Source organism: Acinetobacter sp. DSM 11652, assembly GCF_900109815.1.
Lineage (GTDB): Bacteria > Pseudomonadota > Gammaproteobacteria > Pseudomonadales > Moraxellaceae > Acinetobacter.
On the sequence record NZ_FOBK01000015.1, the window covers coordinates 1 to 57,671 of the forward strand.

The 57,671-nt window shown below is 38.4% G+C and carries 58 protein-coding genes (1 of these 58 running past the window's edge); 34 read left to right on the plus strand and 24 right to left on the minus strand.

The features are described 5' to 3' along the window. The 4 genes from BMW42_RS12920 to BMW42_RS12935 all read left to right on the plus strand — a co-directional run. A partial coding sequence (locus BMW42_RS12920) for an alpha/beta hydrolase (protein WP_171260732.1) occupies positions 1-353 on the plus strand: 353 nt, incomplete at its 5' end. 181 nt (positions 354-534) lie between these two features. Then, positions 535-2,202 (plus strand): phosphoethanolamine transferase, encoded by a 1,668-nt coding sequence (locus BMW42_RS12925; RefSeq protein WP_092768379.1) that lies wholly within the window; start codon positions 535-537, stop codon positions 2,200-2,202. A gap of 13 nt (positions 2,203-2,215) precedes the next feature. Continuing rightward, the gene (locus BMW42_RS12930) at positions 2,216-2,896 is read left to right on the plus strand and encodes a response regulator transcription factor (protein WP_092768381.1); all 681 of its coding nucleotides are present in this window, start codon (positions 2,216-2,218) and stop codon (positions 2,894-2,896) included. A 15-nt stretch (positions 2,897-2,911) separates the two neighbouring features. Beyond that, positions 2,912-4,225, plus strand: coding sequence for an ATP-binding protein (locus BMW42_RS12935; protein WP_092768383.1), 1,314 nt, complete (start codon positions 2,912-2,914; stop codon positions 4,223-4,225). Between the two features lie 60 nt (positions 4,226-4,285). Here the strand turns inward: BMW42_RS12935 and BMW42_RS12940 are convergent, their stop codons facing one another. Then, a complete protein-coding gene (locus BMW42_RS12940) occupies positions 4,286-4,897 on the minus strand; it encodes a phosphatase PAP2 family protein (protein WP_092768385.1) in 612 nt (203 codons plus the stop codon). A gap of 152 nt (positions 4,898-5,049) precedes the next feature. On the opposite strand from BMW42_RS12940, the gene BMW42_RS12945 reads away from it, so the two are divergent. Next, positions 5,050-5,922 (plus strand): alpha/beta hydrolase, encoded by an 873-nt coding sequence (locus BMW42_RS12945; RefSeq protein ID WP_171260733.1) that lies wholly within the window; start codon positions 5,050-5,052, stop codon positions 5,920-5,922. A gap of 4 nt (positions 5,923-5,926) precedes the next feature. Here the strand turns inward: BMW42_RS12945 and BMW42_RS12950 are convergent, their stop codons facing one another. Further along, complete coding sequence (locus tag BMW42_RS12950; RefSeq protein ID WP_092768389.1) at positions 5,927-6,544, minus strand: TetR/AcrR family transcriptional regulator; 618 nt, start codon at positions 6,542-6,544, stop codon at positions 5,927-5,929. Positions 6,545-6,648: 104 nt separating this feature from the next. Between BMW42_RS12950 and BMW42_RS12955 the strand changes: the two genes are divergently transcribed. Both BMW42_RS12955 and BMW42_RS12960 read left to right on the plus strand, forming a co-directional pair. Next, positions 6,649-8,004 carry a flavin-containing monooxygenase gene (locus tag BMW42_RS12955; protein WP_213032621.1) on the plus strand — a complete coding sequence of 452 codons (1,356 nt, stop codon included), beginning with the start codon at positions 6,649-6,651 and terminating at the stop codon, positions 8,002-8,004. A 113-nt stretch (positions 8,005-8,117) separates the two neighbouring features. Beyond that, positions 8,118-9,740, plus strand: a complete 1,623-nt coding sequence (locus BMW42_RS12960) for a long-chain-fatty-acid--CoA ligase (protein ID WP_092768393.1) — start codon at positions 8,118-8,120, stop codon at positions 9,738-9,740. Between the two features lie 60 nt (positions 9,741-9,800). On the opposite strand, the gene BMW42_RS12965 is transcribed toward BMW42_RS12960, so the two are convergent. The 5 genes from BMW42_RS12965 to BMW42_RS12985 all read right to left on the minus strand — a co-directional run bounded on the left by BMW42_RS12965 (position 9,801) and on the right by BMW42_RS12985 (position 15,617). Continuing rightward, positions 9,801-11,117 (minus strand): flavin monoamine oxidase family protein, encoded by a 1,317-nt coding sequence (locus BMW42_RS12965; RefSeq protein WP_092768395.1) that lies wholly within the window; start codon positions 11,115-11,117, stop codon positions 9,801-9,803. A gap of 182 nt (positions 11,118-11,299) precedes the next feature. Next, complete coding sequence (cysK, locus tag BMW42_RS12970; RefSeq protein ID WP_092768396.1) at positions 11,300-12,298, minus strand: cysteine synthase A; 999 nt, start codon at positions 12,296-12,298, stop codon at positions 11,300-11,302. A 122-nt stretch (positions 12,299-12,420) separates the two neighbouring features. Continuing rightward, positions 12,421-13,095 carry a class I SAM-dependent methyltransferase gene (locus BMW42_RS12975; protein WP_092768398.1) on the minus strand — a complete coding sequence of 225 codons (675 nt, stop codon included), beginning with the start codon at positions 13,093-13,095 and terminating at the stop codon, positions 12,421-12,423. 101 nt (positions 13,096-13,196) lie between these two features. Further along, positions 13,197-14,888: an AMP-binding protein gene (locus BMW42_RS12980; protein WP_092768400.1), complete on the minus strand. Its 1,692-nt coding sequence runs from the start codon at positions 14,886-14,888 to the stop codon at positions 13,197-13,199. Positions 14,889-14,990: 102 nt separating this feature from the next. Continuing rightward, positions 14,991-15,617, minus strand: coding sequence for a TetR/AcrR family transcriptional regulator (locus tag BMW42_RS12985; RefSeq protein WP_092768402.1), 627 nt, complete (start codon positions 15,615-15,617; stop codon positions 14,991-14,993). 145 nt (positions 15,618-15,762) lie between these two features. Between BMW42_RS12985 and BMW42_RS12990 the strand changes: the two genes are divergently transcribed. The 7 genes from BMW42_RS12990 to BMW42_RS13020 all read left to right on the plus strand — a co-directional run bounded on the left by BMW42_RS12990 (position 15,763) and on the right by BMW42_RS13020 (position 23,738). Next, positions 15,763-16,935 (plus strand): isovaleryl-CoA dehydrogenase, encoded by a 1,173-nt coding sequence (locus BMW42_RS12990; RefSeq protein ID WP_092768404.1) that lies wholly within the window; start codon positions 15,763-15,765, stop codon positions 16,933-16,935. A 26-nt stretch (positions 16,936-16,961) separates the two neighbouring features. Beyond that, positions 16,962-18,563, plus strand: a complete 1,602-nt coding sequence (locus tag BMW42_RS12995) for a carboxyl transferase domain-containing protein (RefSeq protein WP_092768407.1) — start codon at positions 16,962-16,964, stop codon at positions 18,561-18,563. A 12-nt stretch (positions 18,564-18,575) separates the two neighbouring features. Continuing rightward, the gene (locus tag BMW42_RS13000; RefSeq protein WP_092768409.1) at positions 18,576-19,376 is read left to right on the plus strand and encodes an enoyl-CoA hydratase/isomerase family protein; all 801 of its coding nucleotides are present in this window, start codon (positions 18,576-18,578) and stop codon (positions 19,374-19,376) included. A 13-nt stretch (positions 19,377-19,389) separates the two neighbouring features. Then, positions 19,390-21,384: an acetyl/propionyl/methylcrotonyl-CoA carboxylase subunit alpha gene (locus BMW42_RS13005; RefSeq protein WP_092768411.1), complete on the plus strand. Its 1,995-nt coding sequence runs from the start codon at positions 19,390-19,392 to the stop codon at positions 21,382-21,384. After that, positions 21,384-22,316 (plus strand): hydroxymethylglutaryl-CoA lyase, encoded by a 933-nt coding sequence (locus BMW42_RS13010; RefSeq protein WP_092768465.1) that lies wholly within the window; start codon positions 21,384-21,386, stop codon positions 22,314-22,316. The genes BMW42_RS13005 and BMW42_RS13010 overlap by 1 nt, the downstream gene beginning before the upstream one ends. A 78-nt stretch (positions 22,317-22,394) precedes the next feature. Beyond that, on the plus strand, positions 22,395-23,099 hold the full coding sequence (locus BMW42_RS13015) for a CoA transferase subunit A (RefSeq protein ID WP_092768413.1): 705 nt from the start codon (positions 22,395-22,397) through the stop codon (positions 23,097-23,099). 3 nt (positions 23,100-23,102) lie between these two features. After that, positions 23,103-23,738, plus strand: coding sequence for a CoA transferase subunit B (locus BMW42_RS13020; RefSeq protein ID WP_092768415.1), 636 nt, complete (start codon positions 23,103-23,105; stop codon positions 23,736-23,738). Positions 23,739-23,776: 38 nt separating this feature from the next. On the opposite strand, the gene BMW42_RS13025 is transcribed toward BMW42_RS13020, so the two are convergent. Together BMW42_RS13025 and BMW42_RS13030 are read right to left on the minus strand one after the other, a co-directional pair. Further along, positions 23,777-24,868: a phospholipase A gene (locus BMW42_RS13025; protein ID WP_228143132.1), complete on the minus strand. Its 1,092-nt coding sequence runs from the start codon at positions 24,866-24,868 to the stop codon at positions 23,777-23,779. Positions 24,869-24,941: 73 nt separating this feature from the next. Continuing rightward, entirely contained in the window at positions 24,942-27,881 is a 2,940-nt protein-coding gene (locus BMW42_RS13030; RefSeq protein ID WP_092768419.1) for an insulinase family protein, read from the minus strand. 258 nt (positions 27,882-28,139) lie between these two features. Here BMW42_RS13030 and BMW42_RS13035 point away from each other — a divergent pair, with 258 nt between their 5' ends. The 8 genes from BMW42_RS13035 to BMW42_RS13070 all read left to right on the plus strand — a co-directional run bounded on the left by BMW42_RS13035 (position 28,140) and on the right by BMW42_RS13070 (position 33,856). Next, positions 28,140-29,144, plus strand: a complete 1,005-nt coding sequence (locus tag BMW42_RS13035) for an adenosine kinase (RefSeq protein WP_092768421.1) — start codon at positions 28,140-28,142, stop codon at positions 29,142-29,144. A gap of 16 nt (positions 29,145-29,160) precedes the next feature. Beyond that, positions 29,161-29,469: a Rieske (2Fe-2S) protein gene (locus tag BMW42_RS13040; protein ID WP_171076765.1), complete on the plus strand. Its 309-nt coding sequence runs from the start codon at positions 29,161-29,163 to the stop codon at positions 29,467-29,469. 17 nt (positions 29,470-29,486) lie between these two features. Continuing rightward, a complete protein-coding gene (locus BMW42_RS13045; RefSeq protein ID WP_092768423.1) occupies positions 29,487-30,101 on the plus strand; it encodes an OB-fold-containig protein in 615 nt (204 codons plus the stop codon). A gap of 410 nt (positions 30,102-30,511) precedes the next feature. Further along, on the plus strand, positions 30,512-30,703 hold the full coding sequence (cydP, locus tag BMW42_RS13050) for a cytochrome oxidase putative small subunit CydP (protein WP_092768467.1): 192 nt from the start codon (positions 30,512-30,514) through the stop codon (positions 30,701-30,703). Beyond that, positions 30,703-32,283: a cytochrome ubiquinol oxidase subunit I gene (locus BMW42_RS13055; RefSeq protein WP_035266593.1), complete on the plus strand. Its 1,581-nt coding sequence runs from the start codon at positions 30,703-30,705 to the stop codon at positions 32,281-32,283. The genes cydP and BMW42_RS13055 overlap by 1 nt, the downstream gene beginning before the upstream one ends. Before the next feature lies 1 nt (position 32,284). Beyond that, the gene (gene cydB, locus BMW42_RS13060; RefSeq protein WP_092768425.1) at positions 32,285-33,430 is read left to right on the plus strand and encodes a cytochrome d ubiquinol oxidase subunit II; all 1,146 of its coding nucleotides are present in this window, start codon (positions 32,285-32,287) and stop codon (positions 33,428-33,430) included. A gap of 26 nt (positions 33,431-33,456) precedes the next feature. After that, entirely contained in the window at positions 33,457-33,558 is a 102-nt protein-coding gene (gene cydX, locus BMW42_RS13065) for a cytochrome bd-I oxidase subunit CydX (RefSeq protein ID WP_035266590.1), read from the plus strand. Between the two features lies 1 nt (position 33,559). Next, positions 33,560-33,856: a cyd operon YbgE family protein gene (locus BMW42_RS13070; RefSeq protein WP_092768427.1), complete on the plus strand. Its 297-nt coding sequence runs from the start codon at positions 33,560-33,562 to the stop codon at positions 33,854-33,856. Positions 33,857-33,915: 59 nt separating this feature from the next. Here BMW42_RS13070 and BMW42_RS13075 read toward each other — a convergent pair whose 3' ends face one another. The 3 genes from BMW42_RS13075 to ftsY all read right to left on the minus strand — a co-directional run bounded on the left by BMW42_RS13075 (position 33,916) and on the right by ftsY (position 36,580). Then, positions 33,916-34,557, minus strand: coding sequence for a DUF2057 family protein (locus BMW42_RS13075; protein ID WP_092768429.1), 642 nt, complete (start codon positions 34,555-34,557; stop codon positions 33,916-33,918). A gap of 112 nt (positions 34,558-34,669) precedes the next feature. Next, positions 34,670-35,263 carry a nitroreductase family protein gene (locus BMW42_RS13080; protein ID WP_035266583.1) on the minus strand — a complete coding sequence of 198 codons (594 nt, stop codon included), beginning with the start codon at positions 35,261-35,263 and terminating at the stop codon, positions 34,670-34,672. 237 nt (positions 35,264-35,500) lie between these two features. After that, entirely contained in the window at positions 35,501-36,580 is a 1,080-nt protein-coding gene (ftsY, locus tag BMW42_RS13085) for a signal recognition particle-docking protein FtsY (protein ID WP_092768469.1), read from the minus strand. 252 nt (positions 36,581-36,832) lie between these two features. Here ftsY and BMW42_RS13090 point away from each other — a divergent pair, with 252 nt between their 5' ends. Beyond that, positions 36,833-38,140 (plus strand): M16 family metallopeptidase, encoded by a 1,308-nt coding sequence (locus BMW42_RS13090; RefSeq protein ID WP_092768471.1) that lies wholly within the window; start codon positions 36,833-36,835, stop codon positions 38,138-38,140. A gap of 7 nt (positions 38,141-38,147) precedes the next feature. Further along, positions 38,148-39,659: a M16 family metallopeptidase gene (locus tag BMW42_RS13095; protein WP_092768431.1), complete on the plus strand. Its 1,512-nt coding sequence runs from the start codon at positions 38,148-38,150 to the stop codon at positions 39,657-39,659. On the opposite strand, the gene BMW42_RS13100 is transcribed toward BMW42_RS13095, so the two are convergent. Together BMW42_RS13100 and BMW42_RS13105 are read right to left on the minus strand one after the other, a co-directional pair. Beyond that, entirely contained in the window at positions 39,656-39,976 is a 321-nt protein-coding gene (locus BMW42_RS13100) for a hypothetical protein (protein ID WP_092768433.1), read from the minus strand. The two genes, BMW42_RS13095 and BMW42_RS13100, sit on opposite strands and share 4 nt — an antisense overlap. Before the next feature lie 106 nt (positions 39,977-40,082). Continuing rightward, on the minus strand, positions 40,083-40,442 hold the full coding sequence (locus BMW42_RS13105; RefSeq protein ID WP_092768435.1) for a hypothetical protein: 360 nt from the start codon (positions 40,440-40,442) through the stop codon (positions 40,083-40,085). Between the two features lie 225 nt (positions 40,443-40,667). Here BMW42_RS13105 and BMW42_RS13110 point away from each other — a divergent pair, with 225 nt between their 5' ends. The 4 genes from BMW42_RS13110 (at position 40,668) to BMW42_RS14800 (ending at position 43,037) form a co-directional block, all read left to right on the plus strand. Then, the gene (locus BMW42_RS13110) at positions 40,668-40,901 is read left to right on the plus strand and encodes a hypothetical protein (RefSeq protein WP_035266572.1); all 234 of its coding nucleotides are present in this window, start codon (positions 40,668-40,670) and stop codon (positions 40,899-40,901) included. A 140-nt stretch (positions 40,902-41,041) separates the two neighbouring features. Further along, positions 41,042-41,425, plus strand: a complete 384-nt coding sequence (locus BMW42_RS13115) for a DUF2750 domain-containing protein (RefSeq protein ID WP_092768437.1) — start codon at positions 41,042-41,044, stop codon at positions 41,423-41,425. A gap of 87 nt (positions 41,426-41,512) precedes the next feature. Next, a complete protein-coding gene (locus BMW42_RS13120; protein ID WP_035266567.1) occupies positions 41,513-41,944 on the plus strand; it encodes a CBS domain-containing protein in 432 nt (143 codons plus the stop codon). Positions 41,945-42,119: 175 nt separating this feature from the next. Then, positions 42,120-43,037 (plus strand): hypothetical protein, encoded by a 918-nt coding sequence (locus tag BMW42_RS14800; RefSeq protein WP_092768439.1) that lies wholly within the window; start codon positions 42,120-42,122, stop codon positions 43,035-43,037. 35 nt (positions 43,038-43,072) lie between these two features. On the opposite strand, the gene trpB is transcribed toward BMW42_RS14800, so the two are convergent. The 9 genes from trpB to BMW42_RS13170 form a co-directional block, all read right to left on the minus strand. Further along, positions 43,073-44,281 (minus strand): tryptophan synthase subunit beta, encoded by a 1,209-nt coding sequence (trpB, locus tag BMW42_RS13130; RefSeq protein WP_092768441.1) that lies wholly within the window; start codon positions 44,279-44,281, stop codon positions 43,073-43,075. Between the two features lie 35 nt (positions 44,282-44,316). Next, positions 44,317-45,504 (minus strand): vWA domain-containing protein, encoded by a 1,188-nt coding sequence (locus BMW42_RS13135; RefSeq protein WP_092768443.1) that lies wholly within the window; start codon positions 45,502-45,504, stop codon positions 44,317-44,319. A gap of 8 nt (positions 45,505-45,512) precedes the next feature. Continuing rightward, positions 45,513-46,364, minus strand: coding sequence for an AAA family ATPase (locus BMW42_RS13140; RefSeq protein ID WP_092768445.1), 852 nt, complete (start codon positions 46,362-46,364; stop codon positions 45,513-45,515). A gap of 29 nt (positions 46,365-46,393) precedes the next feature. Continuing rightward, positions 46,394-46,765, minus strand: a complete 372-nt coding sequence (locus tag BMW42_RS13145; RefSeq protein ID WP_092768473.1) for a hypothetical protein — start codon at positions 46,763-46,765, stop codon at positions 46,394-46,396. A 34-nt stretch (positions 46,766-46,799) separates the two neighbouring features. After that, on the minus strand, positions 46,800-47,105 hold the full coding sequence (locus BMW42_RS13150; protein ID WP_035266558.1) for a YcgL domain-containing protein: 306 nt from the start codon (positions 47,103-47,105) through the stop codon (positions 46,800-46,802). 129 nt (positions 47,106-47,234) lie between these two features. After that, a complete protein-coding gene (locus BMW42_RS13155; RefSeq protein WP_035266550.1) occupies positions 47,235-48,377 on the minus strand; it encodes a ribonuclease D in 1,143 nt (380 codons plus the stop codon). 209 nt (positions 48,378-48,586) lie between these two features. Next, positions 48,587-49,183 carry a recombination mediator RecR gene (gene recR, locus BMW42_RS13160; protein WP_092768447.1) on the minus strand — a complete coding sequence of 199 codons (597 nt, stop codon included), beginning with the start codon at positions 49,181-49,183 and terminating at the stop codon, positions 48,587-48,589. A 12-nt stretch (positions 49,184-49,195) separates the two neighbouring features. Then, on the minus strand, positions 49,196-49,525 hold the full coding sequence (locus tag BMW42_RS13165) for a YbaB/EbfC family nucleoid-associated protein (protein WP_035266548.1): 330 nt from the start codon (positions 49,523-49,525) through the stop codon (positions 49,196-49,198). Between the two features lie 24 nt (positions 49,526-49,549). Beyond that, positions 49,550-50,737, minus strand: a complete 1,188-nt coding sequence (locus tag BMW42_RS13170) for an O-succinylhomoserine sulfhydrylase (RefSeq protein ID WP_092768449.1) — start codon at positions 50,735-50,737, stop codon at positions 49,550-49,552. 141 nt (positions 50,738-50,878) lie between these two features. Between BMW42_RS13170 and BMW42_RS13175 the strand changes: the two genes are divergently transcribed. The 6 genes from BMW42_RS13175 (at position 50,879) to ppk1 (ending at position 57,199) form a co-directional block, all read left to right on the plus strand. Further along, positions 50,879-51,973 (plus strand): alpha/beta fold hydrolase, encoded by a 1,095-nt coding sequence (locus BMW42_RS13175; RefSeq protein ID WP_092768451.1) that lies wholly within the window; start codon positions 50,879-50,881, stop codon positions 51,971-51,973. Positions 51,974-51,978: 5 nt separating this feature from the next. Then, a complete protein-coding gene (locus BMW42_RS13180; protein WP_092768453.1) occupies positions 51,979-52,848 on the plus strand; it encodes an NAD(P)-dependent oxidoreductase in 870 nt (289 codons plus the stop codon). An 83-nt stretch (positions 52,849-52,931) separates the two neighbouring features. After that, positions 52,932-53,198 (plus strand): YARHG domain-containing protein, encoded by a 267-nt coding sequence (locus BMW42_RS13185; RefSeq protein WP_035266544.1) that lies wholly within the window; start codon positions 52,932-52,934, stop codon positions 53,196-53,198. A gap of 29 nt (positions 53,199-53,227) precedes the next feature. Beyond that, complete coding sequence (locus tag BMW42_RS13190) at positions 53,228-53,641, plus strand: HIT family protein (protein WP_092768455.1); 414 nt, start codon at positions 53,228-53,230, stop codon at positions 53,639-53,641. 219 nt (positions 53,642-53,860) lie between these two features. Continuing rightward, entirely contained in the window at positions 53,861-54,952 is a 1,092-nt protein-coding gene (locus tag BMW42_RS13195) for a porin (protein ID WP_092768457.1), read from the plus strand. Positions 54,953-55,129: 177 nt separating this feature from the next. Then, the gene (gene ppk1 / locus BMW42_RS13200) at positions 55,130-57,199 is read left to right on the plus strand and encodes a polyphosphate kinase 1 (RefSeq protein ID WP_092768459.1); all 2,070 of its coding nucleotides are present in this window, start codon (positions 55,130-55,132) and stop codon (positions 57,197-57,199) included. 7 nt (positions 57,200-57,206) lie between these two features. On the opposite strand, the gene ybaK is transcribed toward ppk1, so the two are convergent. Continuing rightward, positions 57,207-57,671 carry the 3' portion of a Cys-tRNA(Pro) deacylase gene (ybaK, locus tag BMW42_RS13205; protein WP_092768475.1) on the minus strand. It continues 6 nt past the right edge of the window, so only the last 465 of its 471 coding nucleotides appear in the window; its start codon lies off the right edge, out of view; it ends in the stop codon at positions 57,207-57,209.

The window sequence follows — 57,671 nt, forward strand, 5'->3', positions numbered from 1 at the left end:
CACCGATTGCATCAACGGCTGCAGGTCGTTGGTTTACAGATCCCTTTATCCAAAGCAACCCAGCAGTGATTGAAAAACTTTCAAACGACTTAGGAGCTGGCAGCCCTGAAGGTTATGCAAGCTGCTGTGAAGCTTTGGCTAAGGCGGATGTGCGTGAACAACTCAAACAGATTTCGATTCCTGTATTGATTATTGCAGGTCAACAAGACCCTGTGACCACTGTGGCAGATGGTCAGTTTATGCAAGCAGCGATTGCGGGTAGTCAACTTGTTGAGATTAATGCTTCGCACATTTCGAATGTTGAACAACCACAGGCGTTTAACCAAGCTGTGGCTGAATTTATTCAGGCTTAAGTTCAGAACAACTTAAACCTGAACCCAGGAAACATCACTTGTCACGGGTGACTCATCTTGACGCTTTGCCAGATTGCTCCACCAGTCTGGCTTTTTTATGCCCTAGAGTTCATACATTTATTCAGTAAATTTTAAGAAACAAAACCTAATCTCAGCGTAGTTAAATATTAGAACTGATCGCATGCGCTACACATCTATTATTCAGCAATGGAAAAAACCAACGATAAGCCTAGCACTATTCAATTTAATACTCTCGGTGTGGGCTGGTATTGGTTTAAATATTGCGTTCTACAAACAACTTACTTCACTCACACCTTATCAAGGTTATCAAGCAATTCTTTTTTTACTAGGCTCAACTGTTTTAATCACAGCCGCTTATTTTTTTATTTTCAATCTTATTCATTGGAGATCGAACGTAAAGATATTTGCAGATATCTGGATTGTATTAGGCGGTATGTCCGCATATTTTGTAAATAATTTAGGCATTATTATCAATGCTGATCAGATTCAAAATATGATGCAAACCAATACGATGGAAGCACTTGATCTGATAAATATAAGATTAGTTGTTTGGGTCCTATTTTTTATTTTGGTTCCTCTTTATTTTATTTATTGGGTGAATATCAAAAAATCAACGTTTTCTCATACCCTTTGCAGGAAAATGTTACACAGTGTAATCAGTTTAGTTTTAGTGTTAGTGTTAGGTTGCGCTTATTTATATTATGTTGACTATGCAGCTATTTTTAGAGAAAACAGAGAGTTGAAAGGAATGATCAGCCCTCAAAATGTCGTTGCAGCGTCCTTCAGTTATTATAAACATCTTCAACCTCCCAAAAATACTATAATTCAACCCTACGGACGTGATGCACACCAATTTATTCAAACGGCGACCCATCAAACTCCAAAACTGATGGTTTTAGTGATAGGAGAAACAGCACGTGCAGAAAGTTTTCAGTTGAATGGATATGATCGAGCTACAAATCCAGAATTAAGCAAATTAAATATAATCAATTTTCGTAACGTCAGTTCCTGTGGTACTGCAACGGCGGTATCCGTACCTTGTTTATTTTCTGGTATGACTCGACTAGCATATACAGAAAAAGTCGCAAGACAACGGGAGAACTTACTCGATATTATTCAACGTGCGGGCTACAAAGTAACGTGGATCAATAACAATTCAGGATGCAAAGAGGTTTGTAATCGGGTTGAGCGTTATGAAATTCCCGAATCTATTCATAAGCAATGGTGCGATTCTAAGGGTGAATGTAAAGATGAAATATTGATTGATAGCCTTAATGCCTATATTCAAGCCATTCCCAAAAATGATAAAACGCCAAGACTTATCGTACTCCATCAAATGGGAAGTCACGGCCCAGCTTACTATAAACGGTCCACTCATCAATACACACCCTTTCAGCCGACTTGTAACACCAGCGCAATTCAAGGATGTAGTCAACAAGCTCTGATCAATACTTATGATAATTCAATTGTATATACAGACCATATTCTCGCTTCGACAATCAATTTATTAAACAAACAAACTCAATTTCAATCCGCTTTATGGTATTTATCAGATCATGGTGAATCCACGGGTGAACATGGAATGTATTTACATGGCGCCCCTTATCAAATTGCACCATCACAACAAACTCATGTTCCGATGATCATGTGGTTTTCAACAGCATGGCGAAAACATGAAGCGTCAACTGTACGATGCATTGAATCTCGGAAAAATGATGTACTAAGCCAAGACAATGTCTTTCACACCATGCTAAGTTTATTAAATATTCATACTGCAACATTACAACCCGCATTAGACCTCAGCCAACAATGCAAACCTCAATTATAGAACAGAGCCTAATATGAATAAAATCCTGATGATTGAAGATGACTTTATGATTGCAGAGTCATCTCAAAAGTTGCTCCAATATCAATCATTTGAAGTAGTCTGGGTCAATAATGGCATCGATGGCTTAAAACAATTAAATCAACAAGCATTTGATTTAGTGCTGCTCGATCTTGGATTACCTATGATGGATGGCATGCAAGTACTCAAACATCTTCGCTCACTATTTCCTTCAATTCCTGTACTCATTATTTCAGCAAGAGATCAACTTCAGCACCGTATCGATGGATTAAATCAAGGCGCTGATGATTATCTAGTAAAACCATACGAGTTTGAGGAGTTATTAGCGCGTATTCACGCCATACTCAGACGTGCATCTCAACAAAATACACCTCAGATAAAACAAATTTTAGAATTTGGCGGACTCAGGTTAGATCTTGAACAACATATCGCGAGTTTTGAAAATCAGACGGTTGAGTTTTCAAACCGTGAGTGGGCTTTATTAATTCCACTCTTAACTTATCCAAATAAGATTTTTTCGAAGTCTAATCTTGAAGAAAAACTGTATGATATTGAAAATGAAATCAGCAGTAATACCATTGAAGTCTATATTCATCGCATACGCTCAAAATTAGGTAAAAATTTTATTCGTAATGTGCGAGGATTAGGTTATCGGCTAGGTCAGCCTACACCATAAAACAAGAATTGATTCATGACGCAACCCTACTCTTTACAAAAGCAACTTGTTGTATTTACCTCAATTTTTAGTGTGGTAATGGGATGCATATTAGTTTTTTCAGCCTATAGAACAGCTTTAGAAGAAACAAATGAAATACTTGATGCTCAGCTGAAAAATCTGGCAGAGCGCGTTGCAAAATTTAATCCAGATCCTGTAAAGAGTAAATTTTCACATTTAAAACAGTACCATGAAGAAGATTTATTTGTAGATGTTTGGGCCTATGACCAACAATCACATTTACATGAAAAGTTTAAACAGTTGGTTGAGCCAGTCGCTAAGTCAGGTTTTTATCATCACACTAATCATTATGGTAAATGGCATACCTATGTGATTCCATTGAAAACTGTTCAAGTTCAAGTGAGCCAACAAGACTCTGTTCGACAAGCTTTAGCCATAGAGCTCGCAATCAACATGTTTTTACCTTATTTAATCATTATGCCCTTCGCGATTTATGGCTTAGGTTTTATAATTAGAAGAAATTTTGCTCCATTTGAGCAATTTAAATCCGAATTAAGTACACGTAAACCAAATGAGCTGACCGTAATTGACCCTCAACAGTACCCTATTGAGCTAGTACCCAGCATTCAAGCAATCAATCAATTATTTCAAAGGATCTCTGATGCCCAACAAGAACAAAAACAATTTATTGCAGACGCCGCTCACGAATTAAGAACACCAATTACAGCATTAAATCTTCAAACTAAAATTTTACTCAAAGAGCTCCCCCATCACGAATCATTAATCAAAATGAATAATGGTTTACACCGAACTCAGCATTTGGTCGGACAGCTTTTAAATCTCGCTCAACAAGATTCATTGAATGCCAGTAACGAGAAAAAAATGAGTATTCGGTTAGATGAACGTGCTTATCAATCTATTGAACAATTGATTCATTTAGCTTTAGCCAAAGAAATCGATTTAGGTATGGAACGTTATGAACACGTTCAAATTATAAATTATTCATCTGCTATAGATTCAATATTAACCAACTTAATAGAGAATGCGATTAAATACACGCCTCCCAATGGCATCATTAATGTTTCGACATTTCAAGAGAATGATATAGCTATCATTCAAGTCGAAGATAGTGGCCCAGGAATTTCAGCAGATCTCTATGAACGTATTAAAAAAAGATTTTATCGAGTTGAGCAACATCAAGAAATTGGTAGTGGCTTAGGTTTATCAATTGTTGAAAAAGCGGTAGAACGTATGGGGGGTAATCTTATCTTTGATCGCAGCCCTCAATTAGGTGGTTTATTGGTGAGAGTGGAAATTAAACTACATTAATTGCTTAGGCTAATTTAACCTTTTCTTTTAGACTAAATATTACGACATTGAACATCCAAATCAGCCAACCAGTCCAAAGATTATGACTAAAAAATGCGCTCCTCTGAGCATTTGTGTCCATCCCATAAGCATTCCCAAGAGAATTGCACTCAATAAGTAAAATTGAGCTAATTTGCTTTTTTTGCTCCTGAACACAAAATACCCACTCAATAATGCAAAACCTGAAGAAGCATGACCTCCAGGAAAACAATGCCCAACTTTACTACTGAGACTCCAGACAACTGTCATTCCCTGAGGTTGAGCTGCATCCCATGGACACATCAAGTTCGACTGTGATTTGAACAACGCTATTAAAATAATTGAAATTAAAGCAACTGCAAAAATTGTGATGTAATTTTTAGAGGTTTCCAAATTTTGATTTCTCGATTTGGGATGAGCAACCATAACTACAGATATCAGCATACTGCAGTACATCGCGATTAGCACATATTTAACCCATTCATGCCCGACTACACTTGGCCAAAATGCATCTTTTAAATAGAACACTCCTTTTGAATTTAAGCCTAATTGAATCAATTTCATGTCGACTGCACCATGTACTGGAAATAGATTGACCAAAATGAAATAGCTCAAGATTAAGGCGATACATTGCTTGCGATAGAAAAAACTCATACGAATACATCGAATAAAAATGTATTTAAATCAATCAGGCTTAAAATTTTCTGAACGATTTGACATCAAATAGACTTTTATACTGCATAACGATATGCTTAAACCAACCTGAGTTGGGTTTAAAAAATAAAAAAATGTTAAGGATAACCACGATGCAAACTCAAGAATTACTCATTCCGAATGGCAGCTATCAAATCCAAGCGGATTTATATATGCCAGAGCCGATCACAAAAGATTCTAGTATCATCATTATGGCTCATGGCTTAGGTGGAGAAAAAAGCTGTGGCTTAAACTCTTTCGCTGAAGCTTATGCAGAATTGGGATATAACGTATGCGTATTTGATCATTCTGGTTTTGGATTAAGCAGTGGTCCTGTTCAGCATCTTGTTGATAAAAATAGTCAACTTCAGGATTGGAAAGTCGTTATCGACTATATTCAAACCCGATTCTACATCCCGAAAAAAAATATCATTTTATGGGGGTATTCGTTCAGTGGTGCGCATGTTCTAACATTAGCAAGTGAACACACCTTTAAAGCAGTGATCTCTAATTTTCCACACGTTGATGGTTTAGTGAGCTTGACACTGTATCCGAAAAAATATTTATTGCCTGCAACCATGATTGCATTACAAGATTTAGCCCTAGCAAAAATAGGTAGACTCAAAACCATGCCTGTAGTTGCAAAAGATCGGTTTGCCATTTTGGCGGGTGAAGATTGCTATGATGCCTATTATCGACTGATTCCAGACGGGATGCATTGGAAAAATGCTGTACCAGCTCGAATCGTTGCAACCATTGGTTTATACCGACCAACAATGATCGTTCATAAAATTCAATGCCCTGTTTTTGTGTCAGGTGCGGAACTAGATTCACTTATTCCTGTCAAAGCAACACGTAAACTCGCACAAAAACTAAAACAAGGTGAATATCGTGAGTTCGTCTGCGGTCACTTCGATCTATTTCATTCGCCCGTTTTTGATCAACTCATCGCAGCGCATCAACATTTTTTGGAAAAACTAAAATAAACTTTTAAAGTTGGTAGTTATATCCCTTACTGCTTAAGTAAAATTCACTGATGAAATGGCATTCTTTTAGAATGTCATCAGTGACTTGTTGATGCTGATAGTAGCTGTGTTTCATTAATGCAAAAACCATTTCAACCAGATACACCGCTTCCTCTTTTCTATTCAATTTCAGCGGATGTACTTTCTGCTCAAATACCGCTTGTAAATCATGAGCAATCTTCTCAATGACGATTTCCTGTAAATTAAAACCATCAACATGTACTGGCCCACCCAGAATCAAAATACTTGCAGCAGGATTTGAATTGTAGAACTCAGCCACCTTAGAAATTAGGTCAATACAAATATCACGTGTTGACCAAGTTTGATAGCACTCATTTTTAAACAAAACATAGGCCTGCAGTTCATCTAAATAACGTTTCACCAATATGCTGAACAAATGATTAACTGTTGGAAAGTATTGATAAATCGTAATCTTAGGAAGATCGGACTGTGCTGCAATTTCGGGAATAGTACAGTAATTGATGCCTTGTTCTTCTAATATTTTCTTCGTTGTTTCTAATACAAGTTCTAACCTTGCTTTACTTCTTTTTTGTACAGGAAGCTTAATTTCATCAAAAAGCATTTAAACAAATCCCCTGTCTTGCTGTTTAAAAATAAATCGATTATAGTCATAAAACCAACTATAGTTGGTTATGAATAAAAAGAACATCATTCAAGGATATGAATATGAACACAGTCTGTATCATTGGTGCAGGTCCGTCAGGAATTACGGCTGCTAAAAATTGTCAACAAAATGGTATTGCATACGATATCTTCGAGAAGAATGACAAAGTCGGTGGGAATTGGGTGTTTAATTCTAAAACTGGTCATTCTTCAGTCTATGAGAATACACACATTATTAGCTCGCGTACAATGTCTGAATATGAAGATTATCCAATGCCAGACAGTTACCCTGATTATCCACGACATGATCATCTACAGCAGTATTTTGAAAATTATGCCAAACATTTTGGTGTATATGACAAGATTAAATTTCATCACACCATTCACCATATTCATAAAAATGAAAATAAAAAATGGGTGGTGGATTACACCGATGATCAAGGTAAAGAACAACAGAAAATATATGACTATTTAATGGTTGCAAATGGTCATCACTGGAAACCGAAATACCCTGAGTATGAAGGTGAATTTACTGGCAAGTGGATGCATTCACATGATTTTAAAGGTGTAAATGACGACTGGCGTGGAAAGAAAATTTTAGTCATTGGTGCAGGTAATTCAGGCTGTGATGTTGCCGTAGAATCAGCACGTGTCTCAAAAGATGTGTATATATCGATGCGCAGTCCACAATGGTTTGTTCCAAAATTTATGTTTGGACATCCCGCAGACATACTCGTCAAGTCAATGGAAAAACTTCCGCCCAAAATGCGCCAAAAAATTCTGACCAAATTGGTAAAAGCATTCAGTGGAAATTACGCAGATTTTGGCTTGCCTGTAAATGACAAACCGATGCTGACACAACATCCAACGGCGAACTCTGACTTCATTGACTATGTGCGTCACGGTAAAATCAAACCAAAACCAGCGATCAAGCGTCTCAATGGTAAAATTGTAGAATTCGTCGATGGTACTCAACAAGAGTTTGATATTATTTGTTGTTGTACTGGTTTCTGGACCGTCTTCCCTTTCTTCGATAAAGATTTTATAGATTTCCAACATGCTGAAAAATTACCGCTTTACCGTAAAATGATGCATGCAGAACATGACAATCTTTATTTCATTGGTTTATTCCAGCCACTAGGTTGTATTTGGCCAATTTCAGATCATCAAGCCAATTTGGCATGTCAGGAAATCTTAGGAAAATATAAACGTCCTGCTGATATGAAAAAAGCGATTCAGCATGAGTTAGATCATCCACATTACAACTTTGAAGGCGGTCAACGTCATGCAGCAGAGGTTGACTATAATGACTTCCGCGCTGAACTCGTGTCAGACCTTAAAACTGCTGGTGTCATCATTCCAGAGCGTAAACCTTTGGTTTCAATCCGTAAATTAGTTGGTTCTTTACTGACTGCATAATTTAGTGTATTTCTAGGTCATCAGTGAGTGTTACGTTAATCGTGAGCACTCACCTTACATAAATATAATCAACTCAAAATAAAAACTTAAATGATCAATAGCAGGAGCTTTGCATGCACGGACGTATGATGTTTCAACCTTTATTAATCAGCAGTTTACTAGAACATGCTGCTGAATTTCATAAAGACACCCTGATCGTTTCAAAAAACACCGATGGCTCACTTTACGAAACCAATTGGGGCGATGTATCGGATAATGCTAAACGTGGTGCAAAGGCATTAAATGAACTTAAACTCATTCACGGCGATTGTATTGCAACATTAGCTTGGAACAATCATCGTCATTTAGAGGCTTGGTATGCTATTTCTGGTAGTGGCTTAATCTGTCACACCATTAACCCAAGATTATTTCCAGAACAACTGATTTTCATTATTAATGATGCACAAGATAAAGCGATTATTTTTGATAAAACATTTCTACCTTTGATTACAGGAATAAAAGCACATATTCCACTGGTGCAACATTTCATCTGCTTAGATGCACCTGATGAAAAGATTCGTCAAGCCTTACCCGAAGTCTTGTTCTACGATGATTTAATTGCGGGTCAAACTGCAGAATATACATGGCCTGAATTTGATGAAACCACTGCTAGTTCACTATGTTATACCTCTGGAACAACAGGCAATCCTAAAGGTGCTCTCTATTCTCATCGCTCAACTGTTCTTCACAGTTTAGCGGCCAGCTTACCTGACTCACTCAATCTGTCAGCCAAAGACATTATTTTACCTGTAGTTCCGATGTTTCACGTTCATGCATGGGGAACACCTTATGCCGCAGCGATGGTAGGTGCTTCAATTATATTACCAGGGCCGGGTCTTGATGGTGAGAGTCTAGTTAAACTCATTGATCAATATGAAGTGACTGTTGCACTTGGTGTTCCTACCATTTGGCAAAGCTTGTTGGTCGCTGCAAAAGCAATGAACAGTTCACTGACCTCTTTAAAACGTAATGTGATTGGTGGCTCGGCTTGCCCACCTAGCATGTTAGCCACATTCCGTGATGTATATGATTGTGAAACCATTCATGCATGGGGGATGACTGAAGCTAGTCCACTTGGCACTGCCAATCAATTCAAAGCTAAACATAAACAACTTTCTCAGGATCAACAAGCAAAACTACGTCTTTCCCAAGGTCGCCCGCCGTTTGGAGTCAGGATTCGTTTAGTGTCTGAAGAAAGAGGAACCGATCTTGTTCCACATGATGGTGAGACTATTGGTAATTTACAAATCAAAGGACATTGGATTGTTGACAAATACTTTGGTCAGTCCGACTCACCATTGACCAGTGATGGATGGTTTGATACTGGAGATATTGCGTCTATAGATGCTGATGGCTATCTGCATATTAGTGATCGTGCCAAAGACTTGATTAAATCTGGTGGAGAATGGATCTCTTCTGTAGAGCTTGAAAATATCGCAATGGGTCACCCAGAAATTGCGATGGCTGCGGTCATCGCAGCACAACATCCAAAGTGGGATGAAAGACCTGTCTTAATCGCCGTTAAACATCCTAATAGTCAAATCACTGAACAACAACTCATTGATTACTATGCTGATAAAATTGCTAAATGGCAAACTCCAGATAAAGTGATTTTTGTCGATGCCATACCGCTTAGCGGCACTGGAAAAATGCTAAAAAGAAAACTTCGCGAAGAATATGGACATGTATTAATGTGAGTTCAGGTTAATTTCTCAACTCACTCATACTAACTAAATAAAGCTGTAACTGTACATCAGTTACAGCTTTATATTTAAGCCACTACGAATAATTAAATTAGCAGTATCACGACCTGACAGATATGCACCATGCACAGTGCCTGCATAATCGGTATGACAATGTTCACCTGCAAAATATACTTGCGCTGGATGCTCTTTTTTAAAGATCTCTACATCATCTTTAGTATGTTCAACTTTTGGAAAACTAAATGAACCTAAACTAAACGGATCACTTCCCCAGCGGGTAATTATGATGTTCTGAATTTCATTGGAGTGTATGCAAATCTTCAATATTTTCTTGATATATTCATGCACCTGTTGATCCGTTGCTTGATCAACCCATTCTGACTTTGTACCTCCAACGAGAAGTAGATAAGTCGGTTTATTATATAAACGACTAAAATCTAAAATACTATACAGCTCACGCTCATCCCAAAAAAATGCCGTATTGTGTTTAAGTGCATTCCCATTAAATTCTAGAACTTTTGAAAATTGTATAAATATTTTATTGAAAGATCCAAAACCCAGCTTTTGAATCGATCGGACTAATCCACTAGGCAAAGGCGGCTCAAACTTAATTTTATCTTGCTTTAAAATACCGAGTGGAACTGTCACCACAACTTGAGAACCTATGTAAAGCTGTCCACATGCTGTTTTTATCTGCACTTGATGAGAGTCATGATCGATTTCAACAATATCTGCATTCGTATGAATCTCTAAATCAGTAGCCAGAACTTTAACAATCTGTTCATAACCTTTTGGAAATATCACTTCATCGCCTGAGAAGTAGCCTTCAAAATCCATAAAATTATGGGCTAATTGCTCTAAATCAGTCGCAAAAGGATCATTGGCAAGCCTTGAGTAATACTGCTTAATTTTTTGTGTGATGACGTCTCGATCAAAATAATGAAGTTGAAAACGTATCTTTCCTAAAACATTCTCAAGTTGCTCAAAAGCGGAGATATCCTGCTCTTTTGATTTATTTTGAAAAACCTTCTGAACATCACGAAGGCATTTTTCAAATTCTAAGCTCTCTTGTTCGGTAAATGGCTGACCATTGGCATGAAAATAATCCACTTGATCATAATTAAAAACTTGAGTACTTATCCGATTGGACTCTGCAATTTTCCATATCGGATTATTATCAATACCATGTATCCATGATGCACCAAGGTCAAAACAATGACCATCAATGTTTTGTGTATGTATTCTCCCACCTATACGATCACGTGCTTCTAAAACAACAACATTAAATCCTGCTGATTTTAAATGCTGAGCACAACTTAATCCTGCAACACCAGCGCCGATAATATAAATAGGATGATTAAAGTCGTTCATTCATTTTTTTATTAGAAAAAATTCGCTTAAAGATATCGCGTTCAAAACTGTGAAAATAGTCGTGTGATGTAATAAATTTAAAATGATTGGTAACTTAAGAAGAGTTTAAAATTGTTTGAATCGAATAAATCACAAAAAAACGGCCATGAAGACCGTTTTTTTAGAATGCTTTGACTTTCTCATTAATCTGCTGATATATCTTCGAATAAAACTGAAGATAAATAGCGCTCTCCAGCATCAGGTAAAATCACCACTATAGTTTTACCTGCATTTTCAGGACGTTGAGCAAGTTCATGAGCGGCCGCTAATGCTGCACCACTTGAAATACCCACAAAAATCCCTTCTTTGATTGCAGATTGACGAGCAAAATCAATTGCTGTTTGATTTTCAACCGCGATAACTTCATCCACCAAATCTAAATCTAGGTTTTTAGGAATAAAGTTTGCACCAATGCCTTGGATTTTATGTGGTCCCGGAGTGAGTGTTTCGCCACGCTTCGCTTGTCCAATAATTGGTGAGTCTGCTGGTTCAACTGCAACTGAGTAAAGGGCTTGATTTTTAACTTTCTCAAAATAACGCGAAATACCAGAGATCGTACCTCCCGTACCTACACCAGCCACTAAAATATCAACCTTACCACCCGTTGCTTCAAAAATTTCAGGTCCAGTTGTAGTTTCATGAATGGCAGGATTTGCTGGGTTTTCAAATTGCTGAGGTAAATAATAAAGCTCTGGGTTCTCAGCAACTAAACGTTCTGCTTCTTGAACAGCACCATTCATACCTTTAGCTGGATCGGTTAATACTAAATGAGCACCCAATGCTTTGAGTACTTTACGGCGCTCGATACTCATACTTGCAGGCATAGTCAGTGTGATGTCATAACCTTTAGCAGCAGCAACAAAAGCTAGCGCAATCCCTGTATTACCACTCGTCGGTTCAACAATATGCATGCCTGCTTTAAGCACACCACGTTGTTCTGCATCTGCAATCAAAGCAGCACCAACACGGCATTTTACTGAAAATGCTGGGTTACGTGCTTCGACTTTGGCAAGAACTGTAGCCCCACCCTGTATTACACGATTAATGCGAATGAGCGGTGTATTACCAATCGCTTCAGCGTTATTACTGTATACCGCGATTCCACGATTAGAAGTTTGTGGAAATTGAGTCTCTGTGGTCATGAACAATCCTTATATTCATAAAACAATACTTTTATCATAATCCTTTTTCATTTTAGATATATAACCATTTGTACGATTTTCATATAAGATAAAATGAATAGGTTATTCTAAATATGAAATTATCACTTTACTGCTTTTAATCCATAAAAATTAGACATTTGACAAAAAGTTCTTAAATTTTGATAACCAGCCTGAAGGTATAGATTCTTAATCTCTTTCACCGTCATTAAATTAAAGTCATCATGTATTCTTTCCAACATGACCTGACTTTGTTTTTCACTTAATCCTATTTTTGTCACCAAATTTTTTAATACTAACTGATCATTTGGTTCTTCGAATTGCATCAGATCGAAACTCAGAACCACACCATCTTGTTTCAAAGCATGGTAAATATCACCTAAAAAACTCTTTTTGTATGCATGTGAAACAAAATGAAAAACCAAAATACTCAATACTGCATCAAAATTTTCAGAATATTTCTGGAGCACCGTCGTGTCACCTTGCAGAATTATGACTCGGTGCATTTGCTGCTTAAACTGAACGATCTGTTTTGTTTTTTCAAGCATCGCTGACGATGGATCAAACACAACAAACTCCGCCTTAGGAAAATGATCTAATAAATAATTCAGTTCAAACCCTGTTCCGCACCCGACAATGGCAATTTTAGCTTCTTCTTTGAGATGAGTTTCAAGTAGCGCCAGTATATGTAGATGCATCAGTTCATATCCTGGTATCAGCTGTCTGATATGTTCATCATAGTTTTCTACGATTTTTGGGTGATCAAAATTCTTTGCCATATCGCTCTTCTACTATTTTTTAAAATTAAGCCGAACTTAGTGAACTAAGTTCGGCTTTGTTGTTTTTCTAGCTTGAAGTTAAAAATATTACTCAATGACGATTAAGCTCTCTCATCAAAAATATTGAGTTGCTCACGCATATATTCTTGGAGTTTAAACTTCTGAGCCTTACCAGAAGCAGTCATTGGGAACTCTTTAAGAAAATGTACATATCGTGGCACTTTATTATGTGAGATATTGGCTTTGCAGTAATCTTTGATCACTTGTTCAGAACATTCATGTCCTTCATGCAAAATAATACAAGCACATAACTCTTCGCCATATTTCGGGTCAGGAAGTCCAATCACTTGGACATCGCTAACTGCAGGATGTTTATATAAGAAGTCTTCAATCTCTTTAGGGAATAAATTCTCACCTCCCCGAATCACAACATCTTTAATGCGACCTTTGATTTTGATAAAGCCTTCATCATCCATTTCAGCGATATCACCGGTATGCATCCATTTTGCGACATCTACGACTTCTCGTGTTTTTTCTTCTTCATCCCAATAGCCCAGCATGACTGAGTATCCTCGTACACACAACTCTCCGAGTTTGCCACGAGGCACTACTTTACCGTGTTCATCGACTATTTTAATTTCGATATGTGGATGAACTCGACCAACAGTGCTCACTCGTTGTTCTAGCGAATCTGTGATCGAACTTTGTGCGCTTACTGGCGCTGTTTCAGTCATGCCATAACAAATCGTGATATCTCGCATATGCATACGCTCAATGACGCGCTTCATGATTTCTTTTGGACATGGACTGCCAGCCATGATGCCTGTACGTAATGTGGTCAAATCAAATTCGTCAAATTGCTCATGATCAAGCATGGCAATAAACATGGTAGGCACACCATATGCCGCAGTACATTTCTCTTGTTCAATCGCTTTAAGACTATCAAGAGGATTAAATACAGCTGATGGATAGATCATGGTTGATCCATGTGTAATACAGGCGAGATTACCCATCACCATACCAAAGCAATGAAATAACGGTACAGAAATACAAACTCGATCTTGAGAAGTCAGTTTGATTGCCTCTCCCACAAAATACCCGTTATTCAGAATATTATTGTGTGTCAGCATGGTCCCTTTGGGGCTACCTGTCGTTCCGGAGGTAAACTGGATATTGATGGTTTCATCGAATTGAAGACCAGATGCTATCTCATTAAGTTGATCTAACTGCTCTGAAGTCGGTTCAGCCAATAAATCACTAAAGCGATAAAACCCAGTATGTTGTTGATCATCTATTTTGATCAAATACTTTAAATGCGGTAATTTTTCAGCATTTAAAACGCCATTGGTCGTATGCAAAATTTCTGGTGCAATTTGCGTCAAAATTTCTTGATAATTGGTCGTCTTAAAGGTCGATGCAATGATCAATCCTTTGCAAGATACTCGATTGAGTACGTATTCTAGCTCGTAGCTTTTATACGCAGGATTTAAGTTGACCAAAATAATTCCAGCCTTGAAGGCTGCAAATTGTGCGATCGTCCATTCCACACAATTAGGGGACCAAATCGCTAGACGATCTCCCTTTTCTAAACCGATTTTTAATAAACTACATGCAAAAGCATTTACTTTCTCTTGTAACTGCTGATAGGTCAAACGTACATTTTGATGCACACTGACCACAGCATCCTGATCGGCATATTGTAGGCATGCTTGATCAAATTTATGGCCTATGGTCATACCCAATAAGGGTTGCTCACTGGTGCCATAGGCATAACTGAGTCGTAATTGCGTCATTGAATCATACTCCTTGATTCTATTTTCTTATATCAATCCAATATTTCGTTATTAATTACGCGATTACTCGTTTAAACATGACATCCTTTTGTGTGAATTAAATTAATTTTCCTCCTTTGCCTTAACTGCATTGACACAAAAGTCTGCAATTTGCTTAACGAAATAACCTTTATAACCGTCATCAAACATCACATTACGGGATGGATTTAAAGGTTCAATCACAACGAATGTCATCGCACCAACCACGCATAATGCAGCTGTATTTAAATCTTCAAATTCGAACTCACCATTGACCTTTCCTTCGGCAAGAATCTCCTTAATGGATTGTTTTATCAATTGCTTACTTCTAAAACGTTCATGCTCAATCGTTGGGTCTACGGGCTCAAACATGAGTGAATATGCAAGTTGAGGGCTATTCAGAGCACGTTTTACGAAAGCAGTGACGGCCTTTGTCAACTTCTCAGTCGAAGTCCAATCATTTTTTGCAATCTGATTCAGAATATCGACCTCACCTTTGATGGCCTGTGAAAGCACTTCAATCAAAATCTGATTTTTGTTCTCAAAATAGCGATAGACCAAACCACTCGAGACACCAGATTTATCTGCAATCGCTTGCACTTGTGCATCTTTAAAACCACCACCCGCAATAAGTTCGCGCGCGGATTGCAGTATCGATTGACGATTTTGCTCCATACGCTCTTGCATCAAAGTGGATCTTTTATAACTCATAATTGTTCACCCAATCAACTAAAATGAATTATAAATCATTTTCTGAATCTATATTCACTTTTTTAAAAAATAACTGTATTGTATTTCTCAAGCAAGGACAAAATGCTTCACTGGAAATAAAAATTAAATTTTAGGATGAATGAAAATGAATTTACAGAGTATCGACTTTGGACTAGACGAAACACTAATCGCTTTACGTGATTCTGTAGCTGCATTCTGTGCAAAGGAAATCGCACCTATTGCTCAACAAGTTGATCAAGACAACTTATTTCCAGCTCACTTATGGAAAAAATTCGGTGATATGGGGTTACTTGGACTTACCGTGAGTGAAGAATACGGTGGTGTCAATCTGGGTTATTTGGCTCATATCATTGTCATGCAGGAAATTTCACGAGCATCTGCTTCCATTGGACTTTCATACGGGGCACATTCAAATCTTTGTGTGAATCAAATTAACCGTAATGGTAGCGAAGAACAAAAACAAAAATATCTTCCTAAATTAATTTCTGGCGAATATGTCGGTGCTTTGGCAATGTCTGAACCGAATGCGGGTTCAGATGTCGTTAGTATGAAATTACGTGCTGAAGATCATGGTGATCACTTTGTACTTAATGGCTCAAAAATGTGGATTACCAATGGTGGAGATGCTGACGTGCTGGTGGTTTACGCCAAAACTGACATCAATGCTGGTGCCAAAGGCATGACTGCTTTCATTATTGAAAAAGGCATGGAAGGCTTTAGTCATGGGAGTCACTTAGACAAACTCGGAATGCGTGGTTCAAATACTTATCCCCTGTTCTTTGACAATGTCAAAGTGCCTAAAGAAAACGTGATGGGTGGTGTGGGTAACGGTACAAAAGTGCTCATGAGTGGATTGGATTACGAACGTGCAGTTCTCAGTGGTGGACCACTAGGCATTATGGATGCATGTTTAGATGTGGTCATCCCATACATTCATGAACGTAAGCAATTCGGTCAATGTTTAGGTGAATTCCAACTCATGCAAGGCAAAATTGCGGATATGTATTCTACATGGTTGGCAAGCAAGGCTTTGGTTTATGCCGTGGGTGCAGCATGTGATAAAGCTGATCATGATCGTGGTTTACGTAAAGATGCAGCAAGTGCCATTCTCTACTCAGCTGAAAAAGCAACCTGGATGGCTGGTGAAGCAATTCAAACCCTTGGGGGCAATGGTTATATCAATGATTACAGCACAGGTCGATTGTGGCGTGATGCCAAACTCTATGAAATCGGTGCAGGAACTTCTGAAATTCGACGCATGTTAATTGGTCGTGAGTTATTCAACGAAACCAAATAATTCAAGTTAATACAAGGAAGTCATTGATGAACGAAATTAAAAGTAAAATCAATCCACGTAGTGAAGAGTTTAAAATCAATCAAGCTGCAATGCTTGAATTGGTCGCAGACTTAAAAAAACAAGCTCAAACCATTGCCTTAGGTGGTGGAGAAAAAGCACGTCAGAAGCATTTAGCACGTGGAAAACTATTACCGCGTGAGCGCATTGATCAACTCATTGATGCAGGAACTGCCTTTCTTGAAATTGGTCAACTCGCTGCTTATCAAGTTTATGCTGACGATGTACCAGCCGCAGGTGTGGTAGCAGGTATTGGTCAAGTGCATGGTGTGACATGCATGATCGTTGCCAATGATGCAACAGTTAAAGGAGGTACATATTATCCTTTAACTGTAAAAAAACATTTACGTGCGCAAGAAATTGCTGAACAAAATCATCTTCCTTGTATTTATATGGTCGACTCAGGCGGTGCATTTCTGCCAATGCAGGATGAAGTATTCCCTGATCGCGATCATTTTGGACGAATTTTTTACAACCAAGCACGCATGTCGAGTAAAGGTATTGCACAAATAGCCGTGGTTATGGGGAGTTGTACTGCGGGTGGCGCATATGTCCCTGCCATGTCCGATGAAACAATTATTGTCCGCAATCAAGGTACGATTTTCCTCGGTGGTCCACCTTTGGTAAAAGCTGCAACAGGTGAAGTGGTGACTGCTGAAGACCTTGGTGGTGGCGATGTTCATACCCGTTTATCTGGTGTCGCAGATCATCTTGCAGAAAGTGATGAACATGCGATTCAAATTGCACGCAATATTGTTCAAAACCTAAATATCGAACCGAAAGCATTTAAGACAGAAATTGAAGAACCACTTTATAGTGCTGAGGAACTCTATGGTGTCATTCCGAGTGACTCACGCAAGCCCTTTGACATCCGTGAAGTAATTGCGCGTATCGTGGATGGTTCCAGACTTGATGAGTTTAAAGCTCGTTTTGGTACAACCTTAATTACAGGTTTTGCATCTATCTACGGCATGAAGGTCGGAATCATTGCCAATAACGGAATTTTATTTTCAGAGTCTGCACAGAAAGGCGCGCATTTCATCGAATTATGTACGCAACGCAATATTCCACTGCTCTTTATCCAAAACATCACAGGCTTCATGGTCGGTCGCCAATATGAAAATGAAGGTATTGCCAAAAATGGAGCCAAATTGGTCATGGCAGTAGCGACCGCAAATGTTCCTAAAATCACCTTGGTGGTCGGTGGTTCTTTTGGTGCAGGCAACTATGGAATGTGCGGTCGAGCATATTCTCCTCGCTTCTTATGGACTTGGCCGAATTCACGTATTTCCGTGATGGGCGGTGAACAAGCTGCTAGTGTTCTCTCCACGATTAAGCGTGATCAAATTGAGCAACGTGGTGAAACTTGGTCAGCTGAAGAAGAAGATCAATTCAAACAACCTTATCGTGATCAATTTGAAAAGCAAGGACACCCTTATTATGCATCTGCACGGTTGTGGGATGACGGTGTGATTGATCCAGCAGAATCACGTCATGTCTTAGGTCTGAGTTTGGCTGCTGCATTGAATGCACCAATTGAACCAACTCAGTTCGGCGTGTTCCGCATGTAAGGAGATAATGACATGAGTTATGAATTTTTACAGCTTGAAATTGAACGCCAAGTTGCGACCGTTTGGATTAATCGTGCTGAATTACACAATGCATTCAATACACAAGTGATAGAAGAGCTGAATCACTGTTTCACAACTTTAAATGCTAATGATGACGTTCGTGTTGTCGTTTTGGCAAGTCGAGGTAAAAGCTTTTCTGCAGGTGCGGACCTTAATTGGATGAAGCAAGCAGGTCAAGCATCAAAAGTGGAAAATGAAGAGGATGCTTTGAAACTTGCCAAAATGTTACAAAGTTTAGCCACGCTGAAACAACCGACTATTGCACGTGTCCATGGTATTGCATTTGGCGGCGGCATGGGGCTTGCTTCAGCATGCGATATTTGTGTGGCTTCCACTGATGCTAAGTTTGCCACTTCAGAAGTGAGATTAGGTTTAGCACCTTCAACGATTAGTCCATACGTGATCCGTGCCATCGGTGCTCGTCAAGCATCTCGATATTTTCTCACGGCTGAACGTATTTCTGCAGAACAAGCAAAGCATATTGGTCTCGTCCATGAAGTTTGTCAGCCAGAACAGTTGGATGCCACCGTATTGGAAATCATTGATGCAATTTTGCTTGGTGGCCCTGAAGCTCAAGCTGCATCAAAGTCTTTGATTCGTTTAGTTGATCATCAAGAAGTCACAGAAGATTTACTGATTCAAACCGCTCAACACATTGCGCACGTACGTCAAGGTGATGAAGCCAAAAATGGCTTAACTGCTTTTTTAAATAAACAAAGCCCAGCATGGATTCAAGCAACGGCAGAACAATAAAAAGGAATTCAATATGTTTAAAAAAATTCTCATTGCAAACCGTGGCGAAATTGCATGTCGTGTGATTCGTAGTGCACAAAAATTAGGTATCGCAACCGTTGCAGTCTACTCAGATGCAGATGCCCAAGCGCAGCATGTCAAATTAGCAGATGAAGCTATCTATATTGGTGAATCCCCTGCTGCACAAAGTTATTTACAAGCAGATCGTATTATTCAAGCTGCACTAAAAACTGGAGCGGAAGCCATCCATCCAGGTTATGGTTTCCTATCTGAAAATGATCAATTTGCTGAAGCCTGTGAAAAAAACAACATTACTTTTATAGGGCCTCCAGTGGCTGCCATCTTAGCCATGGGTTTAAAGGCAACGTCTAAAGCATTGATGGAAAAAGCAGGTGTACCACTCACACCTGGGTATCATGGCAGCAATCAAGATGCAGATTTTCTTAAACAACAAGCTGATCAGATTGGCTATCCTGTACTGATTAAAGCCAGTGCAGGTGGTGGTGGTAAAGGCATGCGCTTAGTTGAGCGTGCTGAAGATTTTCTTCCTGCACTCAACTCATGCAAAAGTGAAGCGAAATCAAGCTTTGGCAATGATGACGTTCTAATTGAACGTTATGTTGTCAATCCTCGTCATATTGAAGTGCAAGTTTTTGGTGACAAACATGGCAATTATGTTCACCTCTTTGAACGTGATTGCTCTGTGCAGCGCCGTCACCAAAAAGTCCTAGAGGAAGCCCCAGCCCCTAAAATGGCCGAAGTTAAACTCGAAGCGATGCGTGAAGCTGCGATTAATGCTGCCCGAGCAGTAGACTATGTCGGTGCTGGAACGGTTGAGTTCATTGTTGAGCAAGATGGTACAGCATACTTCATGGAAATGAACACTCGCCTTCAAGTTGAACACCCTGTGACGGAAATGATCACAGGACAAGATTTGGTTGAATGGCAATTACGTGTTGCTTATGGTGAACCTTTGCCAAAACAACAGTCTGAATTAAAAATTCATGGCCATGCACTTGAAGCTCGTGTTTATGCAGAAGAGCCAGAGAAAGGATTTCTCCCAGCAATTGGAAAAATTAATTATCTTCATTATCCGACTCAAAATGAATGTGTCCGTGTTGATAGTGGCATTGTGCAAGGTGATGAGATCACAACGTTCTATGATCCAATGATTGCTAAACTCATCGTATGGGGAGAAAATCGTGAAGCAGCACTCGTCCAAATGCATCATGCTTTGAGCCACTTTCATGTCGAAGGCTTAGGCAACAATATTGCATTTTTAGATCGCTTAGTGGCATGTGACTCTTTCAAAAATGCCAACCTAGATACTAATTTAATTCAGCGCGAAGATGAGTTCCTATTTAAAACCACTACTCCTTCTTCGTCTGAAACAATTGTCACAGCAGCATTTATTGAACTGCATTCTCAGTTAAATGAATCCAAGCGTACAAGCCATCCAGTTTGGAAAGCAAAACCCCTGTGGAGAAGTAATGTTGATGCGCGTACACCGATAAAACTTGAACATCTCGGACAAACGTATCAAGTTGAATTTATCTCAACTTCACAAGGGTTCGAAGCACAGCTTGATGGCGAAAGCTACGCTATCTCAGGTCAGTTGCTCAATGAAAATCTCATAGCGATCCATACTTCTTTCGGTCAAGAGAAAATCAGTTTTAAAAAAACCAATTATGCGGTCACCCTATTTAAAAATGGGCAGACTTTTAAATTTGAACTCATCAAACCTAATTTTAATACAAATGATCAATCTTCATCTGACTCAAATCTAAAAGCACCAATGCCGGGTGCAGTGACACAAGTATTTGTTTCAGCAAATCAACGTGTAAAAAAAGATGAAGTGTTATTAACGTTAGAAGCAATGAAAATGGAATACGCTATACGTGCACCATTTGATGGTGTCGTAGTCGCAGCTTATTTCCAACAAGGTGATCAAGTGAAAGCTGGTGATGAGCTGGTTGAGTTTCAAGCTGCTGAGGAGAATGCGGCATGATGAAAACAACCAATCAAACCACACCAAATCACGATAATTTTGTGAAAATCGTTGAAGTTGGACCTCGTGACGGTCTTCAGAATGAAAAAACACCCTTAACATTCGAAGACAGACGCAATCTTATTCTTGATTTGATGAAAACTGGTTTGAAGAATATCGAAGTCGGTTCTTGTGTATCTGCAAAGTGGGTACCTCAAATGGCAGAAAGTGATCAACTCTATGCTAGCCTACCACATGATGAAGATATCCAGTTCAGCTTACTGACACCAAACCTTAAGGGATTCGAGTCAGCTTTAGCTGTAGGCTGTAAAGAAGTTGCGGTTTTCACCGCTGCTTCTGAAAGCTTCACTCAAAAGAATATAAATTGTTCAATTGAGGAAAGTTTTGAGAAGTTTGCTGATGTATTACAGTTTGCTCAACAACATGATATTAAAGTACGCGGATACGTTTCATGTATCGTCGACTGCCCCTATGAAGGTCCAATTGATCCATCTAAGGTTGCTGAAGTCAGTGCAAAGTTAATTGATCTAGGTTGCTACGAAGTATCCTTGGGTGAAACCATCGGCACAGCTACACCTGATCGTGTTTCCAAAGTTTGGAATGCATGTTTGGAACGAATTGAACCACAACTTTTAGCTGGTCATTTTCACAATACCTACGGCATGGCAATTGCCAATATCTATCAATCACTGACACAAGGCATCCGCATATTTGACTCATCGATTGCAGGACTTGGCGGTTGTCCTTATGCCAAAGGTGCTTCGGGTAATGTATCCACTGAAGACTTATTTTATCTCTTGTCCAATATGGGCTATGAAACTGGCATTGACCTAGATGCCCTGATGCTTGCGAGTCGTAACATTAGTCAAGTTTTGCAACGAAACAATCCATCTAACTATGCCAATGCGTATTGGCAAAAAAAATGTGCTTAGTACGTATCAGCATTATGAAATGATGAAGATCGGAAGCTGATTCAGGATGAACAAAATAAAAATACAATGAGGTGTTCAATGACGAACAAAGTGTATGAAAGTGCTGAAAGTGCACTGAACGATATCATTCAAGATGGTCAAACCTTAGCTGTTGGTGGTTTTGGCTTATGTGGTATTCCTGAGGCTTTGATTGCTGCCCTGAAACAAACAGGAGCTAAAGAGCTGACTTGTATTTCAAACAATGCAGGTGTAGATGGTTTTGGTTTGGGATTACTACTCGAAACAAAACAAATTAAAAAAATGATCTCGTCCTATGTCGGAGAAAATAAAGAATTTGAGCGACAATACTTAAATGGTGAACTTGAAGTCGAGCTAACCCCTCAAGGCACTTTGGCTGAAAAACTCCGTGCTGGTGGAGCTGGGATTCCTGCATTTTTTACCCAAACAGGCGTAGGTACGTTGATTGCAGAAGGTAAAGAAGTACGTGAGTTCAATGGTAAAGAATATATTTTAGAACCCTCTTTAACTGCAGATGTCGCTTTGGTCAAAGCGTATAAAGCAGATAAGGCAGGTAACCTAATCTTTAGGAAAACAGCTCAAAATTTTAATCCCGTTTGTGCGATGGCTGGGAAAATCACAGTCGCTGAAGTTGAGGAAATTGTAGAGATCGGTGAGCTCGATCCCGATTCGATACATTTGCCCGGCATTTATGTAAATCGTATCGTTCTTAACACTACACCAGAAAAAAGAATCGAACAAATGACCTTAAAGGCGGAGGCATAAGTTATGGCATGGACGCGTAATGAAATGGCACAACGAGCTGCCTTGGAACTCGAAGATGGATTTTATGTCAATTTAGGGATTGGATTGCCTACATTGGTTGCGAACTATATTCCTGAAAATATCAATGTTTGGCTCCAATCTGAAAATGGTTTGCTGGGAATTGGCGAATTTCCAACAAAAGAAACCGTAGATGCTGACCTGATTAATGCGGGTAAGCAAACTGTTACGGCGCGAGCAGGCGCTGCATTTTTTTCCAGTGCTGATTCATTTGCCATGATCCGTGGTGGGCATGTGAATATAGCTATACTTGGCGCTATGGAAGTCTCTGAGCAGGGTGATCTTGCGAATTGGATGATTCCAGGGAAAAAAGTCAAAGGTATGGGTGGAGCAATGGATTTGGTGGCTGGCGTCCAAAAAGTCGTCGTGCTGATGGAACATTGTGCCAAAGATGGCACCCCAAAAATTGTTCCGCAATGTTCACTGCCCCTCACAGGTAAAGCAGTCGTTCATCGCGTGATTACAGATCTAGGGGTTTTGGATATCACGCCTCAAGGGGTAAAACTGATAGAACTGGCTCATGACGTCAACTTTGATGAGATACAGAAAGTGACTGGAGTTCCCCTAATTCAATCACAATAAGATCGCTAAAAAAACCACGCCTAAGCGTGGTTTTTTATTTAGAAAGCATTCATTAAAGAGACGCCAATACCTGCATAGGTAGCACGATGATTATAATCAATCAAACTCTCACCATACCCATCGAATAATTGAAAATGGCCTCTAAGTTTGCCACTGATTGGAAATGCCCAATCAAATTGAACAGCTCCTCGAGAATCATCCCCACCCTTAAGTGAATGTCTTAACATCAAACTAAAATCATGATCATTCCAACGGTAAAAAGTCGTTAAATCACCACGACCAATATAGTTTTTAATGTCAGGATTGTTATCATCATTGAAATCTTCTTCGATTCGATACCAAGGTCGAATCATCATAGCGAAATTATCACGCTCAAATCCTAAGTTCAGCATCACACGGTTCCAACTACGTGATAAAGGATCCGAACGTCCATTTGATTGATGATTCAGCGTTAAACCGAGTAAGCGACCATTTAAACCTAAAAATTCATAGTTGGTTCTAAACACAATACTTGCTTCAGGTTCATAATTCGTTTCACGAAATGGTCGTGATTCTTCAGAGTTGTAAACCTGCCAACGAGAGGACTGGGTATAACCCAACCAAATATCGCCATTATTCCCGATTAAGTTTTCAACAGCTTTAGTTTTGAGTGAAATTTGAAACTTGGACTCTAAAGACTTTAAATTTTGATCATCTTCTACGGTATTTTGAGGATTTGGGCTCGATGGAAATTCGTTCTTATCAGACGTCCAAAATGCAGGAAGTAAATATACAGGTTGATGTGCGCGTATATTCCATGTACCTAATTTACTGTCTTCAGCCAATTCCCATCGTTTATCAAGCAACGATGAATTCGGTGTAATTACAGGACCTTCCACCGAAAACAAGTTTTCAACTTTTTGTTCGATTTTAGACTTTAAATCCTGTGGTTCAACCTGCGGTGCTGGTATTTCACGCGCAGCCTGACGCTCAGAAACATAAGCAGGTTGCTCAAGTTCAGGGGCTTTGAACAATGCATCATAACAGGCTAAACGCTCTGCATTTGAATCAAGTGCAACGCACGCTTGTGGTGACGCTGGATTCGCTGGTACCACATCTGTTGCCCAAACTGTCTGTATAGGCAAACACATAAACGACGACACACCCAACCATATTGGTGAACGTTTTATTCTATTTCGCATTGGCTAAGCCCCATTTTTAATTTTAATTCACTTGTTTTATTGAAAACCCAAGTTCTGCAAGTTGCTCTTTTTTAGCCATTGGTGCTACAACAGCCTTCGTTGGTTTTTGATTCACTAAATACGTTTCTGCTACACGCTTTAGATCATCTAACGTTACATTGAGCAAACGCTCTCGTAAAGTTTTTCTGAATTGAGGCGTGCGTCCATGCAATAATGCATAACATGCAGTAATTGCTTCACCTGCTGGAGAACCTGGCTTATCCATGCTCGATACAAGACCCAGAATCGCCTCTTCAAGTTGGTGTGGTTTTTGTTCAGTATTCAATAACCAATCAATACTTGCTTCAAAATCTTGGAAAGTTTCTGCTAAACGTGGATCACGATAACTATAGAATCTAAATGCACAAGCATTGCCATCATAGCTTGCACCACCACCATAAGCGCCTCCTTTTTCACGGATTGCACTGTGTAGGAAACCATTTCGTAGATAAGCCGCAAGCACCATTAACGGTGCTGCATCCGGATGAGAAACTTCAACTGCTGGATAAGCAGAAGCACAGAATTGGACATTGGATTGAATCAGCCATGCTTCGTCATTTTGCGTTTGTTCAAAATTAACTTCAGCAAGATGCACTGGCTCACGCTTCACTTCAAGTTTATCCCAAACATTTTGAATTTCTTCAATTAAACGTTCAGACTGTTGCTCTTCACAGACCAGTAGGAACTGTTTAGGCGCGAGTAACAACAAACGGTGAATATTTTGCAACTCTTGAATGAGGTTCGCATATGCTTGTTCATCTGTTTCAATGCTTTGAACAAGCTCGCTCAGCCAATTAAGCGCACCTAAGCCGGTATTATTATAATCACGTAATGCCAATGCACTCATATTACGAGAAGCAATCTGCATGGCATAGCTATGTCCAGAACCAGACAAACGGGATGCCCAACGCGTCTTACGCTGTTGTAAAAGTTCAATAATACGGTCCTTTTCATCAAAACGCAGTTTCTCAAATGCCAGTTTTAACAATTGAATCGTATCTAGTTTGTGGGCAAGCGATTTGGTTGTCAGCGTTAAAAATGCGCTAATTTTACCTTTATCATCAACTTTACTACGTAGAGATGCCCCCATACCAAGGCCACCACTTACCGCTGTTTGTAATTGCTGTAATTCTAAATAATTATATTGACCTGCACCAACATCCCCCATGAGCACGGAGAGTAAGTTAAAGTAAGGTGATTTCACGACTTGATCAGGAATTTGAATAATCACTTGTTGATAATAAATTCCGTTAGTACCAGCATGGTATAAGTTCAAGGGTGTATCTAAGTTATTAGAAATGATTTCTCGCAATTGACCTTGAACGACTGGAAGCTCAGCAGGAATATCTTCTAAACCAACTTTCGGCAATAAATCTAAGTTATCAGGAGTCGCCTGTCTTTCATTTAATGCCTCAGTTTGGCGTACAATTTCCGCTTTTTCGGCATCTGTTAAGCGTGCGCCTATATCGGCTAAACGCTGTTTTTCTGCTTCAGCCTCTAATTTCGACTTATTCGCATCTGGTACAAGTGTCATCTGTACACGATGTGGATTATCAATCAAGTGGGTCTTGATCAGATTAGGCAACCACATCGGGTCTTTCAACTGCTCTTTCACTTGCTCAATGGTCGAATCTACGTCCCAAACATGTATTGGATCATTATGATGAATTGCACTGCTTAAACCATTGAGGATGAGGCTTAGTCCATAAGGCGTGCCATCTCCACCAATTTCTCGTTGGTGTAATTCAATTTGATGCAAAATCGCATCAACCAATGACTGATCTACTGGCTTAGAGGCAACCTCGTTCAGCACATTCAACACACCGTTTTTGAATGTTTCAGCATGTTCAGGATTTGAACCTTGAATACCGCAGTAGAAAGTCATTTCATAGTTAGAATCATCAAGACCTAAAATTGGTCCTGTAGATTGAGCATAACCACACGTTTCTAAATAGTGACGTAATGGTGAAGCAGAATCTTCCAATAAGATCCCTTCAGCCAAACGTAAGCCTAAACGAAGTTGAATATCACTAGATTCAGGAAGTAACCAAGCCAGTACATGGTAGGTTTTATCTTTCAAATCTTCAGCATCTACCGCGTAAGTCTCTGTCACCTCAATAGGTGCTTCTAGACGCTGTTCTGGTGCCGAATATAAGGTTTGACCTTTCTTAAACTTAGATAACGCTAAAGTTTCAAACTGCTCTTGTAACTCATAGGCAGATTGATTACCAAAAGTCATGAAAATAGCATTACTTGGATGGTAATGTGACTTATAGAAACTGACTAACTCTTCGTAAGTTAAATCAGGAATATCCTTCGGATCACCACCTGAATTATAGTGGTAAGTCGTTTTAGGGAATAAATGATGAGCAAGTTGATGATATAACTGATCTGAAGGTGAACTCATTGCACCTTTCATTTCATTAAAAACCACACCCTTGTAAACAGGCTCACCATTCTCCAACTCAATTCGGATACCTTCTTGGGCGAAATCCAAAGGGTTTAAATTGGCTGCAAATGCTGCATCCAAGTAGACGGAAAGTAAGTTTTGGAAATCTTTTTTATTCTGTGTCGCAAATGGATAAGCTGTCCAATCGGCAGCTGTAAATGCGTTCATAAACGTATTTAGAGAACGACGGATCATTAAAAAGAATGGATCACGTACAGGAAATTTTTCAGAACCACATAATGCAGTATGCTCAAGAATGTGTGCTTCGCCTTTTGAATCCATCGGTTGTGTACGGAAAGCAACTAAAAAAACATTTTCATCATGTTCAGTTGCTAGATGAAAATGCACAGCGTCAGTTTCTTTATGACGGTATTCTGAAACTAATATATCGAGTGCGGCTACATGATGTTGACGTACCAACTGAAACGCGGGATGAACGGTGTTTTGAATGGTTTCAGTAACATCTACGGTCATGTGTGCTCCTTAATTTACATAAATTTTAACAACGATCATTATACTGATAGTTCAATACAATTCATCATTTATACAACAAACTCCAACTATTTTCCGAGTAAAATAGTCAGATTAAAACTAAATCAATAAAACTATATCTGAATTAAATGATTCATTTCGATTAAATGTGGGTTAAAGCTTGAAAATCAAGCTATACGCTACTGAATTCAATCGCATTGGTGTAAAATCTTTTTCTTTTTTCGTGATGTGAATTTAGACATGGCTAAAGTTGACCTTTTTGCGATTGGCAATGCCCTCATTGACCAAGAATTCAAAGTATCTGATGAATTTCTTTTAGAGCAAAATTTGCAAAAAGGTACTATGCAGCTTACAGATGGGGAAACTCAAGCCCGTCTATTTCAAAACTTAAAAAATTCTCAAGAATATAAAGGTCAAGCCTCTGGGGGATCTGCAGCTAACTCAACAGTGGCTTTTAGTGCCTTAGGTGGTCAAGCGTTTTATGGATGCCGTGTCGGCAATGATGATCTTGGAGCGTTGTACTTAAAAGGTCTAAATGATGCAGGAATACAAACCTCTGAACGTTCGATCAGTGAAGGCGTAACTGGGACTTGCATGGTTTTGGTCAGTCCTGATTCAGAACGTACCATGCATACTTTCTTAGGTATTACAGCTGAACTCAGTAATGAACAAATTGATTTTGAAGCGCTAAAAACCGCTAAATGGTTATATATAGAGGGTTACCTTTCTACGAGTGATACAGCACGAGCTGCCGTAAAGCAAGCGCGTGCAATTGCGAAAGCAAATAATGTTAAAATTGCGTTAACGCTCTCTGATCCTGCTATGGTGCAGTATGCTCGTACAGGCTTGGACGAATTATTAGATGATGGTGTAGATGTTCTATTCTGTAATGAACAAGAAGCATTGATGTATACACAAACTGATGGCTTACAAAATGCTCTTGCTGCACTTAAAAAATTAAGCTCTACCGTCATTATTACGCTTGGCGCAGACGGCGCTCTTGTAGCAACGGAATCAACTGAACTTCAAGTGAAAGGACGTAAAGTTGTTGCTTTAGACACGAACGGTGCTGGTGATGCTTTCTCTGGTGCATTTTTATATGCATTAAATGCTGGTAAAGATTTACAAACAGCGACTGAATTGGCTATTTTAATCTCAAGCCAAGTGGTTGCTCAATTTGGTCCACGTTTAGACGTAGCTGATTACGCTAAACTTCTTAAAGAATTTCAAATAGAAGTCGCATAAAATGAATAAAATTTGCATGACTGAAGACATTCCTGAAAGAGAATCTCGATCTTTTGAAACTGAAAATGGTGACAACATTTTCATTACGCAACGAGATGGTTGCTTCTATGCGTATCAAAATGTATGCCCACATTTGCAAGTTGAGCTCGAGTTTCTTGAAAATCAATTCTTAGATCGTGATCAAGAGTTCATTGAATGCTCTACTCATGGTGCTTTATTTGATGTAGAAACTGGTGTGTGCATTTCAGGCCCATGCCAAGGTGAATCTTTAGAAAAAGTCGAGATTAAAGTTCATTCTGATGGTGGAATTTACTTAGAATCTTAAGTCATGAGGTGAAGGACATGCTGGCATTTTTAATGGAAATTGATTTAATGCCATTTCATATGTGCGTGTTTGCATTGCTAATGCTCAGCATGGCTGAAACCTTAGGCTATTTTTTTGGCTTAAGACCTAGTCAATTTATAAAAAAATTAACACCTTATTGGCTTATTCGCCTTCCTTTGCTTCAAGTTAAATTTTCCAAAGTTCTCATTCTTGTTTTTTTTCTGATCAATTTTAGTTTTGCTGGATATTTTCTTCAGCTCATTGTATTTGCAAGCCAGAAAGCCTTTCTAGCTTGGTACTATGTTTTATTACCCGCTTTAATTATCGCAATCTTCTTTACGGTATTTATGATTCATTGTTTGGATCAAGTAATCAAACCCAAATACAAATCAGAGCACTCAAATTTGCTTGGTCGACTAGCAACTGTTTCTAGTGGTAATGCACGACCTGGTTTCTCTGCTCAAGCACGCGTTCGCGATGAATTCGGTCAATTACATTATGTACAAGTTGAACCAGAGTTTGGGGAACTTGAATTTCAATCTCAAATCCTCCTGATCCGTGCAAAAAGATCTCATTTTATTGCTAAAAAAATTGCCAAAACAAATCAACTTTTCAATGTTGATCAGCATTAATTAGCTATTACCCCCACTTCAATTATATGCATTTGATTTGAAAATAGTTCATTCAAGGTATTTTTGACGCCTATTAAATTTAAATCCAATCAACTCAACGATTATATAAAATTAATAAAATCTTTATAACCAACTATTTTAATCAGATTTAAAACCAACCAATTTAATAAGCTTTAAAACAACAATCCCATTATTTTAGTTGGAATTAAAATATTAATACCAAGTAATTTAGTCTATTTTATTTTAAACATAACCATTTTAGTCGGATTTAATACCATTAAAAATCAAAACATCAAGCTATTGTTTTTATTATATTTTTTATATTAAAAATATTTATGACTATAAAGTATTTATTTTAAATGAAAAAAAGATAATAATATTTAGAATAGATTTAAATAATGCATTTAAATATGATGATTAAAACTTCAAGTTTAAATAAAAATTTAATCAAAGAGATTACTTTGATTCTTATTATCAAAGTAATCATTCTTATCGTGATTAAAAATATTTGGTTTGATGCACCTACCATTCCCAAAAACTTTGACCATCAAGTCGCTGAACGAATTACGGGCAGCGAACTTAAAATGAAGGAGACACGTTGATGATTTCTGAAAGCGTGGTCGATCTATCGCGGTTTCAATTTGCAATGACCGCAATGTATCACTTTATATTTGTACCCCTCACTCTAGGTTTGGCATTTATCCTTGCCATCATGGAAACCACCTATGTCATTACAGGCAAAGAGATTTACCGAGACATGACCAAGTTTTGGGGTAAGTTATTCGGGATCAACTTTGCTTTAGGGGTAACCACTGGACTAACGATGGAATTCCAGTTTGGTACAAACTGGGCTTACTACTCACATTATGTAGGTGACATTTTCGGAGCGCCATTAGCAATCGAAGGATTAATGGCCTTCTTTTTAGAATCTACTTTTATTGGTTTATTCTTTTTCGGCTGGGAACGTCTTTCTAAAGTCCAACATTTATGTGTGACATGGTTAGTGGCTTTAGGCTCTAATATGTCAGCACTTTGGATCTTGGTTGCAAATGGTTGGATGCAAAACCCTGTCGGGGCCGCATTTAACTATGAAACCATGCGAATGGAGCTGGTAGATTTTGCCGCACTAATCTTTAACCCAGTGGCACAAGTTAAATTTGTCCATACTGTTTCTGCGGGTTATGTGACTGGTGCAATTTTTGTATTGGCAATTTCAAGTTATTACCTACTTAAAAAACGTGATTTGGCCTTTGCCCGTCGTTCATTTGCCATTGCTGCTATTTTCGGTCTTGCTTCGACATTATCCGTAATTTTACTGGGTGATGAATCAGGATATGAATTAGGTGATGTTCAGAAAACCAAACTCGCTGCAATTGAAGCAGAATGGGATACACATCCAGCACCAGCTGCATTCACATTATTTGGTATCCCCAATCCCGAGACGCAAACAACAGACTATGCTGTGAAAATTCCATATGTCATGGGTTTAATTGCGACTCGCTCTACAACTGAACAAGTCACAGGGATCAAAGATTTAATCGCACAACATGAGCAACGTATCCGTAATGGTATGGTCGCTTATGCACAGCTTGAACAACTTCGTGCTGGAGATCAATCACCAGAACTCAAAGCTGCATTTGACGAGACTCAAAAAGATTTGGGTTATGGTCTATTGTTGAAGAAATACACACCAACTGTGGTTGATGCTACTGAACAACAAATTAAATCTGCAGCTTTAGATACTATCCCTCATGTTCCAAGTTTATTTTGGGCATTTAGAGCGATGGTGGCGTCAGGTTTCTTGATGCTCTTGTTGTTCATTCTTGCAACGTACGCTGTCATGAAACGTAATGCTGAAAATAAAACTTGGTTGCTCAAGTTTGCACTAATCGCCCTTCCACTTCCATGGATTGCAGCTCAAACAGGTTGGTACGTTGCTGAAGTTGGTCGTCAACCATGGACTATTGGTGAAGTTTTACCAACACACCTATCTGCATCAAGTATTAGTTCAGCGGATGTATGGGGTTCAATTTTAGCACTCGCTGCTTTCTATACAGTGCTGCTCATCATAGAAATGTATTTAATGATCAAATTCTCAAGACTAGGACCAAGCTCTTTACATACTGGAAAGTATCATTTCGAAAAACTAGCAGCAGCCAATAAGTCAACTGAGGAGATTTAACATGATTGAATATGAACTTCTCAAAATCATTTGGTGGGTATTGGTCGGCGTCCTCCTTATTGGGTTTGCTTTGACTGATGGATTTGATATGGGCTCTATGGCACTGATGCCGTTCGTCGGTAAAGATGATGAAGAGCGTCGTGCTGCTATCAACACGATTGCACCACATTGGGATGGAAACCAAGTTTGGTTTATTACGGCGGGTGGTGCACTTTTCGCAGCTTGGCCAATGGTATATGCAACAGCTTTCTCGGGTATGTACTGGGCGCTGTTACTCGTATTATTTGCTTTATTCCTTAGACCTGTTGGTTTTGACTATCGCTCTAAGCTCGAAAATACTAAATGGCGTAATGCTTGGGATTGGGGCTTATGTATTGGCGGCGCAGTACCAGCACTCGTTTTTGGTGTTGCATTTGGCAATATGTTCCTTGGCATCCCCTTTACACTTGATGAAACTGTTCGTTCAACTTACACAGGAAGCTTCTTTGCACTTTTAAATCCATTTGCCTTGGTCTGTGGATTGGTCAGTTTGACGATGCTTGCTGCGCATGGTGGTGCATGGTTAATGCTACGCACTGAAGGTGCATTAAGAACACGCTCTGCTCAAGCTACACGATATATGGGTATTCTTTTTCTCATCTGTTTTCTCGGTGCTGGTGCATGGTTGTATTTCGGCAATATCGAAGGCTACACGCTTGTAACACCTTATGATACGAATGGTGTAGCTAATCCACTTGCTAAAGAAGTACTCACTAATGCCAATCATGGCTGGATGAACAATTATTCTATTTATCCAATCACAATATTGGCACCGGTAATGGCGATTATCGGAGGAATAATTGTGGTTTTAGCATCGTCTAAAAATAAAGCGGGACTTAGTTTTCTGGGTACATCGTTCGCTGTGATTGGCACAATTCTCACTGCTGGTTTTGCCCTATTCCCATTCCTGATGCCATCTAGTATTCATCCAAACATTAGCTTGACGATGTGGGATGCAGTATCTAGCCAAATGACGCTTTCAGTAATGACTGTTGCTGCGTGTATTTTTGTTCCGCTGATCTTGGCATACACCACTTGGTGTTACTACAAAATGTGGGGTGTGATCACCAAGAAACATATTCAAGACCACACGCATAGTCTGTATTAAAACCGAATCACTGTTAGGAGATAATTATGTGGTACTTCGCATGGATACTAGGTGTGTTGATGGCATGTTTCGCGAGTGTACTTGCCGCCATTTACATGGAACAACATCAAGACTTAGATGGTGAATGAAATGAGTGAGCTTGCAATGTCAAATTCTGAAAAACGTAAATACTCATTCGCAATGATCATTTCATTTCTGATGGCATTGCCTCTCGCTACCATATTACTCATCCACCCAAGTCTGATGTTGGATGCAAGTGGTAATTACAGTCATCGTGCCATGATGCTGATTATGATTGGAATATCTGGTGGATTTATCCATGGCGTAGGGTTTATACCACGTTATTGGATATGGAAGTATTTATTTAGTCCATTTGTAGCATGGCCATTGATGATTTATGGTTACTATACTTGGCTGTTCACTTAATTTATAAAAAAACCCTCTATGAGGGCTTTTTTATATCTGTTTATGAAATATTAAATGTTTTATTGCGTTGCAAGCCAAGTCATAAATTTTTGACGTTCCTGCTTTGAAGAATTTTTCCATACTTCAATCAACGTCTGACCAACATGAGTATTTGAATTTGTATTTTTAATGTCAGCTTGTTCCACTGTTTGAGTATTTATTGATGATGAACTTGACTTAGTCATTGGGCTAGCTTGTGGCTCATTATGCAATATCTGATTGATCGTACCGCCTAGCAAACTTTGCGAGGTCATTTGAACAATCAGATTATTTGAAATGAGTTGATTTTTTTGATTATAAATTGCCAATTGAGGATTTTTGGCGAATGTTTTTGCATGGTCCAAATCTCGTGGTGGATGAATTAAATCCAATTTGTATGACTTATTATCCTCGAGGGCTGGCAATTTCAAAGTAAGAATATCCGACTTTATGATCTCATGATTATTTAAAGGTAGTTCAAAGTATTGATTATATCGAACATTCACCAAAGGTTGATTCACATCAATTTGGTATTGTTTTTTTGATTTAAATAGTCCTGATTTAACCTCTTGATTATTCACTGAAATTACGACCAGTTCCTCTGGAACCACCAAGGTCGCCGCTGCAAAAATTTGACTGCTCAAACCCGTAAATATCAATGCAGACGCAATTTTTAATTTCATAAATAACTCAATATTAGATTGTTAGATATGACTACTATGCTACCAAGCGATGACAATTTAATGACAGAACTCGTCATAAAAAAGGCACCGAAGTGCCTTGATATGATTTGGATTAATTAAAAGTTTTAAAACGAATCTCGTCATCAATAAACGTTTTATCTCCAGCAGGCGCTTCGATTGAACCGAGCACAAGCTGAGCACGAAGTTTCCAAGAAGCTGGAATTTCAAATGTTGAAGCCACTTCTTCATCCACAATTGGATTGTAATGTTGTAATGATGCTCCAATATTTTTTTCTGACAATGCAGTCCAAACCGCAAATTGAGCAATAGCTGTTGAATGTTCAGACCAGATTGGGAAATTCTCAGCATAAAGTGGGAATTGCTCTTGTAAACCTTTCACCGTATCTTGATCTTCATAAAACAATACAGTTGCATGACCCGCTTTAAAGCTATTGATCTTATTTTGAGTTCCCTCAAATGCTTCTGCAGGAACAATTTTACGTAAAGTTTCTAAAACGATATTCCAAAATTTGTCATGTGACTCACCAAAAAGTGTTACAACACGTGATGTCTGTGAGTTAAATGACGATGGACTTTGACGTACCGCTTCTTTAATGGTTTCTTCAATCTGAGTATTGTCTAAAGAAACATTCTTACCAATTGCATAGATGGTACGGCGATTTTTAATTTGATTTAGAAAAGACATAACTTATTCCTTATTTTTAACATTCATTGTGTGCTAACGATGATGCTATCTTATTCATATTACGAAACCTTTTCAGCCTTATCTTTATAACAAAGTGTTCTATTTTTGGAACAAATTGCATATTTAATGTATTGAGTCAAAAAATTCGGCTTTCTCATATTTGAATAACTTTATGAATTTTAAGTATTTATAAAAAAAGCTCCGTATAAGGAGCTTTTTAAATTAACTCAAGAATAATTATTTTCCGTTATCGAATAATGCAGCGACAAATGATTTTGCTGAGAACGGTCTCAAATCATCAATCTTTTCACCTACACCAATAAATCGGATTGGCACATGTGTACGGCTCGCAATATTAAATAGCACACCACCCTTTGCCGTACCATCCAATTTAGTAATAGTAAGACCCGTTAAACCTACAGCTTCATCAAACATTTCAACTTGGTTAATCGCGTTCTGTCCTGTGCCAGCATCCACAACAAGCATCACTTCGTGCGGTGCAGTCGCATCAATTTTTTGCATAACGCGTTTTACTTTTTTGAGCTCTTCCATCAAGTGACCTTTGTTATGCAAACGCCCTGCGGTATCTGCAATCAATACATCGATCCCTTTCGCTCGTGCACTTTCAAAAGCATCAAAAATTACAGAAGCACTGTCTGCACCATGACCTTGTGCAACGACATGAATATCGTTACGTTCACCCCAAATTTGTAGCTGTTCAGTCGCCGCAGCACGGAAAGTATCTCCTGCCGCGAGCATGACTTTTTTACCTTCGCCTTGCAATCGTTTTGCGAGTTTACCAATCGTGGTTGTCTTACCTACACCATTTACACCTACAACCAAAATCACATAGGGATTTTTATTCGGATCGATATGTAACGGTTTGACACGTGGTGCTAATAAAGCAACTAATTCTTCTTGAAGAGCTTTATAGAGAGAATGAGAGTAGATCAAATCGCCACGCGCAGTTCTTTCAGTCAAATTGGCAATAATTGTTTTCGTCGCCTCTACCCCAATATCTGCGACCAATAATTGCTCTTCAACTTCTTCGAGCAGCTCATCATCAATCTCTTTACCACCGACTAGAATATTCATCATTCCATCAGCTAAATTTTTACGAGATTTTGATAAGCCTTCTTTCATACGACTGAAGAAACCACCTTTCGGTTTTGTTTCTTCAACGGCCGGCACCGTTTCCAGCTTTTCTACTTCATTGTTTTCGATAATAGGCACATTAACGGCCGGGAGGCTCGGTAAGGTGACATCGTCATCACCAATATCCGCATCAATCAAGAATTTATTTTGCTGTTCTTGCATGCCGATTCCTTGAAAAGCATTGCGATTAAAAGAATGGAGTTTAGCATAGATTGCTTTAAATTCACGATCTGCAATTACTTTTAAAACGATCAACCGAATTGCAACAGTTCAATCTTGAATAAATATACGACATCATCAAGAATAATTTTAAAGTCATTATTCGGATTAATTGTGTCTCTCAGCCGGCTCAAATTCTCTCTGCAACTCATTTTCAAACAGACAATCATCATTGCTGCGATTACATCAGCACCGATGATGGCATTTGCAAATCAGCAAACTACTCAACTCTCTCGAAACACCGTCGAAACAACACTGGATAATGGTTTAAGAGTCATTATTAGAGAAGATCACCGCGCACCTGTAGTAATTAGCCAAATTTGGTATGCCGTCGGCAGTAGTGACGAGTCAGGGAATTTACTCGGCATTTCACACGTACTAGAACATATGATGTTCAAAGGCACTAAAAAAGTACCGAATGATGAATTTACACGCCTTAGTCGAATTTATGGTGGTAGTGTCAATGCATTCACATCCACAAATTACACCAATTACTATCAATTCTATCCTAAAAAATATCTTCCACTGGCATTAGAGTTAGAAGCAGATCGAATGCAAAATTTAGTTCTGCGCCAAGAAGATTTCGAACCCGAAATTAAAGTCGTAATGGCTGAACGACGGCAACGAACAGAGGACAATCCTCGAAACCTTGCTTTTGAAAGATTTAAATGGATTGCATACCCGACCAGTCACTATCGCCAACCAGTGATTGGCTTAATGAAAAATCTGAATAACATTCAATTAAATGATTTAAAAAAATGGTACCAAACTTGGTACGCACCGAATAATGCAACATTAGTCGTTATTGGGGATGTAGATCCTGAACAAACCATTAGAGAAGTCAAAAAATATTTTAATAAGATTCCCAAAAAAACCGTTCCTGAGCGAAATGATGTGCTTGAATTTTCAAGAATTGGATATCGCTTCATGCAGCAATATCAGGCTGTACATGTGCCCAACTTGTTTATGGCTTGGAATGTCAATTCCATTAAAACAGCAAAAAACCCTCAAGACGCCTACGCTTTAACCATTATTCAAAATCTATTGGACGGCGGAATTTCAGCACGTCTACAAGAGAGACTGATCCGAGATAAGCGAATTCTGACCTCAATTAATGTGAGTTATGATCCATATAATCGTGGGGATAGCCTATTTTTAATCTCTGCCATACCTGCTGAGGGTATCAGTCTTGAGCAAGCGCAAAAACGCATACAGCGGGAACTAGATTTATTCAAATCAGAATTGGTCAATGAAAAAGAACTCAATCGAGTCAAGGCGAATTTCATTTCAAATTTAGTGTTCAGCCAAGATGATATTATTGGGCAAGCTCGACTCATTGGTTTGCTCAGCATCAATGATCTAGACTATCGCATGATTGATCAACTCCCTGATTACTTTGATAAAGTCACACCGCACGATTTACAACGCATTGCCAATATTTATTTTAATCGTGACAATTTGAGCGTTTTACATCTTTATCCTGAACACAAAAACAATAACTAGGCGTTTTATGAATTATTTATCTTCTCTATTTTTAACGAGTGTATTGTGTGGTGCCATCTTGAGTTCAATGTCGCATGCGGAGGAACTTATAGAAGCTGAACCAATTGAACAAATCATCGAAGAAGATCCCAGTGGTCTAAGCTCGATCAAAAACTTGTTAAGCTTAAAAGAGATCAAAAAAAATTCGCACAATTATCAAGCACCTTTTGTTCAAGAACTTAAAAACTCTTTAAATGTACGAACCTTATTTGTCGAAACGAATGATCTGCCAATGGTCGACATTCAAATTACATTTAATGCTGGATCTGCACGAGATGAAGTCATAGGTAAAGGACTTTATGGTATATCCAATATGGCAGCTCGCCTTATGCTTGAAGGAACAGATCAGCTCAGTGCCAAACAGATTACCACCACATTTGAGGGATTAGGCGCCAAATACTCTTTCAACGCCTTTCGTGACATGTTTGTTGTTCGACTAAGAGTGTTAAATGATCCTGAAAAATTTGACCCTGCACTGAACTTACTACTGCATTTAATCAAGCATGCCACCTTCAAACAATCAGGCATTAATCTCGCGCTCAGTAATACTCATATTGGACAAAAACAACTTCAAGAGAATCCATCCAGACTAATGTCAATACAACTGTACCGTATGCTGTATGGGGATCATCCATATGCTCAACCAACAGCTGGGACAGTCGGTAGTTTAAAAAAGATTACGCCTGAATTACTCAAAGAATTTAGAGATCGATTGCTTGTCGCTCAAAATTCCAATATAGCAATCACAGGACAACTCACTCAAGATCAAGCTCAACAGATCTCGGAACTGATCAGCATCAATTTACCACAAGGGCAAAAGCAGCCTAACCTTCCAACTCCCGTAAGTGAATCAGGTTTTAAAATTTCAGTACTAAAACGCGAAAGCCTACAAGCACATGCATTAATGGGTCATTTATCTTTAGAGCGAGCACATCCAGATCGTGCCGCTTTGGAAGTTGCCAACAGAATGTTTGGTGGTGGGAGTTTTAATTCAATCTTATCAAAAGAGTTACGAGTTAAACGAGGACTCACCTATAGCGCATCGAGTACACTTACTACACCACAGGTACCTGGCGTTTTTAGTTTTGGATATGCGACACAACAAGACCAATTGCTCGAAAGCTTAAAGCTCGCACATCAAGTATTCATTGACTTCAAAAAACAGCCTATTACTGACTCTTTACTTAAAGAAAATAAAGAAAGTATTCTTCGGTCTTTTCCGATGACCTTAAATAGCAATGCAAATATTAATGCCCAAATCGCATCAATTGGTTTTTACGGACTTAATTCCAATTATCTAAATGAGTATCAGGAGCAGATTCGAAAATTAACTCGCCAAGATATTCAAAATGCAATACAAAAACATTTACACCCCGATCAAATCACTATTATCGCTGTCTCTGATCGTGTCACTGCCAAGGAGATCGAAGAAATACTGAATCAAAATCTTGGGCTCAATCTGAATAAGATTGAAGACTAATCCAACTTTTCAATCGCTGGATAAATTTTTATACGAGCATTCTCGATATGATAAGCATTCAGCAAACGATAAAATTCAATATTTTTAATCTTAGGTTTTGCAAGTAACAAAGTTGCCATTTCATGCGTTCGCTCTAAACGATTTTGAGCAGCGAGCGCTTGAACTTGTTCAAAGTGGGCTGAATTAATTGGACGATTCAGTGCAATACTAGAGACAATAAGAATAAAAAGTACAATGCCTATGATGAAAGCATTTTGAATCTGCTCAATATTTAATTGTGAGAAAAGATCAGACGAATTTTTTTTTAAATGGAGCATGTACAACCTCGGATTAGCTTAAGTGTAATCCGAGATGCTTTAAAAATATAGTGTTAACGTTGAATTTAACAAGAACCATTATGCTAACAATGGCGCTTATTCACCTTTAAGAGACAACATTCTGCACAACACCAAAATATAAGATAGCAGCGATCACCGCGAGTACGATAAAAATAGTGAAAACACTTAAACCACCTTCAGCATCATCAGGGTGTTCTTCGTCAATGACGGCGATACGTTTTAATTCGCCATCATAGTAGCGATAAAATTCAGCTTTCGCTGCAGGATCAAGCGTCTGCGTGTAATCATGCACACGTTTACGCTGCTCTAAACAGTAGTGACCTAAATGAATTTCTTGATGAAAAATTGCTTCATCAAGTTGTTTTTTATGATGATGTGCAAGCGCAATAATATCGGATGGCTCTAGTGGATTGCCAAATGTGAAACCATCAATGGTATTAGTCATAAGTCATTCTCCTTTATAGTTATTTACAGTTTTATCATAAACCCAATATAAAATGATTAAAGTTTAATCATGTAAGTATTTTTTAAAAGATTTATCTTGAAATTTTATTTGACAATTAACGCAAATTGTAATATTAGTTTAATATTACTTTGTTATATTCCATTTTGACCTAATTTAGGTCTTTATAACTGTAGTACTAATCATAATTAGAATAAGGAGTTTTATATGATTAAACAATTCTCTCAACAAGACCTCGAACATATGTATTCGAATGCTGTAAATACCATTCAATTTGAAATGAATTTTACAGACGCAGTTTCAGAACTTGAGAATGCAGCACGTGCGGGTCATGGTAAAGCAGCGATGTTTCTAGCTGAACTCTATCTTCAAGGTTTCCGTGTAGAACGTGATTCTTTGAAAGCACAGTATTGGCAAAACATGGCCACAATGCAAGCATAAATAAACGTCACATTCGTGGCGTTTTTTTAGCTCTTTTATTTACATATTTGCTTACCAAACTTTAAATTAATGCAACTAAACTTTAAGAAAAAATCATTAGACTGAACTTATCATCATTGGTAATGAATCATCGAACGATCATGAACACCTTTGTACAGTTGACACCAAATTCAAAGCATTTTTTACTCAAAGTTAATATCCTTAAAACCATGATGTATTGTGGAGTACTGTGGGGACTGTACAATCCAGAACATCAAGGTTGGGCCATTCGATCAATCAATCAAGAATACATATTCCCCTTCTGGCTCAACTCAGTCCAGGCTTTACATTATGCAAAAATTCACTGGCCGCACTATCAGCCTCGAAAAATAACGTCTGATGATTTTAAAAATTCACTACTCCCAACCCTAACGCGACTAAAAGTCACACCTGCCCTGTGCAATCATCGAGATCGCCACTTTAAGCTCACTATTCCACACATGCAGATGCTATTTTTTCAAAATCATTTGAGCCCATCTATTTAGCAGAAAATTCCACTAAAACAATTGTAAAGATTTAAGATTTCAGTTATTAACTTATACATGGACGAATAACCAACAAGAGGAACCTTTATGACAACAGTAGCTCAAGTCCTACAAAATAAAAACAATTCAGAAATCTCTACCATCACACCTGATGCTACGGTTTTAGAAGCAATCACATTAATGGCAACAAAAGGTATTGGTGCCGTTGTTGTCGTACAAGATGAAAGACTTGTTGGAATTTTATCTGAACGGGATTACACGCGTAAAATTGCACTTATGCAACGTACATCCGACTTAACTACAGTCTCAGAAATTATGACTGGTACTGTTTTATCTGTAAGTAAAAGCAACACCGTAGATGAGTGTTTAGATTTAATGACAGAGCGTCATATTCGCCATCTGCCAGTATTAGAAGACGATAGACTCGTTGGAATTGTATCTATTGGTGACTTGGTTAAAGCCGCTATGGAAGACCAAAAAGTATTGATTGAACAACTTCAACAGTATATTTCAGGATAAAGATAAGCTCCCAACTCGGGGGCTTTTTTGATAACTCCATCATGATCTCAATTTTGGACAATTGATTGAAATTGGTCATCTTTTACAAAGATTTTCTTTTATTGAGTCATTGAACTATTGAAACAGCATTAGTAAAGTCATCACATTATGGAATTTTTTTGCCTAAGGACTAATGATGTATAAAAAGTTATTGTGTTACACCGCTTTATTTGTAACTGCTTCCACTTATGCATCTGAACTTGAACCAACGATAAAGAATCAAATAGAGCTGCTAAAAAAAGCAAAAACATATCAAAAAAAGACGCTCATCACCCCTGCATGTAATACCTATGAAAAAGCCTACAAAATGGGATATTTAGGGGCTGATCAAGATATGAAAAATCCAAGAAAAAACAAAGCATTTGTTGAAGCAGCCCTGCAAACTTCTGCCTGTTATACAAATTTGAGTTATACAGACCAACCTCAAAAATGGCTCGAAGGCACTGTAACACTATTTAAGTTAAAAAATTATTTTGCAGTCCCAAACTTAGATGGGCGACTCAAAGAAATTCAAGATGAAATGATGTCGATCGCAGAAGTGCTGTATTTCAAAAAAAATGCTGACTATCGCAATCCCTCTTCAGAAGTGACCAATGCTTGTGCTGCATCTGAAATTGGCTTCAAAATTGGTTATTTAGGTGATCCTGATAAAGCTAAAGATCCTGCATTCAATGCAACATACGTACAACATGGTTTATTTCATGCCGCTTGTGTTTCTCTACTTCCATCCAAGGCTAAATCTGAGAATCCAGCATTTACGAGTTATTTGTCTTACGCAATTTTAAAAGAACTTGCCACCAAATATGACAGCAAAAAAGCACACGAACTAAGTGCGCCAGCTGATGAAATTATGAAAACCATGGTTCAAGCTCAACAAGCTCAACAAGCTCAACAAGCTCAACAAGCTCAACAAGCTCAACAAGCTCAACAAGCTCAACAAGCGACTGAAACATTTGTTCAAGATCTTTCAATCGAAACGCAGCTCATTCCTATTGAAATTTCCTCTTTTGAAAATATTCTTACGCCTTTGAATGAAGAACCACCAGAAATGTAATTAAAAAAACCAGCCTAAGCTGGTTTTTTTATGTGTTAATTTAAACCTAATTTTTCTGCCACATAGTCCGAGTCTTTATCACCTCGACCTGATAAATTCACTACCACAATGGTATCTTTGGACAGTTGTGGAGCTTCACGTATTGCCCAAGCAACCGCATGTGAACTTTCTAATGCAGGCACAATCCCTTCAACTCGAGATAGAGTCATGAATGCATTCAGACATTCTTCATCAGTTGCTGTTGAGTACTCAACACGACCAATATCTTTTAAGAAACTATGTTGAGGCCCCACACCAGGATAATCTAATCCAGAAGCAATCGAGTGCACAGGTAATGGCTCGCCATTTTCATCTTCCAGCACATAACACGCCATCCCATGAAGTTGACTTGGTTTACCCAAAGTTAATGTTGCCGAATGTTGGTCAGTATTTAAACCATGTCCTGCTGGTTCAACACCAATCAATTTCACACTACCATCATTAAGGAATGCACTGAATGCTCCCATTGCATTTGAGCCACCGCCAACACAAGCAACAATATAATCAGGATATTTGTTAAATCTTTCTTGTGATTGAACTTTAATTTCATCACCGATAATTGCTTGGAAATCACGCACCATTTTAGGAAATGGATGTGGACCAACGACTGATCCGATGGCATAAATAAAGCTATCAGGGTCTTTCAAATACTCTTCGAAAGCACTATCAACAGCATCTTTTAATGTTGCTGTTCCACGAGTGACTGAGATTAGATTCGCACCCAAAATTTTCATTTTCACGACATTTGGATGTTCTTTTTCAATATCAACTTGACCCATATGAATTTCACACGGGATACCAACCAAAGCACAAGCGGTGGCTAATGCGACACCATGTTGACCTGCCCCAGTTTCAGCAATGACTTTTTTCTTGCCCATGTATTTGGCTAGTAATGCTTCACCCAAACAATGGTTAATTTTATGCGCACCTGTATGGTTCAAATCTTCACGCTTCAGATAAATTTGAGCACCGCCCAATTGTTCTGAAAGTCGTTTGGCATGAAATAAAGGACTTGGACGACCTACATAATGCGCAAACAGCTCTGAAAGCTCATTTTGAAATTCAGGTGTTTTACGAATTTCTTCATAAGCAACATTGATTTCATCCATTGCTGCTTTTAAATGAGGTGGAATGAATTGACCACCATATTCACCAAAAAAACCTTCTTCATTTGGCAATGCCACACCATTGATTTGATAGCTCATATCAAGATCCTTTAGATGAATATAATTTAAAAAAGTTAGCGCGAGAGGAATTTAGTCATATCTTCAATGCCTTTTAAAGTCATTGGATACATATGATCTTCAAATATTTCTTTGATCATTCCTATCGTTTGAGTGTAATGCCAGTAATTCTCAGTTTCAGGATTCAACCAAGCCGTCTTTTCATAATGCTGGCGCAAACGACGCAACCAAATTTCACCCGACTCTTCATTCATGTATTCGACAGAACCACCAGCAGATTTTAATTCGTATGGCGCCATACTTGCATCACCAACAACGATCACTCGATAATCTTTACCATAGGTATTAAATAAATCTAAGGTATTCATTTTTGTCGAAGTACGGCGATGATTGTCTTTCCACACGTAATCATAAAGACAGTTATGGAAATAGAAATATTCTAAAGTCTTAAATTCTGTTTTGGCTGCACTAAACAGTTTTTCACATTGTGCAATATAGGCATCCATAGAACCGCCTACATCGAACAACATTAAAACTTTAATTCGATTACGACGCTCTGGCACCATCTGTACATCAAGAATTCCCTGCTTAGCCGTTTCGCGAATCGTTTGATCTATATCAAGCTCTTCTTCAGCACCTTGACGCGCAAATTTTCTCAGACGACGCAACGCCATTTGCATATGACGTGTTCCCAAAATTTGATCATCATCAAGATTTTGGTATTTACGTTGTTCCCACACTTTCACCGCAGATTTTTTACGTCCCGGCCCTCCAATTCTCACCCCCTCTGGGTGATCACCAAAAGCTCCAAACGGTGAAGTGCCACCAGTGCCAATCATACGATTACCACCTTGGTGTTTTTTATGTTGCTCACGCAAACGCTCTTCCAGCATTTTCATGAGCTCTTCTAAAGAACCTGCTCTTTGCAGTGCTTCACGTTGCTCTGGCGTTAAGTGTTTTTCAAGGAGTTCTAAATCAAACCATTCTTTAGGAAGTTGATTAACTTTACTGAGTAAATCATCTACATCAAAGGTTTGAATGCCCTGAAAATAATCCTTCATAGCACGATCATACTTATCGAAGTAACGCTCATCCTTGACCATGACTGTCTTCACAAGCTGATAAAAATCATCTTGATCTGCAAAAACCAAACCTAGACTAATTGCTTGATTCAGATCAATCAGCTCGCGCGTCGTTACGGGGATTCCGTATTTTCGCAAGGTGTAAAACAGTCTTACGAACATAGTATCACCTATCGACGAGTCATAAATGCGAGGCGCTCAAGTAGCTGCACATCTTGCTCATTTTTGATGAGCGCACCATACAGCGGTGGAATTGCTTTTGACTTATCATGGTTTCTTAAAATATCTTCAGGCATATCATCAGCCATCAATAAGCTTAACCAATCAATTAATTCAGAAGTTGAAGGTGGCTTCTTAAGACCAGGTATTTGGCGAAGCTTAAAGAAGACCTGAAGTGCCTCACTGACCAATGTCGTTGAAATTCTTGGAAAATGAACTGCAATAATTTCACGCATGGTCTGTTCATCTGGGAATTCAATATAATGAAAGAAACAACGGCGTAAAAAAGCATCAGGAAGTTCTTTTTCATTATTTGAAGTGATGATCACAATTGGACGCTGTGTTGCAGTAATTGTTTCACCAGTTTCATAAACAAAGAATGACATTTTGTCTAGTTCATGAAGCAAATCATTTGGGAACTCGATATCTGCTTTATCAATCTCATCAATTAATAAAACGCAACGTTCTTCAGAGGTAAATGCTTCCCACAATTTACCTGGTTTAATATAGTTTTTAATATCATAAACACGCTCATCACCCAATTGACTATCGCGCAATCTTGAAACGGCATCGTATTCATAAAGACCTTGTTGAGCCTTCGTCGTTGATTTGATATGCCAAGTAATCAGTTTTAAACCCAGGCTATCAGCAACTTGTTCAGCCAATAATGTTTTACCTGTACCTGGCTCACCCTTCACTAAAAGAGGCTTTTGCAACGCTCGAGCGGCCTTCACAGCAAGCTTGAGACTATCTGTGGCGATATATTGATCTGTACCCGTAAATTGATGTGCATCAACAGACATAATGAAACCTTATTTTTTTATTTGGATAATTAAAGTGGTGGTGTCTTCACTGACGATGTGTGTCTCGGATTCTTTTGTTTAGAAGCGTACTTAGTCCAGAAATAACCTGCCAATAACCCTAAAGCAATAACAAAGGCAATCAATGAGAAATTAGACCAGATCAAAGGTGAATCTTTTGTTAATACCCCAAAGATCAAACCAAAAGTTGCAGGTGCTAAGGCGGAATTAGGACCTTCAGAAATCGTTGGTGTTGCCAAAATAGCAAACACAAAAATCCAAGTCACTCCACCTAAAGGTGAAGGTAGGCGTTTCGCTATGCCGTACCAACACCACAGAATAATCAAAGTTCCGAGAATATAGACGGTAATTGCAATGTTATATTCTGGAATTGAATCCAACATTGAAACAAACTGATCCCATCCTCCAACTTGATTATCACGCACCGCGTAGTCCCTCTGGCTCTACCGCATTAGGATTGATCAATCCTTCAGGCGGCAATTGTAAAAAGAATCCTTTCGTCTGAATTGAATCCATCACATGTAAAACATTTGCACGCGCTAATTTGCGTTCTGCATGTAATTCCAGTGACATCACAAATGTCGCTCGGCCAAATGCATTTTTCATTGCATCAGATAATACTGATAACGGATCAACAGCTTCTTGGTTTTCCGCTTGTTCAGGACGCGCAACGTAAATATACATTTCGTCTTTCTTACTAGATTTGTAGATTTCACACCACATGATTCAAACAACACCTTTTAAACTCAAAGCAAAGCATACATCAAAAAAAACGGCGAAACATTAGCGTTTGTTAACGCATCAGTCTAGTTTAGGATGACTGGTAATTCTTTAATCAAATTTTGAGAGAAGTCATTCATTGACTTTCATTTGCATACTCAAATATTGTGCATCTTTATGAAGCAACTCAATTAATGGCTTCGTCAGTAAATCATAACGCCAACCGAGTAAATATTGAGGTAAGTCTTGTTCATCGCCATGAAAAACCACATGCTGATATAAAGCCCCGAGCCATTTTTTTCGCATTAACACTTCTTTGGGGATCACCAACTCTTCTGCAAGATTACCAATCATGTTATCAACATCATGTGTAATATCTTTAGATGAATGTTTAATTGGTCGAGCAATTCGTAATGGCCATTCTTCCATTGGGGGCAGCAACGCAATAATATCCAAAATCGTTTTACCGTGCTCACGAACCACATTCGGACGAATATTTTTAACTTGGGATAATTGAAATGTATTTTTTGGATTTTTTTCCACCAAATCAATCATAGTGGCATTTTTCAGAATAAAACTTCGAGGCTGATTTAAAGCCTTCACCATTTCTTCACGCCAAACACTGAGCAATTGTAGCTGCATTAACTGCTTTCGAGAGTGTCTATAATTTCCGACATCTTCGTATAGTTTCTCTTTCGGCGTTTCTGTCGCAATCTCAAGCGTGAGGCTCTTACAATCCTCTAGTACATACTGATAATGTCCTTTTTTCTCTAATTCATTTTTTAGCGCATCGGCTAAATTCATAATATATAAGACATCATTCGCTGCGTATGCTTTTTGCTCTTCAGTTAAAGGACGTGCAAGCCAATCTGAACGTGTTTGATCTTTATCAATTTCTATATTTAAAATTTCTTTAAGCGCATTTTGATAACTGACCTGTAATCCGTGTCCGAGAAAAGACAAAGCCACCTGAGTATCAAATACATTATTAAGATGATTGCCTTTTGAATAATGGTAAATCAGATCAATATCTTCACCACAAGCATGGAAAATATTTTGCTTTGCAGCAAAAACTTTAGGCCAGAAACTCGAAAAATCTAGACGTGTACCGTCTAATAAAAACACCTGATCTGCGACATTGATTTGCAAGACACCCAATTTTGGCCATAGTGTATCAACTTTGATAAATTCAGTATCTAAACCATAAACATCTTGTTGACTCATTAGTGTCAAAACATGCTCGAGTTCTTTTTGCTCTTGGATAAATTGAAACATCATAAAAAACAATGTGCTAGATTGGTATCGAGATGTATTTTAGCTTAAATTATCAATTTTAAATATAAATTTTCAATTAAAGCGTCAAGCAAATCTATGTATACACTGTAAATAGTTATAAAACATGAAAAATTTAATATTTTTTTTGACTAAAAAACTATTCAGAAAAGTGATATTTCTCTAATCAAAAAAATAAGCACAATTTGTGCTTATTTCATTTGCATACGATTATGAACTGCTTGGCTTAAGGTGTGACTATCGACATACTCAAGCTCACCCCCTTGTGGTACACCTTGAGCAATACGTGTCATTTTGATATTCAAATGACGTGTAGCTTCTACCAAATAATGTGCCGTAGCCTGTCCTTCAACCGTTGCATTGGTAGCGAGAATAACCTCTGCTACCTGACCTTCAGCTAAGCGTTGAACTAATGCAGGTATGCCAACCTCTTCAGGCCCTATACCATCTAAAGGAGATAAATGCCCCCCCAATACATGATATTTGCCTCTGAAACTTCCACTTTGCTCAATTGCCATCACGTCTGCAGGAGATTCAACCACACAGAGCAAGGTATCATCTCGGTCTTGCGACAGACAAATGTCACACACCTCATTCTCAGTCAATGAGTGGCAAATAGAACATTCATGGATATGATCAGCGGCATCGCTAAGTGCTTCAGATAATGCCAAAGCACCTTGCTTATTCTTCATGATCAAATGCAACGCCATGCGCTGAGCCGACTTAGGCCCAACGCTTGGTAAAATTCGCAGTGCTTGGACGAGTTGGTCAAACCGTTCGCTGAACACTCGGCAATATCCTTAAAATAAACCTGACAAGCCAGGAGGTAATCCCATACCACTATTTGCAGACTTCATTGTTTCTTCTGAAATCGCTTCGGCTTGGCGTGCAGCGTCATTCATAGCAGCTGCAATCAAATCCTCAATCATATCTGGATCGTCTTGAAGTAATTCTGGATTGATTTCAATGCGTTTTACCACATTACGGCAAGTCATTGTCACTTTTACCAAACCACCACCAGCTTCAGCATGCACTTCTTTCTGTGCAAGCTCTTCTTTCGCTTTCTTGATGTTGGACTCTACTTCCTTTTGCATGCGCTGTGCTTGTTGCATAAGCATGTTAATGTTCATTTGTATACTCCGAACAAATTTAAATTAGACTAAATCAAGACCACGTTGAATGTCTGCAATAATATCATCAACGTCTTCCAAACCTACTGAAAGACGAATTAAACCTTCTGCAATGCCAGCTGCAGCCTTCGCTTCATCAGACAATTTACCATGAGTAGTCGTTGCAGGATGAGTAATCGTTGATTTTGCATCCCCAAGATTTCCAGTAATAGAAATAAATTGAGTGTGATCAATCACTTTCCAAGCAGCTTCTCGCCCACCTTTTACCACGAATGAAACGATACCACCAAAACCTTTTTGTTGCTGTTTAGCCAAATCATGACCTACATGATCCGCTAAGCCAGCAAAGAATACTTTCTCGATTTTATCGTGCTGATGAAGCCACTCAGCAATCTTTTGTGCACTTTCAGAATGAGCCTTCATACGTAGACGAAGCGTTTCCAAACCTTTTAGGAAAACCCAAGCATTGAACGGACTCATAGAAGGCCCAGTTGTACGAACGTAGCCAAAAACTTCTTCAAGTAATTGATGACTACCTACGACAGCACCACCCAACGCACGACCTTGACCATCTAAATATTTTGTCGCTGAATAGACAACTAGATCCGCGCCCAATTTTAATGGTTGTTGTAGCACTGGCGTACAGAAACTATTATCAATTGCGAGTAAGGCATCATTTTCATGCGCGATATCTGCTAATGCACGAATATCAGCAATTTCCGATAATGGATTTGACGGAGATTCTACAAATAGTAGTTTAGTTTCTGGTTTGATCGCAGCTTTCCAAGCATCTAAATCTGTTAAATCAACAAAATTGACAGTCACACCAAACTTAGAAATGTATTTTTCAAATAAGGCCACGGTTGAACCAAATACTGCTCGAGAACATACAACATGATCACCAGCCTTTAAGAATGACATCGCCACCGCCATGATCGCAGCCATACCCGTACTTGTTGCCACTGCACGTTCAGCACCTTCCATTGCAGCCAATCTTTTTTCAAACATTGCGACTGTTGGGTTTGTAAAGCGAGAATAAATATTACCGGGCTCTTTCCCAGAGAATTTAGCTGCTGCTTCTGCTGCATTTGCATATACAAATGAAGAAGTTAGAAACATCGGTTCAGCATGCTCACCTTCAAAACTGCGCGTATGACCTGTACGAAGTGCTAATGTATCAAGTTGGTATTCAATGTCGTCTTGCTGGCTCATTGCTCTAAATCAGTCCTAAAAACTGCCTTTGTGAATAATTGCCAACATTTTGAGCGCCCAAAGCATTTAAGGTCAAGGTAAAATATATAAATATCGCTTAGACTTCGTTCAAATCACATGCTTATGAGATCTTCAACCTTCATGGAACATTTAAAAACTAACTGGCGTTCTAAACAAAGCAAGTTAAAAAATTTAGGGACACGCATTTTTTACGGTAAATCTTTGGTTTTATCTCAAGCAACGCCGTATGAAGTGATAGGTACTCATAAATCGAGTAAAATTCGATATTACGCATCTGAAAATAAAAAATATGTTGAGCCATTGGTCTTTGTCGCGCCTTTAGCGATCAAGATGGATATTTATGATCTTTATCCATACCGTTCTCTTATCAAATATTATACAGAGCAAGGTTTTGATGTGTATTTATTGGATTGGGGACACTTTAGCTATAAAGATCGCGATCTCAACTTTTTAGGTTTTATTGATGATGCAATCCCGAATTGTATCGATCAAATACGCACACACGCTAAATCTGATCAAATTTCTTTACATGGCTGGAGTATGGCGGGAATATTTGTTCTGTTGTACACAGCGCTCAGACAGCCGAACCATGTAAAAAATCTAATCGTTTTAGGTAGTCCAATTGATAGCTTTGCTTCAGGTAGTATCGGAAAGCTATATGCTAAGATGAATCGCTATCTTGAAAGAACTCGTCTACTCAAACATAAAGTTTATAACGGTCGTATTCCTAAGCGCCTCATTCACTCCCCAGGTATTTTAAATGCAATTGGATTTAAAATTTTAGATCCAAAAGGTTGGTATGAAGGCCATAAACAATTATTACTGAATCTTGATGATAAAAAACTTTTGCATGAACATGCCACTTTAGGTTATTTCCTCAATCATATGATTGATTATCCTGCTGGGGTAAACCAAGATATGTTATTCAATGTCTGGTTAAGAAATCCGCTAAAAAATGGTTATATCGAACTTCAAGATAAGAAAATCGAATTAAAAAATATAGACTGCTCTCTTATGATTGGCGCGGGTTCAAGCGATCAAATGGTCACAGCTGATGCTGTTAGACCATTGACTGAATTGACAAATAGTCGTGATGTCACGTTTACTCTTATTCCTGGTGGGCATTTAGGTTTAATGTCGAGTCAAAAAAGTGCCGATCAATTTTGGCCTGAACTTGCTCACTGGTTAGCAGAGCGTTCAACACAAATAGAGTAAAGAAAATGACGACAGTTGCATTTATTGGATTAGGCGCAATGGGTTACCGTATGGCAGCTCATTTACCCAAACACTATGAATCAGTTTTGGTATGGAATCGAAATTTCGAGAAAGCCAAACAACATGCAACTGAATATCAAACACAAGCTGTATCACTTCAAGAAGCTGCCCAAGCTGATATCATTTTTAGTTGCTTACCAACGAGTCAGCAAGTCAATGAGATCATTCATCAAGTCGACATTAAATCTGGATCAATTTGGGTAGACTGTACCAGTGGCGTGCCTGATGCAGCTAAAGCACAACAAGCTTTTTTAAAATCAAAAGGTGTATATTTTCTAGATGCGCCGGTTAGCGGACAAACTATTGGTGCTGAAAATGCGACTTTAACCTTCATGGTTGGTGGTGAAAAAGCGGCTTTTGAAGCTGCATTACCAGCAATGCAAGCCATGGGTAAACTGATTAAGCATGTAGGAGACTCAGGATCTGGTTTTGCTGTGAAAGCAGTGAACAACATGCTCTTGGCTGTTCACTTATGTGCCGCTGCTGAAGGTTTTACTGCACTTAAAGCACATGGTGTGGATTTAAATGAAGCTTTAGAGTGCATCAATGCTTCAAGTGGTAAAAGTGGTGTGACTGAAAATGTATTGCCTCAACGGGTATTAAATCGAAGTTTTCCAAATACTTTTGCCTTACCGTTACTGAACAAAGACACTGGTATCGCAGTAGACCTCATTCATCAAGCAAAATTATCCGCACCTGTCATTACGCTTACTCAAAGTCTAATTGGTGCTGCTAATGCAATAGCTGAACCTAATAGTGATTTTTCGACAGCAGTTAAAATGTACGAATCATGGAGCAAAATTACCTTAGAATAAATTTTCGCCATTGAATTCACATATAAAGCCCATATAATTGAAATGTGACAATATCAAATGTCCATTTCTAAATGAGGATACTCATGAATAAGTTTTTATTAGGTTTAATTACTGCTGTATCTGTTTCAGCTGGGGTTAATGCTTTTGCCGACACTACAAAAGAGTGTGAAAAACTTAAAGATGATTACAACATCATCTATGCATCAAAAGGCTTCTGTTTTAAAGATCCAGATACTAAGGCAAAGTTCGGCAATGAAAATTGCAATACAACTAAACCTAAGTTCTCAGAAAAAGAGCAACAAAAGCTTGACTCCATTAAGCAACGTCAGAAAGAATTGAACTGTAAATAATTCAATCTAATTACATTCTGGGAATAGTTATGGCTTACGATGATCAAAATATTTTTGCAAGAATTCTACGTGGTGAACTTCCTGCAATTAAAGTGTATGAGGATGAGCAAGTTCTTGCATTTATGGACATTATGCCTCAGGCAGATGGTCATACTTTAGTCATCCCTAAATCACCTGCCGTAACTTTACTCGACTTAGATCCAAACACTGCAGCGTACACGATTCAAATCGTTCAAAAAATTGCAAAAGCGATTGAAACAGCACTAGATGCAAAAGGTATAGTGTTGATGCAGTTATCTGGTGCTGCAGCTGGGCAAACCGTGCCTCACGTTCACTTCCATCTTATTCCAAGTTCAATTCATGAACTGGGTAAACACGCAGCACAAATGGGTGATCAAGAGCGTATCAAGGCTTTGGCTGAGAAGATTAAAGCTGCTTTATAACAGATCCTCATAAAAAAAGGAGCTTTGGCTCCTTTTTTTTGTTTTATGCCTTTTGATTACTATAAATTGTTTCTATCCATTTTCATGATAATGAAATAAATTCTTAATATTACTGACTTATTTGTAATGAATACTTAGCACCAATAGAGAACAGTAGTTACAAAAAAACTACTGATCATGATTATTAGGACAATAAATCAGTCTTTACTGGAGCTAGAAATGAAAAAAACACTTTGTGCATTAGCAGTTGGGGCAACACTAATTACACCATCAATCGCAATGGCAGCCGACGTTAAAATTTATGGTCGTGCGCATGTTTCATTAGATTACCTTGATGATGGTAAAGATTATAATGAAGTGGGTTTATCATCTAATTCATCTCGTCTAGGCTTTAAAGTTGAACAGAAACTAGAAAATGATATGACTGTTTTTGGTCAAATTGAACAAGAAATCAACTTTGCTAGCGGTGGACAAAATTCAGGTGTTGATTTTGCAACACGTGATACATTTGTTGGTTTAAAAGGTAATTTCGGTCAAACTCGTGTCGGTCGTTTTGATAGCCCTTTTAAAATAGCACGTGGTCCAGTTAACTATTTCGGCGATCAAGTAGGTGATTTACGTAATGTAACACGTGCTGGTGACTTACGTTTTGATGAGCGTAATGAAAATACCATCGAATATAAATCACCAAAATTCGGAAATGGGTTCAATGTATTAGCAGCACTTTCATTGCACGAAAGCAATTCTCCAGGCTTCACGGAAACAATTGTAGATAAAGATACTGGTGAAGTTATTCAAAAGAAAGGCGACTCTAAAAAGAATAAAGCTTACGATCTTGCATTGACCTATAAAGAAGGTCCTGTTGATTTCGCAGCTGCTTATGAACACTATGAAGAAGATGCGACTCGCGGCGAACGTGATGGCTTCCGTTTAGCTGGTGCTTATAAAATCACACCTGAGCTAAATATTGGTGGTTTATATCAATATATGACTCATGACAATGACGTAAAAAATCCTGATGCACAAGTCATTGGTGTTGCAGCTGATTATAAATTTGCACCAAAAACATATATCCGTGGTCAAGTGATGCACCGTGATGTAGATGCTAAAGATGCGAACGCAACACTCATTGCTTTAGGACTTGAACATCGTCTTGATAAAGCAGTTCGTGTTTACGGTAACGTCGCAACTGTGCTTAATGACAAAAACTCAAGCCTTACACCATGGGAACAAGCACGTACAAATAATGTGAAGGGTTTCAAAGGTGAGGATGCTTTAGGTTTATCTTTAGGTTTCCGTTACGATTTCTAAGCCCTAATTGATTTAAAAAAAGCACACTTATTGTGTGCTTTTTTGATTAAAATAAAATAAATCCAATTATATATATTTATCGAATATATACCAATCAATGTAATATTACTGTCACACATCAAACGTACCATCGCTGCAAGGTCTTTCCTGACGGCTCAAAAAGCAATAATTGGTACTATGCACTCTTTTGAAAACTTTCAACACAATTCAGACACTTACATTAATCGCGAACTTTCATTATTAGAATTCCATAAACGAGTTTTAGCTCAAGCTAAAGACCCTCACCACCCCTTATTAGAGCGACTAAATTTTTTAATCATCTTTTCTCGGAATTTAGATGAGTTTTTTGAAATACGCGTTGCTGGACTTTTAAAACAGATCGAATTAAATCAAATAACTACTGCGCCTGATGCCTTTCCCAATGAAATTATTTTAGAACAAATATCTAAAACAACGCATCATGCGGTTCAAGAACAATATCAGATACTTAATAACGAGCTCATTCCTCAACTTAAATCTTATGGTATCGAATTTATCCAATATCATGGAATTTTAGATAAATATACTGAATGGATTCAAAACTACTTCAGTAAATTTATTCAACCAGTAATCACGCCCATCAGTTTAGACCCTGCCCATCCTTTTCCCCGTTTAGTCAATAAGAGCCTTAATTTTATTGTCACGCTTGAAGGTAAAGATGCTTTTGGTCGTCAGATTGAGCTCGCGATCGTACCTGCACCGAGAACTTTGCCAAGGACGGTCAAAATTCCTGATGACTTATGCGAAGGTAAGCAACATTACATCCTGTTGTCGGCTATTCTGCAACAACATATCAATGACTTATTTCCAGGAATGAAGGCGACAGGATGCTACCAATTCCGTGTTACACGCAATGCTGACTTAAATTTAGCTGACGATGTAGACGATCTGGCAGTTGCTCTTAAAGATGAACTTTCTTCGCGAAGATTTGGACGTGAAGTTCGACTTGAAATTGATCACAATTGCCCAGAAGCGATTAACCAATATCTACTTGAACAATTTTCTTTAGAACCTTCACAACTCTATCGTGTTCAAGGTCCTGTAAATTTAGCTCGATTATTTTCAGATTTTGATTGTCCAGATTTGAAGTTTAAACCCTATCAACCCGTGATACCGAAGATATTGAGACAATCAAAAAGTATATTTGATGTATTAAAACAACGTGATGTCCTTTTACATCATCCTTTTGACTCATTTTCACCCGTCATCAACCTGTTAAAAGAGGCTGCAAAAGACCCTAATGTCTTGGCAATTAAGCAAACTCTTTATCGCAGCGGACCAGATTCAGAGATCGTTCAGGTCTTAGCAGAAGCAGCACGAAATGGTAAAGAAGTTACTGCGATTATTGAATTACGTGCTAGATTCGATGAAGAATCCAATATCCTGGTCGCCAACCTCCTACAAGAAGCTGGAGCTGTTGTTGTGTATGGCATCGTGGGCTATAAAACTCACGCTAAAATGATTCTAGTTGTTCGTAGAGAAGCAGATCATCTGAAACGGTATGTTCATTTGGGAACTGGCAATTATCATGCTGGTAATGCAAAAATGTATACCGATTACGGTCTTCTGACCACTGATGATGACATTTGTGAAGATGTCCATAAAATCTTTCAAGAATTGACAGGTATGGGAAAAATGGCAAAGCCTAAAAAGCTGTTCCATGCACCTTTTACCTTGCATGAACAGCTTTTAAAACTCATTGCCAATGAAATCCACCATGCTAAGTCTGGTCATAAAGCGCATATTATTATCAAAGTTAACGCTTTAACTGAACCTAAATTAATCGCGGCACTTTATCAAGCGTCAAATGCAGGTGTTCAAATCGATCTGATCATTCGTTCCATCTGTTCATTAAGACCTCAAGTACCACAGTTATCAGAAAATATCCGCGTCAGATCCATTGTAGGACGTTTTTTAGAACACACACGGGTCTACTATTTTCTAGATCAAGGCAATGAGAAATTATATTGTTCAAGTGCAGACTGGATGGGACGTAATTTATTTTCAAGAGTAGAAACTTGTTTTCCGATTGAAGATAAAAAACTAAAGAAAACGATTATTAAAGATGGTCTACTGAATTATCTGAACGATAATCAACGTGCTTGGGAATTAGATCAAGAACATCAATGGAACAAGGTATGCCCAACTGATGATCAAGAAATTTTTATCGCTCAAGAATATCTAACCAATCTACGTCAAATGTATTGATCAAACATTAAGTGTGATCCACAATGTCCTTAAATTGAGCATCTAATACTTGGGCCAATGATTGAGGATCTAATCCAATATCTAGCCCTCGTTTTCCACCACTCACGTACACCTTTTTAAGAGAACTTGCCGATTGGTGAATGACTGTATTAAGTCGCTTTTTTTGAGCAATTGGACTAATCCCACCCACTAAGTAACCGGTCAGACGCTCAGCCACTTTCGGATCAGCCATTTTAAGTTTTTTACAACTGAAAGCATTCGCCGCCTTTTTTAAATTAAGTTGATGGTCCACTGGTAAAATTGTCACAAAATAATTGACATCATCTGTCACTAGAAGTGTCTTAAAAACTTCATGTTCAGATAAACCCAATTTTTGAGCTGCTTCTAAACCAAAACTTTCAGCATTAGGATCATGCTCATATTCATGAACAGAATAATCTATCTTTTTGTTTTTTAGAAATTTACAAGCTGG

Coding starts and splice junctions, on each gene's coding strand:
- ppk1 (WP_092768459.1), top strand. CDS start 55,130: ATGCACTCTTTTGAAAACTTTCAACACAATTCAGACACTTACATTAAT.
- BMW42_RS14800 (WP_092768439.1), top strand. CDS start 42,120: ATGTATAAAAAGTTATTGTGTTACACCGCTTTATTTGTAACTGCTTCC.
- BMW42_RS13120 (WP_035266567.1), top strand. CDS start 41,513: ATGACAACAGTAGCTCAAGTCCTACAAAATAAAAACAATTCAGAAATC.
- cydB (WP_092768425.1), top strand. CDS start 32,285: ATGATTGAATATGAACTTCTCAAAATCATTTGGTGGGTATTGGTCGGC.
- BMW42_RS13040 (WP_171076765.1), top strand. CDS start 29,161: ATGACTGAAGACATTCCTGAAAGAGAATCTCGATCTTTTGAAACTGAA.
- BMW42_RS13010 (WP_092768465.1), top strand. CDS start 21,384: ATGAAAACAACCAATCAAACCACACCAAATCACGATAATTTTGTGAAA.
- cysK (WP_092768396.1), bottom strand. CDS start 12,298: ATGACCACAGAGACTCAATTTCCACAAACTTCTAATCGTGGAATCGCG.
- BMW42_RS13140 (WP_092768445.1), bottom strand. CDS start 46,364: ATGTCTGTTGATGCACATCAATTTACGGGTACAGATCAATATATCGCC.
- BMW42_RS13055 (WP_035266593.1), top strand. CDS start 30,703: ATGATTTCTGAAAGCGTGGTCGATCTATCGCGGTTTCAATTTGCAATG.
- BMW42_RS12990 (WP_092768404.1), top strand. CDS start 15,763: ATGAATTTACAGAGTATCGACTTTGGACTAGACGAAACACTAATCGCT.
- BMW42_RS12995 (WP_092768407.1), top strand. CDS start 16,962: ATGAACGAAATTAAAAGTAAAATCAATCCACGTAGTGAAGAGTTTAAA.
- BMW42_RS12945 (WP_171260733.1), top strand. CDS start 5,050: ATGCAAACTCAAGAATTACTCATTCCGAATGGCAGCTATCAAATCCAA.
- cydX (WP_035266590.1), top strand. CDS start 33,457: ATGTGGTACTTCGCATGGATACTAGGTGTGTTGATGGCATGTTTCGCG.
- BMW42_RS13115 (WP_092768437.1), top strand. CDS start 41,042: ATGAACACCTTTGTACAGTTGACACCAAATTCAAAGCATTTTTTACTC.
- BMW42_RS13175 (WP_092768451.1), top strand. CDS start 50,879: ATGGAACATTTAAAAACTAACTGGCGTTCTAAACAAAGCAAGTTAAAA.
- BMW42_RS13180 (WP_092768453.1), top strand. CDS start 51,979: ATGACGACAGTTGCATTTATTGGATTAGGCGCAATGGGTTACCGTATG.
- BMW42_RS13135 (WP_092768443.1), bottom strand. CDS start 45,504: ATGTTCGTAAGACTGTTTTACACCTTGCGAAAATACGGAATCCCCGTA.
- BMW42_RS13070 (WP_092768427.1), top strand. CDS start 33,560: ATGAGTGAGCTTGCAATGTCAAATTCTGAAAAACGTAAATACTCATTC.
- BMW42_RS12955 (WP_213032621.1), top strand. CDS start 6,649: ATGAACACAGTCTGTATCATTGGTGCAGGTCCGTCAGGAATTACGGCT.
- BMW42_RS13030 (WP_092768419.1), bottom strand. CDS start 27,881: ATGACCGTAGATGTTACTGAAACCATTCAAAACACCGTTCATCCCGCG.
- BMW42_RS12925 (WP_092768379.1), top strand. CDS start 535: ATGCGCTACACATCTATTATTCAGCAATGGAAAAAACCAACGATAAGC.
- BMW42_RS13150 (WP_035266558.1), bottom strand. CDS start 47,105: ATGTGGTGTGAAATCTACAAATCTAGTAAGAAAGACGAAATGTATATT.
- BMW42_RS13015 (WP_092768413.1), top strand. CDS start 22,395: ATGACGAACAAAGTGTATGAAAGTGCTGAAAGTGCACTGAACGATATC.
- BMW42_RS13155 (WP_035266550.1), bottom strand. CDS start 48,377: ATGTTTCAATTTATCCAAGAGCAAAAAGAACTCGAGCATGTTTTGACA.
- BMW42_RS13165 (WP_035266548.1), bottom strand. CDS start 49,525: ATGAACATTAACATGCTTATGCAACAAGCACAGCGCATGCAAAAGGAA.
- BMW42_RS13185 (WP_035266544.1), top strand. CDS start 52,932: ATGAATAAGTTTTTATTAGGTTTAATTACTGCTGTATCTGTTTCAGCT.
- BMW42_RS12965 (WP_092768395.1), bottom strand. CDS start 11,117: ATGAACGACTTTAATCATCCTATTTATATTATCGGCGCTGGTGTTGCA.
- BMW42_RS13170 (WP_092768449.1), bottom strand. CDS start 50,737: ATGAGCCAGCAAGACGACATTGAATACCAACTTGATACATTAGCACTT.
- BMW42_RS13005 (WP_092768411.1), top strand. CDS start 19,390: ATGTTTAAAAAAATTCTCATTGCAAACCGTGGCGAAATTGCATGTCGT.
- ftsY (WP_092768469.1), bottom strand. CDS start 36,580: ATGCAAGAACAGCAAAATAAATTCTTGATTGATGCGGATATTGGTGAT.
- BMW42_RS13145 (WP_092768473.1), bottom strand. CDS start 46,765: ATGTTGGATTCAATTCCAGAATATAACATTGCAATTACCGTCTATATT.
- BMW42_RS13110 (WP_035266572.1), top strand. CDS start 40,668: ATGATTAAACAATTCTCTCAACAAGACCTCGAACATATGTATTCGAAT.
- BMW42_RS12975 (WP_092768398.1), bottom strand. CDS start 13,095: ATGGCAAAGAATTTTGATCACCCAAAAATCGTAGAAAACTATGATGAA.
- BMW42_RS12950 (WP_092768389.1), bottom strand. CDS start 6,544: ATGCTTTTTGATGAAATTAAGCTTCCTGTACAAAAAAGAAGTAAAGCA.
- BMW42_RS12930 (WP_092768381.1), top strand. CDS start 2,216: ATGAATAAAATCCTGATGATTGAAGATGACTTTATGATTGCAGAGTCA.
- BMW42_RS12960 (WP_092768393.1), top strand. CDS start 8,118: ATGCACGGACGTATGATGTTTCAACCTTTATTAATCAGCAGTTTACTA.
- BMW42_RS12980 (WP_092768400.1), bottom strand. CDS start 14,888: ATGACGCAATTACGACTCAGTTATGCCTATGGCACCAGTGAGCAACCC.
- trpB (WP_092768441.1), bottom strand. CDS start 44,281: ATGAGCTATCAAATCAATGGTGTGGCATTGCCAAATGAAGAAGGTTTT.
- BMW42_RS13190 (WP_092768455.1), top strand. CDS start 53,228: ATGGCTTACGATGATCAAAATATTTTTGCAAGAATTCTACGTGGTGAA.
- BMW42_RS13045 (WP_092768423.1), top strand. CDS start 29,487: ATGCTGGCATTTTTAATGGAAATTGATTTAATGCCATTTCATATGTGC.
- BMW42_RS12985 (WP_092768402.1), bottom strand. CDS start 15,617: ATGAGTTATAAAAGATCCACTTTGATGCAAGAGCGTATGGAGCAAAAT.
- cydP (WP_092768467.1), top strand. CDS start 30,512: ATGATGATTAAAACTTCAAGTTTAAATAAAAATTTAATCAAAGAGATT.
- BMW42_RS13095 (WP_092768431.1), top strand. CDS start 38,148: ATGAATTATTTATCTTCTCTATTTTTAACGAGTGTATTGTGTGGTGCC.
- BMW42_RS13105 (WP_092768435.1), bottom strand. CDS start 40,442: ATGACTAATACCATTGATGGTTTCACATTTGGCAATCCACTAGAGCCA.
- BMW42_RS12935 (WP_092768383.1), top strand. CDS start 2,912: ATGACGCAACCCTACTCTTTACAAAAGCAACTTGTTGTATTTACCTCA.
- BMW42_RS13090 (WP_092768471.1), top strand. CDS start 36,833: ATGATGGCATTTGCAAATCAGCAAACTACTCAACTCTCTCGAAACACC.
- BMW42_RS13020 (WP_092768415.1), top strand. CDS start 23,103: ATGGCATGGACGCGTAATGAAATGGCACAACGAGCTGCCTTGGAACTC.
- BMW42_RS13000 (WP_092768409.1), top strand. CDS start 18,576: ATGAGTTATGAATTTTTACAGCTTGAAATTGAACGCCAAGTTGCGACC.
- BMW42_RS13025 (WP_228143132.1), bottom strand. CDS start 24,868: ATGTGTTTGCCTATACAGACAGTTTGGGCAACAGATGTGGTACCAGCG.
- BMW42_RS13100 (WP_092768433.1), bottom strand. CDS start 39,976: ATGCTCCATTTAAAAAAAAATTCGTCTGATCTTTTCTCACAATTAAAT.
- BMW42_RS13035 (WP_092768421.1), top strand. CDS start 28,140: ATGGCTAAAGTTGACCTTTTTGCGATTGGCAATGCCCTCATTGACCAA.
- BMW42_RS12940 (WP_092768385.1), bottom strand. CDS start 4,897: ATGAGTTTTTTCTATCGCAAGCAATGTATCGCCTTAATCTTGAGCTAT.
- BMW42_RS13080 (WP_035266583.1), bottom strand. CDS start 35,263: ATGTCTTTTCTAAATCAAATTAAAAATCGCCGTACCATCTATGCAATT.
- BMW42_RS13075 (WP_092768429.1), bottom strand. CDS start 34,557: ATGAAATTAAAAATTGCGTCTGCATTGATATTTACGGGTTTGAGCAGT.
- BMW42_RS13195 (WP_092768457.1), top strand. CDS start 53,861: ATGAAAAAAACACTTTGTGCATTAGCAGTTGGGGCAACACTAATTACA.